48 protein-coding genes and 2 tRNA genes (1 of these 50 running past the window's edge) are annotated in these 57671 nt (G+C 72.1%); 20 read left to right on the forward strand and 30 right to left on the reverse strand.

Annotated elements, in window-relative coordinates:
* Positions 1–401: 401 nt before the first annotated feature.
* Positions 402–626, forward strand: coding sequence for a PLDc N-terminal domain-containing protein (locus DEI84_RS12190; RefSeq protein WP_110826029.1), 225 nt, complete (start codon positions 402–404; stop codon positions 624–626).
* Positions 627–665: 39 nt separating this feature from the next.
* Here the strand turns inward: DEI84_RS12190 and DEI84_RS12195 are convergent, their stop codons facing one another.
* The 5 genes from DEI84_RS12195 to DEI84_RS12215 all read right to left on the reverse strand — a co-directional run bounded on the left by DEI84_RS12195 (position 666) and on the right by DEI84_RS12215 (position 4896).
* Positions 666–1958 (reverse strand): amidohydrolase family protein, encoded by a 1293-nt coding sequence (locus tag DEI84_RS12195; protein WP_110891015.1) that lies wholly within the window; start codon positions 1956–1958, stop codon positions 666–668.
* 190 nt (positions 1959–2148) lie between these two features.
* Positions 2149–2613 carry a hypothetical protein gene (locus tag DEI84_RS12200; RefSeq protein ID WP_110891016.1) on the reverse strand — a complete coding sequence of 155 codons (465 nt, stop codon included), beginning with the start codon at positions 2611–2613 and terminating at the stop codon, positions 2149–2151.
* A complete protein-coding gene (locus tag DEI84_RS12205) occupies positions 2610–3542 on the reverse strand; it encodes an HTTM domain-containing protein (RefSeq protein WP_110891017.1) in 933 nt (310 codons plus the stop codon). Before DEI84_RS12205 ends, DEI84_RS12200 begins: the two co-directional genes overlap by 4 nt.
* A complete protein-coding gene (locus DEI84_RS12210) occupies positions 3536–4033 on the reverse strand; it encodes an SdpA family antimicrobial peptide system protein (RefSeq protein ID WP_181420442.1) in 498 nt (165 codons plus the stop codon). The genes DEI84_RS12205 and DEI84_RS12210 overlap by 7 nt, the downstream gene beginning before the upstream one ends.
* 80 nt (positions 4034–4113) lie before the next feature.
* Positions 4114–4896, reverse strand: a complete 783-nt coding sequence (locus DEI84_RS12215) for a hypothetical protein (protein ID WP_146236361.1) — start codon at positions 4894–4896, stop codon at positions 4114–4116.
* Positions 4897–5096: 200 nt separating this feature from the next.
* Between DEI84_RS12215 and DEI84_RS12220 the strand changes: the two genes are divergently transcribed.
* Positions 5097–6494 carry an amidohydrolase family protein gene (locus DEI84_RS12220; protein ID WP_110891020.1) on the forward strand — a complete coding sequence of 466 codons (1398 nt, stop codon included), beginning with the start codon at positions 5097–5099 and terminating at the stop codon, positions 6492–6494.
* Between the two features lie 79 nt (positions 6495–6573).
* On the opposite strand, the gene DEI84_RS12225 is transcribed toward DEI84_RS12220, so the two are convergent.
* Positions 6574–7566: a PDR/VanB family oxidoreductase gene (locus tag DEI84_RS12225; RefSeq protein WP_258371776.1), complete on the reverse strand. Its 993-nt coding sequence runs from the start codon at positions 7564–7566 to the stop codon at positions 6574–6576.
* Complete coding sequence (locus DEI84_RS12230) at positions 7563–8219, reverse strand: helix-turn-helix domain-containing protein (RefSeq protein ID WP_258371777.1); 657 nt, start codon at positions 8217–8219, stop codon at positions 7563–7565. Before DEI84_RS12230 ends, DEI84_RS12225 begins: the two co-directional genes overlap by 4 nt.
* A gap of 153 nt (positions 8220–8372) precedes the next feature.
* Here DEI84_RS12230 and DEI84_RS12235 point away from each other — a divergent pair, with 153 nt between their 5' ends.
* The 7 genes from DEI84_RS12235 (at position 8373) to DEI84_RS12265 (ending at position 15484) form a co-directional block, all read left to right on the forward strand.
* The gene (locus tag DEI84_RS12235; protein WP_110891022.1) at positions 8373–9665 is read left to right on the forward strand and encodes an amidohydrolase family protein; all 1293 of its coding nucleotides are present in this window, start codon (positions 8373–8375) and stop codon (positions 9663–9665) included.
* A 35-nt stretch (positions 9666–9700) separates the two neighbouring features.
* Positions 9701–10468, forward strand: coding sequence for an ABC transporter ATP-binding protein (locus tag DEI84_RS12240; protein ID WP_220032894.1), 768 nt, complete (start codon positions 9701–9703; stop codon positions 10466–10468).
* Entirely contained in the window at positions 10468–11337 is an 870-nt protein-coding gene (locus DEI84_RS12245) for an ABC transporter permease (RefSeq protein ID WP_110891023.1), read from the forward strand. The genes DEI84_RS12240 and DEI84_RS12245 overlap by 1 nt, the downstream gene beginning before the upstream one ends.
* Positions 11338–11414: 77 nt before the next feature.
* Entirely contained in the window at positions 11415–12605 is a 1191-nt protein-coding gene (locus DEI84_RS12250; protein ID WP_110891024.1) for an ABC transporter substrate-binding protein, read from the forward strand.
* A gap of 100 nt (positions 12606–12705) precedes the next feature.
* Positions 12706–14085 (forward strand): FAD-binding oxidoreductase, encoded by a 1380-nt coding sequence (locus DEI84_RS12255; protein ID WP_110891025.1) that lies wholly within the window; start codon positions 12706–12708, stop codon positions 14083–14085.
* Positions 14082–14870 carry a creatininase family protein gene (locus DEI84_RS12260; RefSeq protein ID WP_110891026.1) on the forward strand — a complete coding sequence of 263 codons (789 nt, stop codon included), beginning with the start codon at positions 14082–14084 and terminating at the stop codon, positions 14868–14870. The genes DEI84_RS12255 and DEI84_RS12260 overlap by 4 nt, the downstream gene beginning before the upstream one ends.
* Positions 14867–15484 carry a pyridoxal 5'-phosphate synthase gene (locus tag DEI84_RS12265; protein ID WP_146236362.1) on the forward strand — a complete coding sequence of 206 codons (618 nt, stop codon included), beginning with the start codon at positions 14867–14869 and terminating at the stop codon, positions 15482–15484. Before DEI84_RS12260 ends, DEI84_RS12265 begins: the two co-directional genes overlap by 4 nt.
* Before the next feature lie 73 nt (positions 15485–15557).
* On the opposite strand, the gene DEI84_RS12270 is transcribed toward DEI84_RS12265, so the two are convergent.
* The 4 genes from DEI84_RS12270 to DEI84_RS12285 all read right to left on the reverse strand — a co-directional run bounded on the left by DEI84_RS12270 (position 15558) and on the right by DEI84_RS12285 (position 19560).
* Positions 15558–17036, reverse strand: a complete 1479-nt coding sequence (locus DEI84_RS12270; RefSeq protein WP_110891027.1) for an aminotransferase class I/II-fold pyridoxal phosphate-dependent enzyme — start codon at positions 17034–17036, stop codon at positions 15558–15560.
* Between the two features lie 110 nt (positions 17037–17146).
* A tRNA-Arg gene (locus tag DEI84_RS12275) sits at positions 17147–17219 on the reverse strand.
* A 94-nt stretch (positions 17220–17313) separates the two neighbouring features.
* The gene (locus DEI84_RS12280; protein WP_110891028.1) at positions 17314–18099 is read right to left on the reverse strand and encodes a dienelactone hydrolase family protein; all 786 of its coding nucleotides are present in this window, start codon (positions 18097–18099) and stop codon (positions 17314–17316) included.
* 39 nt (positions 18100–18138) lie between these two features.
* Positions 18139–19560: a glucose-6-phosphate dehydrogenase gene (locus DEI84_RS12285; protein WP_110891029.1), complete on the reverse strand. Its 1422-nt coding sequence runs from the start codon at positions 19558–19560 to the stop codon at positions 18139–18141.
* Between the two features lie 97 nt (positions 19561–19657).
* On the opposite strand from DEI84_RS12285, the gene DEI84_RS12290 reads away from it, so the two are divergent.
* The 6 genes from DEI84_RS12290 to DEI84_RS15495 all read left to right on the forward strand — a co-directional run bounded on the left by DEI84_RS12290 (position 19658) and on the right by DEI84_RS15495 (position 28278).
* Positions 19658–20875 (forward strand): Gfo/Idh/MocA family protein, encoded by a 1218-nt coding sequence (locus tag DEI84_RS12290; RefSeq protein WP_110891030.1) that lies wholly within the window; start codon positions 19658–19660, stop codon positions 20873–20875.
* The gene (locus DEI84_RS12295) at positions 20872–21795 is read left to right on the forward strand and encodes a sugar phosphate isomerase/epimerase (RefSeq protein WP_110891031.1); all 924 of its coding nucleotides are present in this window, start codon (positions 20872–20874) and stop codon (positions 21793–21795) included. The genes DEI84_RS12290 and DEI84_RS12295 overlap by 4 nt, the downstream gene beginning before the upstream one ends.
* Positions 21796–21916: 121 nt before the next feature.
* Entirely contained in the window at positions 21917–23731 is a 1815-nt protein-coding gene (locus DEI84_RS12300) for a thiamine pyrophosphate-requiring protein (RefSeq protein ID WP_110891032.1), read from the forward strand.
* 156 nt (positions 23732–23887) lie between these two features.
* Positions 23888–26293, forward strand: coding sequence for a 5'-nucleotidase C-terminal domain-containing protein (locus DEI84_RS12305; RefSeq protein WP_110891033.1), 2406 nt, complete (start codon positions 23888–23890; stop codon positions 26291–26293).
* Positions 26294–26596: 303 nt separating this feature from the next.
* Positions 26597–27400, forward strand: coding sequence for a trimeric intracellular cation channel family protein (locus tag DEI84_RS12310; RefSeq protein WP_110891068.1), 804 nt, complete (start codon positions 26597–26599; stop codon positions 27398–27400).
* 245 nt (positions 27401–27645) lie between these two features.
* Positions 27646–28278 (forward strand): TetR/AcrR family transcriptional regulator, encoded by a 633-nt coding sequence (locus DEI84_RS15495; RefSeq protein ID WP_146236363.1) that lies wholly within the window; start codon positions 27646–27648, stop codon positions 28276–28278.
* Here DEI84_RS15495 and DEI84_RS12320 read toward each other — a convergent pair.
* From DEI84_RS12320 to DEI84_RS12390, 15 genes are all read right to left on the reverse strand, one after another.
* Complete coding sequence (locus DEI84_RS12320) at positions 28262–30607, reverse strand: DUF3488 and transglutaminase-like domain-containing protein (RefSeq protein ID WP_181420443.1); 2346 nt, start codon at positions 30605–30607, stop codon at positions 28262–28264. The two genes, DEI84_RS15495 and DEI84_RS12320, sit on opposite strands and share 17 nt — an antisense overlap.
* A gap of 31 nt (positions 30608–30638) precedes the next feature.
* Positions 30639–31973 carry a DUF58 domain-containing protein gene (locus DEI84_RS12325; RefSeq protein ID WP_110891035.1) on the reverse strand — a complete coding sequence of 445 codons (1335 nt, stop codon included), beginning with the start codon at positions 31971–31973 and terminating at the stop codon, positions 30639–30641.
* Entirely contained in the window at positions 31973–32965 is a 993-nt protein-coding gene (locus tag DEI84_RS12330; protein WP_375537654.1) for an AAA family ATPase, read from the reverse strand. The genes DEI84_RS12325 and DEI84_RS12330 overlap by 1 nt, the downstream gene beginning before the upstream one ends.
* A 72-nt stretch (positions 32966–33037) precedes the next feature.
* Complete coding sequence (locus tag DEI84_RS12335) at positions 33038–33262, reverse strand: hypothetical protein (protein ID WP_146236364.1); 225 nt, start codon at positions 33260–33262, stop codon at positions 33038–33040.
* Positions 33263–33406: 144 nt separating this feature from the next.
* A complete protein-coding gene (locus DEI84_RS12340) occupies positions 33407–34048 on the reverse strand; it encodes a glycosyl hydrolase family 18 protein (RefSeq protein ID WP_110891037.1) in 642 nt (213 codons plus the stop codon).
* Between the two features lie 54 nt (positions 34049–34102).
* Positions 34103–34966 (reverse strand): phosphate ABC transporter ATP-binding protein, encoded by an 864-nt coding sequence (locus tag DEI84_RS12345; RefSeq protein WP_110891038.1) that lies wholly within the window; start codon positions 34964–34966, stop codon positions 34103–34105.
* Positions 34967–34983: 17 nt separating this feature from the next.
* Positions 34984–35997, reverse strand: a complete 1014-nt coding sequence (locus DEI84_RS12350; protein WP_181420444.1) for a sortase — start codon at positions 35995–35997, stop codon at positions 34984–34986.
* A gap of 67 nt (positions 35998–36064) precedes the next feature.
* Positions 36065–38122 (reverse strand): Ig-like domain-containing protein, encoded by a 2058-nt coding sequence (locus DEI84_RS12355; protein ID WP_110891040.1) that lies wholly within the window; start codon positions 38120–38122, stop codon positions 36065–36067.
* A 67-nt stretch (positions 38123–38189) separates the two neighbouring features.
* Complete coding sequence (locus tag DEI84_RS12360; RefSeq protein ID WP_110891041.1) at positions 38190–40781, reverse strand: hypothetical protein; 2592 nt, start codon at positions 40779–40781, stop codon at positions 38190–38192.
* Positions 40778–42469, reverse strand: coding sequence for a phosphate ABC transporter substrate-binding protein PstS (pstS, locus tag DEI84_RS12365; RefSeq protein WP_258366011.1), 1692 nt, complete (start codon positions 42467–42469; stop codon positions 40778–40780). Before pstS ends, DEI84_RS12360 begins: the two co-directional genes overlap by 4 nt.
* Positions 42466–43827 carry a phosphate ABC transporter permease PstA gene (pstA, locus tag DEI84_RS12370; protein ID WP_110891042.1) on the reverse strand — a complete coding sequence of 454 codons (1362 nt, stop codon included), beginning with the start codon at positions 43825–43827 and terminating at the stop codon, positions 42466–42468. Before pstA ends, pstS begins: the two co-directional genes overlap by 4 nt.
* Positions 43828–43829: 2 nt before the next feature.
* Entirely contained in the window at positions 43830–44807 is a 978-nt protein-coding gene (pstC, locus tag DEI84_RS12375; protein ID WP_220032714.1) for a phosphate ABC transporter permease subunit PstC, read from the reverse strand.
* Between the two features lie 381 nt (positions 44808–45188).
* Positions 45189–45277: transfer RNA gene (locus DEI84_RS12380), tRNA-Ser, on the reverse strand.
* 318 nt (positions 45278–45595) lie between these two features.
* Positions 45596–46282, reverse strand: a complete 687-nt coding sequence (locus tag DEI84_RS12385) for a GntR family transcriptional regulator (RefSeq protein WP_181420445.1) — start codon at positions 46280–46282, stop codon at positions 45596–45598.
* Positions 46283–46508: 226 nt separating this feature from the next.
* Positions 46509–47990 carry an MFS transporter gene (locus DEI84_RS12390; RefSeq protein WP_110826002.1) on the reverse strand — a complete coding sequence of 494 codons (1482 nt, stop codon included), beginning with the start codon at positions 47988–47990 and terminating at the stop codon, positions 46509–46511.
* Between the two features lie 291 nt (positions 47991–48281).
* Here DEI84_RS12390 and DEI84_RS12395 point away from each other — a divergent pair, with 291 nt between their 5' ends.
* The 3 genes from DEI84_RS12395 to DEI84_RS12405 all read left to right on the forward strand — a co-directional run bounded on the left by DEI84_RS12395 (position 48282) and on the right by DEI84_RS12405 (position 53019).
* Entirely contained in the window at positions 48282–49481 is a 1200-nt protein-coding gene (locus DEI84_RS12395; protein ID WP_258371778.1) for a cobalamin-independent methionine synthase II family protein, read from the forward strand.
* Positions 49482–49552: 71 nt separating this feature from the next.
* Complete coding sequence (locus DEI84_RS12400; RefSeq protein ID WP_110891044.1) at positions 49553–50941, forward strand: magnesium chelatase; 1389 nt, start codon at positions 49553–49555, stop codon at positions 50939–50941.
* A gap of 32 nt (positions 50942–50973) precedes the next feature.
* Entirely contained in the window at positions 50974–53019 is a 2046-nt protein-coding gene (locus DEI84_RS12405) for a VWA domain-containing protein (protein WP_110891045.1), read from the forward strand.
* 70 nt (positions 53020–53089) lie between these two features.
* Here the strand turns inward: DEI84_RS12405 and DEI84_RS12410 are convergent, their stop codons facing one another.
* From DEI84_RS12410 to DEI84_RS12420, 3 genes are read right to left on the reverse strand one after another with little or no spacing between them, the layout of a single operon-like run.
* Complete coding sequence (locus DEI84_RS12410) at positions 53090–53920, reverse strand: SCO1664 family protein (protein WP_110891046.1); 831 nt, start codon at positions 53918–53920, stop codon at positions 53090–53092.
* Positions 53917–54450 carry a DUF3090 domain-containing protein gene (locus DEI84_RS12415; protein WP_110891047.1) on the reverse strand — a complete coding sequence of 178 codons (534 nt, stop codon included), beginning with the start codon at positions 54448–54450 and terminating at the stop codon, positions 53917–53919. The genes DEI84_RS12410 and DEI84_RS12415 overlap by 4 nt, the downstream gene beginning before the upstream one ends.
* A 33-nt stretch (positions 54451–54483) precedes the next feature.
* On the reverse strand, positions 54484–55194 hold the full coding sequence (locus DEI84_RS12420) for an MSMEG_4193 family putative phosphomutase (RefSeq protein WP_110891048.1): 711 nt from the start codon (positions 55192–55194) through the stop codon (positions 54484–54486).
* Positions 55195–55276: 82 nt separating this feature from the next.
* On the opposite strand from DEI84_RS12420, the gene DEI84_RS12425 reads away from it, so the two are divergent.
* Positions 55277–55705 (forward strand): BLUF domain-containing protein, encoded by a 429-nt coding sequence (locus DEI84_RS12425; RefSeq protein ID WP_181420446.1) that lies wholly within the window; start codon positions 55277–55279, stop codon positions 55703–55705.
* A gap of 84 nt (positions 55706–55789) precedes the next feature.
* Positions 55790–57055, forward strand: a complete 1266-nt coding sequence (locus tag DEI84_RS12430) for an AI-2E family transporter (RefSeq protein ID WP_110891050.1) — start codon at positions 55790–55792, stop codon at positions 57053–57055.
* Positions 57056–57206: 151 nt separating this feature from the next.
* Here DEI84_RS12430 and DEI84_RS12435 read toward each other — a convergent pair whose 3' ends face one another.
* Positions 57207–57671, reverse strand: the 3' portion of a protein-coding gene (locus tag DEI84_RS12435; protein ID WP_110825994.1) for a ScbR family autoregulator-binding transcription factor. It continues 183 nt past the right edge of the window; the window shows 465 of its 648 coding nt (coding positions 184–648); its start codon lies off the right edge, out of view — the gene reads right to left on this strand; its stop codon occupies positions 57207–57209.

Below are 57671 nucleotides of genomic sequence, written 5' to 3' on the forward strand. Positions count from 1 at the left end.
GGCACCACCGTCCACATCTCCCAGGACGCCGCGGACCTGCTGAACCAGACCTTCAAGACCGACGCCGTCAAGCGCGGCCTGCTCGTCGGCACCGCCACCATCACCGCCCAGATCAAGTAACACCCCCGCACCACCCAGCACCACCACCAGGACGCCGTCCCGCACACCGCGGGACGGCGTCCTCGCGTCCCCGGAACCAGACGCCCGGGTTCCACGACACCCCGCCACCGTCCCTCCCGGTTCCGGAATCCGCGCACCTCGACCGTCGAGATGCGCGAATCACGGAACCACGGCAGGAGCGACGGGAGGCGACCACTGCCGACGGGAGGCTCGTCCGCCGTTCCCGACGCCGCTACACTCCGGGAGCGGAGTGCGACCGAGCCCTCCAGCGGAGGTGGGACGTGTTCGGGAACCTGGCTGTCGGAACGCACGCCGCGGTGCTGCTCGTGATCATGCTGCTCGAGGTCGGGGCGCTGGTGGTCCTGTGGCGCGACCGGACGCGGAGTCAGCTGGCGAAGGTCGTCTGGACGGTCGTCATCGCGGTGCTCCCGGTCCTCGGCGCGCTCGGGTTCCTGCTCAACTGGGCACTCGGGCGGCTCGCGGACCGGCTGAACCGCGCGCACTGACCGAAGCCACCGACCGGCCCGAGCGCCCCGCGCGGCGGCTCACGCAGGTGTCCGTGCCAACCGCTCGCGCAGGCGAGCCGCCAGCTCGCCCTCGTCGGCCATGACGAGCCTCCCGTCCCGCACGACCACGCGGCCACCGACGACGACGTGGCGGGGCCGCCGCCCCGGGAAGGCCCACAGGAGGCCGGCGACCGGATCGGCGACCCCGGCATCCGCGACGCCGGAGACGTCCCAGACGCAGAGGTCCCCGGCCGACCCGGCGCCGAGGTGTGCGAGTTCCGGCCGCCCGAGACCGACGGCGGACCCCTCGGTCGCCGTGCCGAGCACCTGTCGGGCGGGCAGCTGCGGCCCGACGAGCGCGGAGACCTGCATCGCCAGGCGGGCGTCCGCGAGCAGGTGTCCGGCGTCGTTGCTGCCGCCGCCACTGGTGCCCAGACCGACCGGGACGCCCGCGGCGAGGAGCCGCGCGACCGGCGCGATCCCCCACCCCATCGGCACGTCGCACCCCGGTGCGTGCGTGGCCGTGACCCCGGCAGCCGCGATGCGGGCGACCTCGTCGTCGGTGACGTCGCACAGGTGGGCGATCGTGACGTCGGGCGCGAGCCACCCCCACTGCTCGAGCAGGTCGAGCGGGCGTCGTCCGTACCGCTCGAGGGCGATGGCGGTGTCGACCTGTTCGTTCGCCTGCGTGCGTCGGCGCAGGCCGTGCTGGGCGGCGACCTCGCCGAGGGCACGGAACGTCGCCTCGCCGTCCGAGTGCACGCCCGCAGGACCGACCGCGACCTGCAGTCGTCCGTCCGGGTCGACGCCGCCGACCGCGTCCTCGTGGAGCAGTCCGGTGACGATCGCGTCCGCCGACGCGGCCGCCCGCTCAGGGTCGTCCCGGGCGCTCCCCCGGACGAACACCAGCCGCCCGCCGAGTCCGCGGACTGCGTCCACCGTGGCCGCGGCGAGCGCGACCGTGTCGTCCGCCGTCGCGTCCGCCGGCCAGTTGAGGTGGTGGTCGGCGATGGTGGTGACCCCGGACAGGAGGCCCTCCGCGGCCCCGACGGCAGCGGCCAGTCCGTAGAGCTCCGGGTCGTGGCCCACCCGGCCGTACGCACCGGCCATCGCCGGCAGCCAGTCCGCCATCGGTACACCGCGGGTCCCGGGGAGGGTCCGGAACGCCGTCTGCAGCAGGTGGTGGTGTGCGTTGACGAGGCCGGCGGTGACGACACATCCCGAGGCGTCGAGCGTCGTCGCGACCGCACTGCCGTCGTCGACCACGACGTCGCCGTCACGCTCGGTACGCGGGTCGACGAGGACGCGGTGTGCGCCGGTGACGGAGAGCATGCAGCGTTTGTAGCAGCGCGGTGTTTCGGGACGGTGTCGAACAGGGACCTCTTCGTCATCCCGCGGCTTCGTCTCATCGCTGAGACAGCTTGCCGATCGTTCTCAGCAGTGAGACGAGGGGTCGTCTTCCACAGCGCCGAGCGGCATGACCGAGGTCCTCGTCCGGCTACGGAGCGGGCTCGATCGATCCTCAGCGCGCGACCAGACGGGCTCGGATGTGTTCGGCGACACGCTCCGGATCACTGCACTGCACCACGTATTCATGATTCCTCCGGGTCCGCAGGACGACTGCCGGCCGGTTCCCGAGGATGAGCCCCGTCGCGGCGCCGTTCCACCGCAGGCCGACACCACCGAACCGGAACCAACTCTGTTCTTCGACCCTGACGGATTCCAACTCGGAGTACTCGAGCTGACGACGCCAGAGGGGGAAGAACCGAAGGTCGACGCTGTCAGCGACGTCCACGCGCACGGAGGCGGTGACGAGGACGAAGCCGGCACCGAGTACGAGCACGGCGGGGAGCATCGTCAACGTCGCGGGACCGATTCCGATCTCACGGACGAGGAGGACCATGAGGGCGACCATGCCACCGAAGCTGAGCAGGAGGAAAGCGCCGAGCACCCTCATCCAGGCAGGTCCGTTCGTCGTCTCCGTCATACCGGTGTCTCCTTTTCTCTTCCCGAGCGGATCCGGTACATCCTCGGTCGAACGAGTGACCATCCGACCGGGACGACCAAGATCAACAGCGCGGCACCCATCACGAACGCGAAGCTCGACACGCCGAGCACCAGCCAGATGGCGAGATGGAACAGGAGTGCGATCGGCAGCAGTATCCGCAATCGGAACGGCGTCGGCAGGAGCACGGCGATCGCGAGACTGAACTCCAGCACGAGCGTTCCCCAGGACGAAGCGGCGACCAGCACTGGGCGCATCGTCACCCATTCCGCCACCGGCCGGAGGAGCGGCGGTGCCCCGAACACGTTGTTCCGCACCCAGTAGAAGAGGGCAGTGCCGTTCACCCACTCTGCACTGCTGAGCTTCCCGAGACAGGCGACGAGGTAGACAATCGCGATCTGCAGCTTCGCGAGCGCGAGGGCGGAGTACGCGACGAGGACGCGCGCGCCCAGAGCACGCTCCGGCTGTACGGCCGTCCACGAGGTCCGCCGCCAGTCGGTGAGACTCACCGGCAGCAGTAGTAACCCCAGGATCCCCGCGAGCTGATCTCCGCCGTCAGGTGCCGCACTCGTCAGCGGCAGCGCGATGAGGAGTACGGCCATGGGGACGGCAGTCAGCGCTGGGAACCAACCAGACGCAGCGATGAGACACAGCACGCCGGCAGTCGCCTGCCCACCAGCGACGACCCCTTCCGGGAGCCAACACGGCCAGGCCATCCAATGCACGCTGGCAGCGCAGCGACCGGGCAAGGCCCCGTCGACCGGGGTGAAGAGCACCGTGGTCGGGCTGAGCAAGTACGTCAGTCCCGCACTCAGGAAGAGCAGACTCCGCGCCGCGCCGAGGGTCGCGGTCCACGGCATCGGTAGCCGCAATGTCCGCCTGAGCCAGTAGCGCCCGAGGCGGTTCAGCATGCGACATCCAGGAAGACGGCCTCTTGGGGCAGTGGCCTCGCCCGCAGATTCCTCCACTCCCACGGAACGGGCTTCTCTGCGACGAGGAGGACCTTGCCGCAGAGCGTCGGCTCCTTGTGCGGGTTCTCCACCCGCAGCGGTTTCGCGTCCTCAGCCACCGCATCACAATCTTCCTCGGTCTCACAGTTCGTCCATGTTCGTTGTCCGACGCCGTGGAGGAAGGTTGCGATCTCAGCTCCCTGCGACCGGCCCGTGCGATTGAAGCCGAAGGCCCAGTTCGAGGACGCACCGACGGCGACGGATCGATCGACAAGCCTTCCTCCGGACACCTCGAAGGGGACGATGTAGGCGCTCTGGGCGTCCTTCGTGAAGAACGCCCAGCCTTGCGGCGCCATCTGCCGGGTCACATGGGCGATCTCGTTCCGGGCCGGAGGCACCACAGCCGGCGTGAAGCTCACCGCTCCTTGCATCACGTAGAAGGCAAGCGTCAACCCCACCATGCTCGCCGTGACGACTGCCCCTCGCGACACCAGGACCGATCGTCCCCCCCACCCATGTCAGCTGTGGCAACTCAGTGGCCGAACTGCTCGATGACGGCTGCCACGATCCCGTCCGAGAACCGGGCGCTGGTGCCGGCGTTCGCCGCCGACTTGCTCTTGACCGCGATGTGTTGGTACGCCACGTTCGCACCGGCCGCGACGTTGAATCCGAGCGCGATGTTGGCTGCGAGAGCGTAGTTCACCGCCGCGACCGCAGTCACTGCGATGACGGCTCCTAGTGCCACGACGACGGCGACGCCGCAGTCCGTTCCGACTTCTCCCGGGACATGTGTACTCTCTGCCTCCAGCGACTTGACCGCCTGCGCCATCGTCGGCGTCCGCAACATCTCGTCGTAGGCCCCGGTCAGCTGCCGCTGTACCCGGACAGGATCACCAGAGAGGACCGCCGCTCCGATCTCCGTGAAGTACTCCGGATCGCGCTCGATCAGTTGCTTCTCGATCTGTCGAACCTTCGCCACGGACGTCGGCGTGCTGACCTGGAGCAGAACGGCTTCGATCTCGTTGTCAGTGAGCGTGGAGACGGCGGTGTTCTCGAGCAACATCCGTGTGCGTTCTCCGCCTTGCAGGAAGAACAGGCTCTCGAACACCTGCCGACCGCGCTGCGTAGCGACGGACCCGGGGGCGTCGCCGTCCGTACCGACGTGCTGCTCCTGAACTACTGGAAGTGCCTTCTGTGTCGGCTGCACAGCCATCGCTGGGACCGCTGTCCCGGCGATGAGCGCAGCAGTGACCAGCCCGACTCCTCCGGTCGTCATCAACGTTCGGCATCGGCTGTGTTCCGCGAATCTGGCCATGGCGTCGATACTTGTCGTCTTACATTCAGTATGTCAACCATGACTAGGGCTCAGAACACCTGCGGATCGGGACACGACCTCCTTCCCGCAGGACTGTGACCCCTTCAGCCGTTCTCCGCGTCGTTCCGCCGGCGCCCGCCAGCACCAGTGGGAAACCGGACGGGAACACCCGCGAAACACGGGGTCCCTAGGTTCTCCCCATGACGCAGACCCTGATCCGCGGCGGGTGGGTCCTGACCGCCGCCCCCGACGCCTCCGCCACACCGTCCGCGATCCGGGACGGTGCGGTGCTCCTCGACGGGACCCGGGTCGCCGCGGTCGGCACCTTCGCCGAGCTGTCGGCGGCGCACCCGGAGGTGGCCGTGCGTGGCGGGGCGAACGACGTCGTCACGCCCGGCTTCGTGAACACGCACGGGCACTTCAGCGAGGGGCTCATCACGGGGATCGGCTCGCAGTACACGCTGTGGGAGTGGTTGAACGCGCTCATCGCGCACGTCAACCCGGTGATGACGCGCGACAAGGCGTACGCGGGCACCATGCTGCAGGGGATCCAGATGCTCCGCAGCGGCGTGACGACGGCGAACGACATGTTCTGCTCGGACCCGATCCCCGGCGAGCCGGCGACACCGGGGGTCGTGCAGGCGCTCGAGGAGCTGGGGCTCCGCGGGGTCGTGTCGTTCGGCTCCGGGGACGTCGACCGGGGCTTCGGTGCGACCCCGATCCTGGAGGAGTTCGACGCGCTTCGTGAGGCCGCCGAGGCGAGCCGCTACAGCTCGTTCCGAGTCGGCGTCTCGTCGATCGGCCGGTACACCGACGCGACGTGGCAGGAGCACGTCGACTACGCGGTCGCCGGCGGCCACGGCGTGCACGTGCACTTCCACGAGGTGCGCGAGGAGGTCACCGCCGCCCGCCAGCGCACGGGGAGGACGGCGATCGGGTACGCCGAGGCGACGGGCATGTTCGAGGTGCCGGTCATCGCCGCGCACAGCGTGTGGATGGACCGTCAGGACCGCGAGACCTACGCGGCGAACGGCGTCGGCGTCGCGCACAACCCGGTGGCGAACGGGATCCTGGCGAGCGGCATCGCCCCGGTCGCCGAACTCCGCGCGCTCGGCATCCCGGTGGGCATCGGCGTCGACGGTCCCGCGTCGAACGACTCGCAGGACTTCCTGCAGGCGATGAAGACCGCCGCGCTCCTGGCACGCATCCGCGACCTGCAGGCGACCGCGATGAGTGCGCGCGAGGCGTTCGAGATGGGCACGATCGGCGGCGCGCGGGCCCTGCGCATGGAGGACGAGATCGGGTCGCTCGAACCCGGCAAGCGCGCCGACCTCGTCGTGTTCGACGGCGAGAGCCCGACCCTCGCCAACGTGCACGACCCGTTCCAGGCGGTCGTGTTCGTCGCCGGCAGCCGTGAGGTCAAGGACGTCTGGGTCGACGGCGAACTGAGCCTCGCCGACTTCGACGTCACCCGCGTCGACGTCCGCGAGGCGGTGGCGCGCGCCCGTCCGTTGGCTCGCGAACTCGTCGAGCAGGCCGGCCTGGAGCGCCTGTCGGCGCTGACGGGCGCGCCGCTCGACGACACGGAGCGCCCCTGACCGAGCGCCCCTGACGGAGCGACCACGCGCCGGACGGGAGGCCCGGACCACGTCCGGATCCGGGCCTTGCGTCCGGCGGTCAGAGCTCCAGGACCAGGCGCGGGCACCCGGCCGCCGCGCGGCTGACGCAGACCATCATCGTGCGGTCGTCGGCCTGCTCCGCGGGACTGAGCACGGTGTCCCGGTGGTCGACCGACCCCTCGAGGACGGGCGTCTCGCACGTGCCGCAGGTGCCCTCGCGGCAGGACGACAGCACGAACGCGCCGGCGTCCTCCGCCACCTCGAGCAGGGTCCGGTCGGCGGGGACGGTGACGGTCGTGCCGGTGATGGTGAGCTCGACCTCGAACGCCTCCCCCGGGGCGTCGACGTCCGCGGCGGGCTCGAACCGTTCGACCCGGACGCTGCCGGCCGGCCAGTGCGCGGCGGCGGTCTCGACCGCGTCCATCAGCCCGCGGGGGCCGCAGCAGTAGACGACGGCGTCGCGCGGTTCGGCGAGCAGCCCGACCACGTCCAGCCGGGGTGCCTCGTCGGCGGCGGCGAGCGTGACCCGGTCGGGGTGTGCCGCGAGGAGCTCGTCGGCGAACGCCATCCGGTCGCGGGACCGACCGGCGTAGTGCAGCTCCCACGGCGTCCCGGACCGCTCGGCCGCGGCGATCATCGCGACGATCGGGGTGATCCCGATCCCGCCGGCGACGAACACCGCGGGACGCCCGGGGTCGAAGCCGAAGTGGTTCCGCGGGCCGCCCACGGTCACGTCGTCGCCGACGCGGAGCAGGTCGTGCACGGCCACCGAGCCACCGCGTCCGGTCGCCTCGCGGAGGACCGCCACCCGCCAGTGTCCGTCGTCCGTCGTGGTGACGAGCGAGTACTGTCGCTCGACGCCGGGCGCCACCCCGAGGTCGACGTGGGCACCGGGCTCCCATGCCGGCAGCGGCGCCGTGTCGAGTGGGGCGAGGTCGAGCGTCACGACGTCCGCAGCCACCTGCCGCCGGGCCGCGATCCGCATCCGGTGTCGCGCCTCTGTCTGCGGCACGGCGGTGCCGAACGCGCCGTTGCTGATGCCCGCGCTCATGCGCCGGCTCCGGACCGCGGGGTCTCCTTGACGACGATGAGGTGGAACGCGCTGCCGTCGGCACTGCACCACCGGTGTCCGGTCCCGCCGCGGTAGTACGCCGAGTCGCCGGGGCCGAGCCGCAGCACGTCCTGGCCGCGCAGGTCGAGCACGACGGCACCGGCGAGCACCGTCAGGAACTCGTCCTCGTGGTGCTCGAAGTACTCGCCGAGGTCGGTGTTGTCGCCCTTCCACTCGAGCGGCTCGAAGGCGTGTGGTCCGGCGTGCACGAGCAGCCGCGCCTCGCCGCTCGAGAACGGGCCGCGGGCGCCCTCGCCGGCGCGGAGCACCTCGGGCCGTCGGTCGTCGGGCTCCTGGCGGACCGGTGCCCCGGCGGCGAGGAGGGCGACCTGCGTGGTGTCGAGCGCACCGGCGATCTTCTCGAGCGACACCATGCTCGCGCGGGAGTGACCCCGTTCGACCTGGCTGAGGAACGGGTGCGACAGGCCGGTGCGCTCGGCGAGCTGCACGAGTGTCATCCGTGCCGCGCGGCGGAGCGTCCGGACGTGCGCGCCGATCCTGCGGGCCTGTTCGTCGACGACGCGATCGGTCGTGGGCTCGACCGCGGGGGTCGGAGCGGTGGCCGGTCCGGTGTCGGTCATTTCGGTGGGCATCGCGCTCCGATCGGGGACGGGAGGGGCTGGGCGTTCCGTGCACGTCATCTCGTCACAGGCGGCAACCGGCGCGAAACCGGAGGGAAACACGGCCGCCCTAGCATCGAAGATGTTGATGCGATCAACATTGTCACACACGATCGAGAGGGTCCCATGGAGTCGTCACTGCCCCGTCGGGTCGCCCTCCTCCGCTCCGCGCTGCTGCCGGACGGCAGGCTCGTGGACGTCGCGATCGACGGCGACACGGTCAGCGCGGTGGCTCCGGCCGACACGCTCGCAGCCGGCGACGCGGACACGCTCGACCTGAGCGGACGCCTGCTGCTCCCCGCTCCCGCCGAGCCGCACGCCCACCTCGACAAGGCCCTCAGCGCGGACCGGATCCGGCCGCCGCTCGGCGACCTCGGATCAGCCATCGCGGCCTGGGCGGCGCACGCTTCGACCATGTCGGTCGCGGAGATCGCCGACCGGGCGCGGACGCAGGCGCTCGCCATGCTCGCCGCCGGGACGACCGCGATCCGGACCCACGTCGACGTCCTGAGCGACGGTGGCACCGCGAGCGTCGCCGACAGCGTCCGCGGAGCACGGGCACTCGTGCAGGTCCGCGAGGAACTCGCCGACCTCATGGACATCGAGCTCGTCGCCCTGGCCGGACCGCTCGCGCCGGACGAGCACGTCGAAGCGGTGCTCGACCTCGGCGTCGACCTAGTCGGCGGCGCCCCGCACCTCGCCGAGGACCCGCTCGCCGACGTCGACCGGTTGCTCGCGATCGCCCGGCGCCGCGGCCTCGGGGTCGACCTGCACGCCGACGAGAGCCTCGACGGGCCGGTCACGCTCGACCACTACGCCCGGGCGGTCCACGACTGGCCGCGCGACCGCCAGTACTCCGCCGGCCACTGCGTCCGGCTCGGCACGCTCGGCCCGGAGGGGCTGGCCGAGGTCGTCGCCGACGTGGCCGCCGCGGACATCGGCGTCATCACGCTGCCGATCACGAACCTCTACCTGCAGGGCTGGCAGCACCCGGTGTCGACGCCGCGCGGCCTGACGGCGATCCGCGCACTCCTCGCCGCCGGGGTCCGGGTGGCCGCCGGCGCCGACAACGTCCGCGACCCGTTCAACCCGGTCGGCCGCAGCGACGCGCTCGAGACCGCATCCCTCCTCGTCACCGCCGGACACCTGACGCCGGACGAGGCGTACGCGATGGTGAGCGTCGCCGCCCGGAGCGTGATGGGCCTCCCGGCCGCCGGCCCGGTCGTCGGGGCGCGCGCCGACCTGCTCGCCGTCGCCGCGACCAGCGTCACCGACGCGGTCGCGAACGCGCCGGCCGACCGCATCGTCCTGTCCCGCGGGCGGCTCGTCGCCCGCACCGAGGTGCAGCGCAGCGTCGCCGCCCCCACCCGCGCCCAGGCACCCGCCGTGCCCGAGCCCGCAACCGTCCCCGTTCCCTGACCGCGCACCACCATGCACGAGAACACGAGGTACCCGTGACCACCACCGCACCAGCCCCCGTCACCGCGACGGACACGCTGCTCGACTTCCGGAACGTCGAGATGACCTTCCCCAACGGCACGATCGCGCTGCAGGGCGTCGACCTCACCGTCGACCGCGGGCAGTTCGTCTCCGTCGTCGGCCCCTCCGGCTGCGGCAAGTCGACGCTGCTGCGGATCGCGTCCGGCCTCGAGACCGCGTCCGACGGCGCGGCCGGGGTCGCCGCCGACCGGATCGGGTACGTGTTCCAGGACGCCACCCTCCTGCCGTGGCGCACCGTGCAGGGCAACGTCGAGCTCCTCGCCGAACTCGGGGACGTGCCGAAGGCCGAGCGGGCCGCGAAGGCGGCGCACGCGATCGACCTCGTCGGGCTGAACGGCTTCGAGACGAACCTGCCGAAGCAGCTCTCCGGCGGCATGCGGATGCGCGTCTCACTCGCCCGGTCCCTGACGCTCGACCCGGAGCTGTTCCTGTTCGACGAGCCGTTCGGCGCCCTCGACGAGATCACCCGCGAGCGCCTGAACGACGAGTTGCTCCGCCTGTTCGTCGAGCAGCAGTTCGCCGGGCTCTTCATCACCCACTCGGTGTCCGAGGCGGTCTACCTGTCGACCGAGGTCGTCGTCATGTCCGGCCGTCCGGGCGGCATCGTCGGGCGCTTCGCGGTGCCGTTCCCGATGCCCCGTGACCCCGACATCCGCTTCACGCCGGAGTTCGCCGAACTGGTCGGCGAGGTCTCGCACGCACTCCGGGAAGGACACCGCTGATGGTCACGCTGCAGGAGGTCGCGGACGGCCGCACCGCGCGCACCGCCGCCCGTCGCTCCACCCCGCGCACCCGCCGGTCGGTCACCTGGTGGCAGCCCGTCGTCGTCCTCGCGGTGCTCGTCGGCGTCTGGTACGCCGCGGCCGCCTACTACGACCACGTGCGGGGCCTGGCGTTCCTCGTGCCGTACCCGCACCTCGTGCTCAAGGCGATCGTCGCACCGACCGGGATGAACGGCGCACCCTCGACCTTCGGCAGCGACCTGTGGACGGCACTCGGCCGGACGACGGTCGTCTCGCTCACCGGCCTCCTGTTCGCCATCGTCATCGGTGTCCTCTGGGCGATGGCGATGGCCCAGGCGAGGTGGCTCGAGAACTCGCTCTACCCGTACGCGGTCGTGCTGCAGTGCGTGCCGATCCTGGCGCTCGTGCCGCTCATCGGCGCCCTGTTCGGGTACGAGTTCACGAGCCGCGTCATCGTCACCGTGATGATCGCCCTGTTCCCGATGGTGTCGAACACGCTCTTCGGCCTGCAGTCGGCCGACAAGGGGCAGCGCGAGCTCTTCCGCCTGCAGCGTGCCGGCCGGTTCGCCCAGCTCGTGAAGCTGCAGGTCCCCGCCGCCCTGCCGTCGATCTTCGTCGGCCTGCGCACCTCGGCCGGCCTCAGCGTCATCGGTGCGATCGTCGGCGACCAGTTCTTCCAGCGCGGCAACCCCGGCCTCGGCGTCCTCATCCAGGTGACGGCCTCGCGGCTGATGGGACCCGAGCTCTACGCGACCATCATCATCGCCTCGCTCTACGGCGTCGCGGTGTTCCTCGTCTTCGGCCTGCTCGGTCGTCTGGCCGTCGGCCGCTGGCACGACTTCGGCTGAGCCGATCCCCGTCTCCCCTCCCCTCCCACAGCACCCGCCCCCAGCACCACGAGACCCGCACCACGAACGGAGCCTCCATGCGCACCACCACCCGACTCGGCGCTGTCACCGCCGCCCTCACCGTCTCCGCGATCGCCCTCACCGGCTGCGCGAGCGGTTCGGCGACGAGCGCCACCACCACCGCTGCGACGAGCGCCGCCACCGGCCCGGCCGTCGACCTGTCCGACGTCTGCCCCGCGACCGTGGTCGTCCAGACCGACTGGAACCCGGAGGGCGAGCACGGTCACCTGTACCAGATGCTCGGCGCGAACCCGGCGATCGACGCCTCCGGCAAGACCGTCACGGGCGACCTGGTCGCGAACGGCAAGCCGACCGGCGTCAAGCTCGAGATCCGTGCCGGCGGCCCGGCCATCGGCTACTCCAAGGTCAGCTCGCAGATGTACCAGGACAAGTCGATCACGCTCGGCTACGTCTCCACCGACGAAGCGGTCATGTTCTCCGGCGAGCTGCCCACGACGGCCGTCTTCGCCGAGAACGACCAGTCCCCCATGGCGATCATGTGGGACCCGGCGACCTACCCGGACGTGGACAGCATCGAGAGCCTCGGCAAGGCACTCGAGGAGAACGACGGCGTGGTCCGCTACTTCAACGACGCCGCCTACATGTCGTACCTCGAGCAGTCCGGCATCCTGCCGAAGAGCGTCCTCGACGGCAGCTACGACGGCACCCCGTCCAAGTTCGTCTCAGCCGGCGGCAAGGACGCCCAGCAGGGCTTCGCCACCGCCGAGCCGTACGTGTACAAGAACCAGGTCGCCGCCTGGGGCAAGAAGGTCGAGTCGGCCCTCATCTCGAGCACCGGCTGGAACCCCTACCCCGAGACGATGTCCGTCCGCTCGGACCAGATGTCCGAACTGAAGCCGTGCCTCGAGAAGCTGGTGCCGGTCATGCAGCAGGCCGACGTGGACTACCTGGAGTCGCCCGCCGCGACGAACGACCTCATCACGCAGCTCGTGCAGCAGTACAACAACGGCTGGACGTACGACTCGAAGGTCGGTGCGTTCGCGGCCGAGCAGATGCAGAAGCGCGGCATCGCCACGGACGGTGACAACGGGTACGTGGGCGACATGGACGAGCAGCGCATGGCCGACTTCATCGAGAAGGCCACGCCCGTCTTCTCCGGCTCCGGCGGGAACATGAAGAAGGACCTCGCGCCCTCCGACCTGTACACGAACGAGTTCCTCGACGACTCGATCTCGCTCGGCTTCTAGCCGGTCCGGCCCGGCCGACCATCCACCGACGGGAGGCGCGACACCGCACGCGTGTCGGGCCTCCCGTCGGTCCCCCACCTCCCTCGCAGCAGGAGCAGCCATGACCATCGTCACCCCCGTCTCCGTCTCCCCCACCACCATCGAGGCGCTCCGCGCCGAGCTCGTCGACCTCCTCGGCGAGCGCGGTGTCAGCGCCGACGAACGGACGCGCGCACGCGCCTCCGTCGACGAGGCGACCATGAGCCCGATCCTCAGCGAGCAGCTGCCGCTCGGGCTCGCCGACCTCGTCGCCTCCCCCGCGAGCGCCGACGAGATCGCCGCCACCCTGCAGGCCGCCGTGCGGCACGGCGTCCCCGTGACCACCCGGGGCAAGGGCACCGGCAACTACGGGCAGGGCATCCCCCTGCACGGCGGCCTGGTCCTCGACACCTCCCGTGCCCGTGCCGTCGTCGAGGTCGGGGACGGCTGGATCACGGCCGAGGCCGGCACGTCGATGGTCGCCCTCGAGCAGGCCGCCGCGGCCGCCGGGCAACAGCTGTGGATGTACCCGTCCACCGCGCAGTCGACGATCGGCGGCTTCCTGTCCGGCGGCTCCGGCGGCACCGGGTCGATCGCGCACGGGTCGAACTGGCAGGGCTTCGTCACGGCGCTCGACATCGCGCTGCCGGGTGAGCCGGGTCTGGTGCACGCCGAGGGTGACGAGGCGCAGCCCTTCGTGCACACGTACGGGACCGCCGGCGTCATCGCCCGGGCGACCGTCCGGCTCGAACCGCTGCAGGACTGGCGTGCCGTCTACGCGACCTTCCCGACGTTCGAGCAGGCGCTCGTCGCGGTGCGCACCCTGCGCGGCCTCACCCCGGTGCCGCGGCTCGTCAGCGCCGACCGCGCGGCGATCGCGGCCACCCTGCCGACGGACCCGGCCATCGCCGCCGACCGGGCCAGCCTGCGCGGCATCATCGACGCGGCGGCGCTCGACGAGGCGCAGGACCTCATCACCTTCGCCGGCGGCACCGTCGAGGACGTGCGTGAGGGGCTGCAGCAGATTACGAAGGTGTCGATGCTGTCGTACAACCACCCGATCTGGTGGCTGAAGCGGAACACGCCGGACACCGAGTACTTCCACGTCGAGGTCGGCGGTGAGGCGCTCATCGACCGGATCGCCGAGGTCGAGGCCGTCTACCCGGGCGCGATGCTGCACATCGAGGCGGCGCACCTCGGCCCGATCGGCATGCTCACCGCGCCGTACACCGGGGCGGAGGACGTCTACGCCGGCTACCCGCTGCTCCGTGACCTCGGCGTCCGGGTGCACAGCCCGCACCAGTACTACGTCGACCACGGGGTGGAGGAGCTGCTCGCGCTGAAGCAGCAGACCGACCCCGAGGGGCTCCTCAACCCCGGGCACGTCATCGACCCGGCGCTCGTCGAGTCCGGTGGGTCGACCGCGTCGGCACAGCCGGCCGTCCCGGGCTTCGGCAAGTGAGCGGCACACGGAAGCTCGCCGAGTTGTCCGGACCGGCCGTCGCCGCCGTGTTCACGGCGGACACGATCGTCGTCCAGCCCACCGGCGCCGTCGAACACCACGGCCCGCACCTGCCGCTGCTCACCGACTTCCTGCTCGCCGACCACATCGGCGGCGCGGCGGTCGAGCAGGCCGCGGCCGAGGGGCTCGACGTCTGGCAGCTGCCCACCCTGGCGTTCACGAAGTCCGACGAGCACAGCTGGGCGCCGGGCACCGTGTGGCTCGACGCGTCGACGATGTTCGAGACGGTCGTGCAGATCGGTCGCGCCGTCGCCCGCACCGGGGCCGGCACGCTCGTGTTCGCGAACGGGCACGGCGGCAACGTCGCGCTGCTGCAGGTCGCCCTCCGCGAGATCCGGAAGCGGTACGGCCTGAAGACGTTCCTCATGCCGACGCTCGCCCGCGTGCCGGGTCCGGACGGCGAGGACGCGGACGAACTCGGACTCGGCATCCACGGCGGTGCGGCGGAGACGTCGATGATCCTGCACCTGCGCCCGGACCTCGTCGACATGACGCTCGCGGAACGCTGGGTGCCGGAACACATCGCCGGGTTCTCGAAGATCGCGTTCAACGGCGGCCCGGTGTCCTTCGGGTGGCTCTCGGACGACTTCGGGACACCCGGCGTGGTCGGGGACGCGAGCCGCGCCTCCGCCTCGTACGGCGCGGCCCTGTGGGAGCACTCCCTTGCCGAGGCGGTGGCCTCGCTGCACGAGATCGCCCGCTTCGACCCCGCCGGTCCGCGGTGACCGTGCTGCCGGGCGAGGCCGCGGCGACCGTCGACGGACCGCCGCCCGCGGACCCGCTCGTGCTCGCCGCGGCCTGGCTCCCGGTGGACGGGTCGGCACCGGGCCCGACGATGACCCTGTCCACGATCGGGCTGGACGGCTACCCGTCCGCCCGCACCGTCCTGCTGTCCCGGTTCGACGGACGGCGCCTGCACTTCCACACCGACACCCGGAGCCGGAAGGCGGCCGAACTGGCGGCCGTCCCCCGGGCCTCCGTGACGATCGTCTGGCCGGAGGCCGCCCGCCAGCTCGTCGTGACCGGGGACGTCGCGCCGGTCACCGATCGGGAGGCCCGGCTCGCCTACGACGCGCGGACCCGCTACCTGCAGATGCTCGCCTGGGTGAACGACGCCGACCTGGCGGGTGCGACGGCCGAGGTCCGTCGCGAGCGGTGGACGGCGTTCGGGGAGGAGCGTGGCGACGGCCCGCTCGAGCCGCCGACGACGTGGGGCGGCTACGCGCTGACGCCACTGCGGATGCTGTTCTGGCAGGGTGCGACGGACGGGCCGAGCAACCGGCTGGCGTACGAGCGCGACGCGGACGGCCGGTGGCGGCGCGAGGTCTGGCCGGGGTGAGTCGCTGGGCTGGCCGGGGTGAGTCGCTGGGCTGGCCGGGCTGAGTCGCCGGAGTGGCCGGGCCGCCCGCCCGCTACCGCACGTCGCGCATGACGCGGATGGTGCCGAGGCTGCCGTCGGTCGGGTCCGGCAGGACCATGCCCGCCTCCAGACCACTCCGCAGGTACTCGATGACCTCGGTGGTGATCCGCTCCCCCGGCACGTACGCGGGGATGCCGGGCGGGTAGGGCGTCGCCTGCTCGGCCGCGATCCGTCCGGCCGCCTCCTCCGCCGGCACGGACTCGGCCGGGGCGAAGAACGCCTCGCGCGGTGTCACCACCGACTCGAGCACGATGCCCGCGCGGCCGGGCAGCTGCACCGGCGGGTCCTGGTCGAGTCCGGGCGCCGCGGCAGCGAGGGCCTCGAGGGCCTGCACGAGCCGATCGGTCGTGAACTCGTCGTCGGCGATCGAGATGTCGACGCCCAGGTGCCGGTGGTCGGACAGCCCGAGGTCGATCTGGTGGTGCTCCCGGATCCAGTCGAGCGCGTGGTACCCGTTGATCCCGAGCGCCTGGACGTCGAGCAGCATGCGCATCGGGTCGAGCTCGTGCGAGGCCTCCGCGCGCAGGAGCTCGTCGTGCAGCACGCTGATCCCGTCGATGGCGTCGATGCGCTCCCGGGTGCGGTCGGCGAGTTCGATCGCACGCGCGATCCGCTCGGCACCGTCCTGCACCATGTGTCGCCGCCAGCCGTCCATCGCGGCGTAGACGAGCACGTTCGGGCTGGTGGTCATGAGCATGTCGGCGCAGGCCCAGAGGTGGTCGTGGTCGACGAGGTCGCCCCGGAGGTGCAGGACGGAGCCCTGCTCGAAGCCGAGGCCCATCTTGTGCACGCTCGTGACGCACACGTCGGCGCCCGCACTCATCGCCCAGGAGGGCAGGTGTTCGGAGAACGGCAGGTGCGCACCCCACGCCTCGTCGACGATGAGGGGCTTGCCGCGCTCGTGACAGACCGCGGCGATGCCCTCGATGTCGGCGCAGGTGCCGTACGGGGTGGGACTGACGACCAGCGCAGCGGCCGCGTCCGGGTGGGCATCCCAGACCGCGGCGTAGTCCTCGGGCGACGGCGGGTGCGAGATCCCCTGGTCGGCGTCGATCCGGGGTTCGACCCAGTAGGGCTGCAGCCCGGAGAACACCAGGCCGGCCGTGACCGACTTGTGCGCATCCCGGCCGATGACGATCCCGCCGTCCACCCCGCCGACCGAGAGCATCGCCGCCTTGACCGACAGCGAGCTGCCGCAGGTCGAGAAGAAGACCTTGTCCGCGCCCACGGCGTCTGCCATCAGGGCCTCCGCGGTCGCGAGGTAGCCGTTCGACGACGTCCGGTCGTCGAGGCCACCACTGGCGAGCACGTCGTTGCGGAACGGGTCCGACCCGAGCACCGACAGCGTCTCGGTGTCGACCCCGCGGCCCTGCCGGTGTCCGGGCGGCGAGAAGCTGTACCGGTTCATGGCGTGGTGGTCCCGCAGCGCGTCGAGGAACGGAGCGGCCGTCTGGTCGAGATCGTCAGGCATGGTCCCCGTGTAGTCCGGCGACCGTGGTGGGTGATCCAGCCTCGTGTGCCCCGGAGGACGACGAAGGCCCCGGAGGTGGTCTCCGGGGCCTTCGTGGTGTTGCGGTACTGTGCGCTCGAAGGGACTCGAACCCCCAACCTTCTGATCCGTAGTCAGATGCTCTATCCATTGAGCTACGAGCGCGTGGCCCTTGCGAGCCGTGGAAGACTCTACAATAGCTCCGGTCGCAGCGCCAATCGAGCACCGTCCACCCGCGCGCCCGGCGTGTCGCTGGCGGTCAGGCGAGCGTCGGTTCCTCGTCGAAGACCTCGGCGAGGAACACCTGCAGCGCCTGCCACGAGCGACGGTCGGCGCGCTCCTGGTACTGCGCACCGTGGTCGGGTGCGTTCGTCCCGGGGACGGCGAACGCGTGCATGGCGTCCGCGTAGGTCACGACCTGCCAGTCCACCTCCGGAGCGCCGCGCATCTCGTCCTGCCAGGCGTGCACGGCCTCGTCCGGGACGACCGGGTCGGCGCCGCCGGTGAGCACGAGGAGCTTCGCGCGGATGTCGTGCGCGTCGGAGGGGTCGTGGGTGAGCAGGCCGCCGTGGAACGCCACCGCGCCGACCAGCTCGGCACCGGTGCGGGCGAGTTCGAGTGCGCCGGTCCCGCCGAAGCAGTAGCCCATGACGACGACCTTCGTGGCGTCGACGTCCGGGTCCGCGAGCAGGCGGTCGAGTCCGGCGCGCAGGCGCGTGCGGAACAGGGCGTTGTCGCCGTAGAACCGGCCGGCGACCTCGGCGGCGGTGTCGTCACCGGGGCGGATGCTCGCGCCGTAGACGTCCGCGCCGAAGGCGACGTAGCCGAGGCGGGCGAGCATGGTCACGCGTGCCTCGACGTGTTCGTTGACGCCGTGCCAGTCGTGGACGACGAGCACGGCCGGACGGGGGCCGGCGACGGCGGCGTCCTTCGCGAGCACGCCCTCCAGGTCGGTGCCGTCGGAGTCGTAGTGCACGGTCTCGACACGGATGTCGGCACCGGCGGGTTCGGGAACGGTCTGCAGTATCGCGTCGATCGTGGTCACGCCTGCGGACGTTACGCTCCCGTCCCGGGGACCGTCCCGTCAGCTGTCGACGTTGTCCCAGCTGTCCGGCCCGCCCGACCCGGCGGCGTACTCGTCGAGCGGGGTCGTCCCGGCCCGCCAGGCGGCGAGGAACGGCTCGACGACCTTCCACCCCTGCACGGCGCTGTCCCCGCGTACCGACAGCGTCGCGTCCCCCTCCAGGACGCCGGCGAGCACCTCGCCGTAGGCACTCAGCCGTCCGGGGTTGAACGTCGTCGTCAGCGCGGTGTGGTCGACCGTGTACGGGTCGCCCGGGCCGTTGACGTTGAGCTCGAGCTGCATCTCGTCCGGGGCGATCCAGATGCAGAGCCGGTCCGGCAGCACCGCTCCGGTGAGGCCGTTCGGGACGTGCGGCGAGTCCTTGAACGTGATGAGGATCTCGCGGCGCTGCTTCCCCAGGGCCTTGCCGGACCGCAGGGTGAACGGCACCCCGGCCCAGCGCCAGTTCGCGATCTCGAGCTTGAGCTGCGCCAGGGTCTCGGTGCCGAGGGCGGGGTCCACGCCCTCCTCGTCCACGTAGGACGGCAACGACCGGTCCCCCACCGAACCGGCCGTGTACCGCGCGCGCTTGCCCGCGGCCGCGACGTCCCCATCCCACGGCCGGACGGCGCGGAGCACGAGCTCCTTCTGCGTGCGGAGGTCGTCGGCGTCGATCGAGGCCGGGGCCTCCATCGCGACGACGGCCATCACCTGCAGCAGGTGGCTCTGGATCATGTCGACGAGCGCCCCGGCCTTGTCGTAGTAGCGGGCGCGACCCTCCAGGCCGAGGGTCTCGTCGTAGACGATGTCGACGCGCGCGACGTGCTGCGAGGACAGCAGCGGCTCGATGATGCGGTTGGCGAAGCGCAGCCCGAGCAGGTTGAGGACGGTCGACCGGCCGAGGAAGTGGTCCACCCGGTGGATGCGCTCCTCGGGCAGGAAGGAGTGCAGCAGGTCGTTGAGGTGCCCGGCGCTCTCGGCGTCGGTGCCGAACGGCTTCTCGAGCGCGAGCCGCGTCCGGGCCGGCAGGTCGATGTGGGCGAGCTGCTCGCAGCTCTTCTCGGTGACGGCCGGCGGCAGGGCGAAGTAGATCGCCGGGTCGTGACGGCAGTCGCCGAGCAGGGTCCGCAGGTCGTCGGCGTCCGTGACGTCGGCTTTGCGGTAGGACGATCCGTCGACGACGGCCTGGAGGCGCGGTGACAGCTTCCCCTCCCCGGTCGCGCCCTCGTCCTCCTCGTTCTTCGACGCCTGGGCGTTCTCGAAGGCCTCGTGCACGAGGTGCTTCCAGTCGGCGTCGGACAGGTCCTCGACCCCGGCGCCGACGAGCTGGACGTCCCAGTCGTCCTTGACGTCGAGCAGCGTCGCGAGGCCGGGGAGCAGCAACCGCTTGGACAGGTCGCCGCTCGCTCCGAGGATGAGCAGGGTGGTCTGGAGGCTCGCCATGCCCCAGACCGTACTCACCGGCTCCCGAACACGGCCGGGTCCGCCCGCTACGGTGGTGCCGACGCACAGGAGCGTCGACACGGCGCGAGGGAGCACCATGACGACAGAGGGCACCGTCCACGCACCGGACGTGGACCAGCAGCTGGCCGGGCCGCCGCGGTCCGCGTCCCGGCAGGGCGGGCGTCTCCGGGTCGCCGTGGTCGGCACCGGGATGATCGCGGCCGTGCACGTCCGTGCCGCGCGGGCCGCCGGCGCCGAGGTGCTGGGTGTCCTCGGCCGGAACCGGAAGCGCTCCGCACAGGTCGCCGCGCAGCTCGGGCTCGACCGCGGCTACGACGACCTGGACGCGGTGATCGCCGACCGCCCCGACGTCGTGCACGTCTGCACGCCGAACGACCAGCACCACCCCCAGACGCTCGCGCTCGTCCGCGCGGGCATCAACGTCGTGTGCGAGAAGCCGCTCGCCGTGTCCGCCGCGCAGGCCGCCGAACTCGAGCAGGCCGCCGCCGACGCCGGGGTCGTCGCGACGGTCCCGTTCGTGTACCGCTACCACCCGATGGTGCGGGAGATCCGCTCGCGCATCGGCGCCGGGGAGCTCGGACGCGTCCTCGCCGTGCACGGCCACTACCTGCAGGACTGGATGCTCGACTCGGACGCGTCCTCGTGGCGGGTCGACTCCGGTGCCGGTGGGCAGTCCCGGGCCTTCGCCGACATCGGCTCGCACTGGTGCGACCTCGTCGAGTTCGTCACCGGTGAGCAGTTCGCCTCGGTCAGCGCCGTCACCGACATCGTCCACCCGACCCGTCCGGCTGCCTCAGGCATGTCGTTCTCCGGCACACCCGACCCCGACCCGATCGCCGACGCTGCCGAACGGGCCGAGGTGACGACCGAGGACACCGCGGTCGCGACGTTCCGCACCGGCGCCGGGCGCATCGGCAACGTCGTCATCTCGCAGGTGTCCGCCGGCCGGAAGAACCGCCTGTGGTTCGAGGTCGACGGCACGCTCGGGTCGGCCGCGTTCGACCAGGAGCAGCCTGAGACCGCCTGGTTCGGCAACGAGACCGGGGCGCAGATCGTCGTCCGGGACCCGTCCCAGGGCTCGCCCGACCAGCGGCGTCTGGCTGTCGTGCCGTCCGGACACCCGCAGGGCTACGTCGACGCGTTCGCCGCGTTCGTCGCCGACACCTACACCGCCGTCACGACCGGTGCCGCACCGGAGGGTCTGCCGACCTTCGCGGACGGGGCCCGCTCGGCGCGCATCATCGACACCGTGGTCGCCAGCGCCGGCGACGCCGCCTGGAGGGAGATCCGATGAAGCTGGGGATGCTGACCGCGTGCCTGCCCGGGTGGGACCTGGCACACATCGCGGAGTTCGCGAGTGCCGAGGGCTACGAGCGGCTCGAGGTCGCCGTCTGGCCCGGCACCGGCGGACGCGACTTCGAGGCGGCGCACCTGCCCGTCGCCACCTTCACCGACGAGGACGCACGGGCGACCCGGGAGCTGCTCGACCGCACCGGCCTCGAGATCAGCGCGCTGGCCTACTACGAGAACAACCTGCACCAGGACCCCGCCCGCCGCGAGGAGGTCCGCACCCACCTCAGGCACGCGGTCGACGCCGCGCAGCTGCTCGGCGTGCCGTACGTCGGCACCTTCGTCGGCCGCGACATGACGAAGTCGGTGCGCGAGAACATGGCCGAGGGCGACCGCGTCCTGCCCGAGCTCGTCGACTACGCCGGCGAGCGCGGGGTGCGGCTCGTCATCGAGAACTGCGTCATGGAGGGCTGGCACCCGGACGGCTACCCGGGCAACATCGCGTACTCGCCCGAGCTCTGGGAGTGGGTCACCGGACTCGGCTTCGGGCTGAACTGGGACCCGTCGCACCTCACCTGGATCGGCATCGACCCGGTCGAGACGATCCTGCCGTTCGCCGAGCACATCGTGCACGCGCAGGCGAAGGACGTCGAGCTCTTCCCCGGCAGGCGGAACGAGTACGGCTTCTTCGGCAAGGTCGACAAGGGCGAGGACCCGTGGGAGATGGGCTGGTGGCGGTTCCGGGTCCCCGGCCGCGGGGTCGTCGACTGGCCCCGCGTGGTCGACCGGCTCTACGAGGCCGGGTTCGACGGCACGCTGTCCGTCGAGCACGAGGACCCGCTCTGGGGCGGCGAGGACGTGAAGGTCCTCGAAGGTCTCCGGATCGCCCACCGGACGCTCCGGCCGCTCATCGCCGCCGAGTAGCGGCGTCGCCGCCGGACGGGAGGCCCGGATCGCGGGACCGACGTCGGTCGCGTGACCCGGGCCTCCCGTCCGGTGACCGGGTGCTGGGAACGCACGGACACACCGCGAGCACCCTGGTCCCATGAGCCAGAACGTGAGTGAGTTCGTCCTCGACCGGATCAAGGCCTGGGGCGTGACCCGGGTGTACGGCTACCCGGGCGACGGCATCGGCGAGTTCGACGGCGCGCTCGGCAAGGCCGACGGCAAGGGCGAGGGCGTCGAGTACATCCGCCCCACGCACGAGGAGATCGCCGCGCTCATGGCGACCGCGCACGCGAAGTTCACCGGCGAGGTCGGCGTCTGCATCGCGACCTCGAGCCCCGGTGCGTTCCACATGCTCAACGGCCTGTACGACGCCCAGATGGACAACCAGCCGGTCGTCGCGATCGTCGGGCAGCAGGGTCTCGCCGCGGTCGGCACGTTCACGCAGCAGGAGTCGAACCTCGAGCGCGTGTTCGCCGACGTCGCGTGCTACGTGCAGACGATCGCATCGCCGGACGCCGCCGGGGTCGTCATCGACACCGCGTTCCGCACCGCGATGCTCCGCAAGCAACCCGCCGTGGTCGTGCTCCCCCACGACGTGCAGGCGATGACGTGGTCGGAGCCCGGCGCGGAGCACTGGGTGTCCCGGTCGAGCGACGTCCCCGCGTCGACGCGCATCACACCGCCCGCCGAGGACATCCGGAAGATGGCGGACATCATCAACGCCGGGGAGAAGGTGACCTTCCTGGTCGGCGCCGGTGCCCGCGGTGCGACGGACCAGGTCCTCGCGGCCGCCGAGAAGGCCGGCGCCGGCGTCATCACGGCGCTCCGCGGCAAGGACGTCGTGCCGTCCGACGTGCCGTACCACACGCAGCAGGTCGGGCTCCTCGGCTCCCGCCCCAGCCTGACGCAGATCAAGGAGTGCGACACGATCGTGCTCCTCGGCACGAACTACCCGTACGGCGAGTACCTGCCCGCGGTGGGGCAGGCGCGCGGGATCCAGGTCGACATCAAGCCGGAGCAGCTCGGCCTGCGCTACCCGAACGAACTCAACATGTGGGGCGACGTCGGGGCCACGCTCGACGCCGTGCTCCCGCTCCTCGAGCAGAAGACCGACCTGGGATGGCAGGAGCAGCTCGCCGACGAAATGCGCGAGTGGGAGGCCGAGATGGCCCGCCAGGCCGAGGTCGCCTACAGCGACGGGGTCAACCCGCGCCGGGTCGTCCGCGCCGTGAACGAGCGGCTGCCGGAGGGCGTCACCGTGACCTGCGACGCCGGCACCACCGCCGACTGGTACGGCCACCACATCCGGCTCCGCCGGGGCATGCACGGGGACATGTCCGGTCGGCTCGCGACGATGCTCGCCGCGATGCCGTACGCCGTCACCGCGAAGTTCGCCTTCCCGGACCGCCCGGCCGTGTGCACGATCGGCGACGGCGCGTTCCAGATGCTCGGCATGAACGAGCTCATCACCGTGAAGAAGTACATGGACCGGTGGGAGGACAAGCAGCTCGTCATCGTGGTGATGCACAACGACGACCTCGGCCAGGTCTCGTGGGAGATGCGCACCGAGGACGGCAACCCGATGTGGCGCGGCTCGCAGGACGTCGAGACGATGGACTACGCCGGGTACGCCCGACTGCTGGGCTTCCAGGGCATCGCCGTGCACAGCGACGACGAGGTCGACGCGGCCGTGGAGCGGGCGTTCGCGTTCCCGGGCGTGACCCTCATCGACGCGTACGTGAGCCGGAGTGTGCCCCCGCTGCCGCCGCACATCACCGCGGAGTACGCCGTCAACACCGCGAAGAGCCTGCTCAAGGGCGACCCGGTCGAGTTCGACGTGGTGAAGGACTCCGCGAAGGCGATGGCGGCGGAGGTCGTCGAGCGTGCGAAGGGCGCCCTCCGCCGCGACTGACGACCGCGGTCGCACGGGGCGGGTCGTGCCCCACAGTTGAACACCGTGTTACGGAGGCGACGCCGTCCTGGCGTGTCGGCTGTGGGTCCTCGTAGGTTCGTGAGGTCGTGTCCCCCACCCGGGGGCAGAACCACCACACCAGGAGTCCTCACACCGATGAGCCCGTCCCACTTCCCCGAACCCACTCCCAGGCGGAGGCGCGGCATCGTCGCCGGTACCGCCCTCGCCACCGCGGGCGTCCTCGTCGCCCTGGGCGCTCCGGCCACCGCGGCCGAGGCCCCCGCCGGCGCGACCGCACCCGTCACCGTGGCCGCCGCCGGTGACACCACGATCGACCTGTACAACGTCAACGACTTCCACGGCCGCATCGTGCGGTCGATCTCGCAGACGGCGGGCAAGCCGACCCCGCGCGACGGGGACGCCGCCGGCGCTGCGACCCTGGCCGGCGCCCTCGACCAGCTCCGCGGCCCCGACCGGTCGACGTCCGCCTTCGTCAGCTCGGGCGACAACATCGGCGGTTCGACGTTCGAGTCCTTCATCCAGCAGGACCAGCCCACGATCGACGTCCTCAACCAGATGGACCTGTCGGTCAGCGCCATCGGGAACCACGAACTCGACAAGGGCCAGGCCGACCTCCGCGACCGCGTGATCGGTGCCGACGGTGCGCGCAACGCGCAGTGGGACTACGTCTCCGCGAACATCCTCGACAGCGCGACCGGCGAGCCCGCGTTCGACCCGTACTCGATCCAGGAGATCAGCGGCAAGCGGGTCGGCTTCATCGGTGCCACCGTCGACCTGGTCGGCCAGGGCCTCGTCAGCCCCGACGGCATCGAGGGCCTCGAGATGGGTGACATCACGACCGAGGTGAACAAGGTCGCGACGCAGCTCACGGACGGGGACCCGTCCAACGACGAAGCCGACGTCCTCGTGCTCCTCGTGCACGACGGCGCGGAGTCCAGCGCGGCAACCGACCTCGACGGCGCCTCCGACTTCGCCCGCGCGGTGCGCGGCGTGAGCCCGGAGGTCTCCGTGATCCTGTCCGCGCACACGCACCAGACCTACGTGCACCAGGTGCCGGTCGGGGACGGCACCGCCACCCGCCCGGTCATCCAGACCGGGTCGTACGGCTTCAACCTCGGTCACGTGCAGCTCACGGTCGCCGCGGACGGCACCGTGACGGCGACGAAGGCGGAGAACCTGAAGCTCGTCGACGAGGGCGCGTACCCGAAGAGCGCCGCGGTGCAGGCCACGGTGGACGCCGCCGTGGCGGAGGCCGACGAGCTCGGTGCCGTGGAGCTCGGCACCGTCGACCGTGACCTCGAACGCGCCGTGCAGACGAACGGCTCCGAGAACCGCGGTGGCGAGTCGCTGCTCGGGAACTTCGTCGCCGAGGTCCAGCGTGCCCAGACCCAGCGTCAGGGCTCGCAGATCGCGTTCATGAACCCCGGCGGACTCCGCGACGACATCGCCGCGGGCGCCGTGACGTACAAGGAGGCGGCGGCCGTCCAGTCGTTCGCCAACACCCTCGTCGTCCTCGACCTGACGGGCGAGCAGATCCGGCAGGCACTCGAACAGCAGTGGCAGCCGACGACCGCGAGCCGTCCGTTCCTCAAGCTGGGCGCGTCCGAGGGGTTCTCGTACACCTACGACGCGCAGGCTGCGGCAGGGTCGCGGATCACCTCGATGACCCTCGACGGGGACCCGATCGGCGCCGACACCACCTACAAGGTGACGGTCAACTCGTTCCTCGCCGGTGGCGGCGACAACTTCGGCGCCTTCAAGCAGGCCGCCGTCAAGCAGGACAGCGGCAAGGTCGACCTGGAGGCCCAGGTCGAGTACTTCCAGGCCCACCCGGCCGTCGAGGTCGCGGTCGACCAGCGCGCCGTCGGCGTCACCACGACGCCCGAACCCGAGGGCGGCTTCCAGCCCGGCGACGAGGTGACCGTCGACCTCTCGTCGCTCGTCTTCAGCAACGCCGGTGACCAGAGCGGCACGGTCTCGGTGTCGGCCGGCGGCACGGAACTCGCGTCCGCCCCGATCGACACCACGGTGGTCGACACGACCGACGAGCAGGGCCGCGCCTCGCTGACCTTCACCGTCCCGGAGCCCGGCGCCGCGACGCCGGGCGAGCCCACCACCCCGACCGAGCGCGCACGCCCCGCGGCCGCCGCGGTCGAGACCTCGGACGAGCCCCTCGTCGTCGAGCTGCCGAGCGGACAGCGGATCACGCTGGCCGTGACCGTGCCGGTGCTCGTCGCCCCGGCACCCGGTGAGGAGCCGGTGCCGGTCCCCGGCACCGACCCGACGGTCCCCGCGGACCCGACCGACCCGACCACGCCGGCCGTACCCGTCCCGACCGACCCGGACGGCGGCCTCGTCGCGGTGCCGATCGCCGGTGGCGGCTCCGACGACGCCGACGGTGGACCGCTGGCCTACACGGGCGCCGAGGTCGCAGGTCCCGCACTCGCCGCGGTGCTCCTGCTCCTCGCGGGCGTGACCGCCCTGGTGCTCGCCCGCCGCAAGCGAGCCGCGCACGACGCGACGGTGCACGCCGACCGCTGACGGCCCTCCCGGCCACGTCCGACGGGCCCTCCCACCGACCGGTGGGAGGGCCCGTCCCGTCTGCTCGGCCAGGAGGCGCGGTCCCGGGTCCGCCGGTCGCCGTCCCGGGGTCCCCGGGTCGGTTTCCGCACCGCGCCGCGGTACGCTGCTCCCGTCGCATCGCGATGCATCGCGCCGGGTCGCCGGACGGTGGTTCCGTCCGTCGAGACCCCGCGGTGCGGGTGTCCTCCGCCTCCAGGGAAACGGCGGAGGGCACCCCCCTCTCCGTCCGGTGGGCGGCGCACGTGCGGTTGGATGGTCTCCATGAACGTGCTGACCGTGGACGGCCTCGCCGCCGTGACGAACGTGCTCGACCTCACCGGGGTCTTCGCGTCCGCACTGCTCGGCGGGTCGATCGCGCGGACGATGGACTTCGACCTGTTCGGGTTCCTCGTGGTCGGCTTCGTGTCCGGCCTCGGCGGTGGGCTGCTGCGGGACGTCCTGCTGCAGAACGGGCCGCCCGTTGCCCTGACCGACCCGCTCTACCTGCCGGTCGCGGTCGCCGGCGCCCTCGCGGCGTTCTTCGTCTCCTTCTCCGAACGCACCTGGGACCGGCTCTTCACCGTGCTCGACGCCGCCGTCATCGGGTTCTGGGCGGTGGTCGGCGTGCAGCGGACCTTCGACGCCGGACTGGAGTGGCCCGCCGCGATCATCATGGGCACCGTCACCGCGGTGGGGGGCGGGGCCATGCGCGACATGCTCCTGCGCCGTGTGCCGGCCGTCTTCGGCGGGAACGCCCTGTACGCGACGGTTGCGGTCGCCGCGTCCGCCGTGATGGTGGTCGCCTCGTACCTCGGCTCGCCGTCGATCGGCATCCTGGTCGCGATCCTGCTCTCGCTCGTCCTCCGGTGGGGCGCGGTCCGGCGCGGGTGGGGCCTGCCGAACGGTCGCGACTGGCAGCCGCAGTCCCGGCTGGCCTCCCTGCTGCGCCGCGGGCGCGGGCGTGGTCGTCGGTTCGTCCGCCCCGAGGCCGTCCGGCTGCTCCGCCGTCCCGGTCGACGAGCCGGCGCGGGCAGCGTGCACACCGACGGCGAAGCGCCGCATCCCGCGGACCCCGCCGGGGACTGAGATCGGCACTGGGATCCGCGGCGGCGCCGTCGTACACTCGAGACCGCCGGGTATCGACCCGGCCGCACACCCGGTCGTCGCACCGACGTGACCCGAAGACGGCGGTCCCGTCCGGGACGTGCGGGCACGAGGGGCTGCCGCCCGCGCGGCGACCGACGCACGGCGCGGCTCCCCGGCCCGCACGCACCGCCGTCACCACCGGCGATGCCCCGGCACCGACCCGCAGAGTCCCGGAACAGGATCCGATGACCGACGCACCCGAACCGCACACCACCGGCCCCGACCGCACGAGGTCGGTCCCGCGCACGCCACGCGCCGAGGTCCGGGAGCGCCTGCTCACCGCCGGCGCCCGGGCCTTCGCCGAGCAGGGCGTGCACGAGGCCCGGCTCGACGACATCGCCGCCGCCGCCGGGTTCAGCAAGGGCGCCGTCTACTCGAACTTCTCGTCGAAGGAGGACCTCGTCGGGCAGGTCATGCAACGGGCCACGAACCTCGTGCTCCGCTCGCTGCAGGAGCTCGTCCGCGTCGACATCGAGGCCGCGGACGTCGGGGACGTCGTCCGCGCCGCGTTCGGCCGGCATGACCAGAGCGCCCAGTTCGCACTGCTCTCCGAACTGCGGGGCTACGCGATCCGCCACCCCGAGTTCATGCCCGAGTTCGTCCGACAGCGTCGACACCTGCACGACGGCGTCCGCGAACTCGTCCACCGGTGGTTCGCCGCGCACCCGGAGCTCGACCCCGGCATGCCGCTCGACACCTTCGCCACGCTGCTCGTCGCGGCCAACTCCGGGACCGTGTTCGACGCCCCCGCGCTCGACGACGCCAACCCGGGCGACGTGGTCGCCGCCCTCGTCGAGGCGGTCATCCGGCCGCGTTGACCGGTCTTCCGTGTGTCCACGCCGACGAGGGAAGCAGGCTCGGCGGGAGCAGCCGCGACCGCAGCACCTGCCGGCGGGCCACGGCCGCGTCCAGCACGGTCCGGGCCTCCCGGAGTGCCGTCACGAGCACCTGCGGGTCGGCCGCACCACCCGCCGCGTACCGTTCCCGGTCGACCGCGTCGACGACCGTCTCCAGGTGCGGGACCACCGCGGACGGGACGGTCGCACGGAGCCGTCCGAGCACCGCCCGTGCCGTCCGCGCGGCGGCGGCGGCGTCGCCCGGCGGCGCGGACACCGGGGCGAACCCGTGGTCGTCGAGGTCGTCGAGGAGTTCCCGCCACGCGGTCACGGCCGGGTCGCGGCCGGCGGACACCGCGGCCGTCCGACGGCGACGACGGACCGCCCGCAGCAGGCCCGGCGCGACGAGGAGCACGAGTGCGACGAGCAGTCCGACGAGCACGCCCCAGGCCCGGGAGGCTCCCCCACCGCCCGTCCCGCCGGTTGCGTCCGCCCCGGCCCCCGCACTCGGCTCGGCGCTCGGTGAGGCCGAGGGCGCGGTGGTCTCGCCCGGAGCGGGCAGCGGCGTCTCGGAGGGGGCGGCCGACGGCGTCGACGTCGGGGTGGACTCGGCCTGCGCGGCGGCGTCCGACGCCGGTGTTGGCTCGAACGCGACCCAGCCGGCCCCGCGGATGTACAGCTCCGGCCACGAGTGCAGCTGCCGGTTCGACACCGTGAACTCGCCGTCCTCCTTCGCGCCTCCGGCCCGGTACCCCACCGCGATGCGGGACGGGATGCCGAGCGTGCGGGCCATGACCGCCATCGCGGAGGCGAAGTGCACGCAGTAGCCCGATCGCTCCCGCAGGAAGGTCGCGACGACGTCCATGCTGTCGCCGTCGTACCCGCGCTCGACGGGGGCCGTCTCCGAGTACTCGAACAGCCCGCTGCGGAACCACTGCTCGAGCGCACGTGCCCGCTCGTAGTCGCCCGTCGTCGACCCCTCGACCCGGGCGGCGGTGTCGGCGATCACCGCCGGCAGGTCGTCGGGGAGCGCGGTGTCGGTCCGGAGCTGCGCCGCGGACGGGGTGCGGAAGCCGCGGCCGTCCGCCTGGCCGAGCCGCCCCGACGCGGCCACGGCGTCGAGGTAGGCGTTCGCCGACACCGATGCGCCGTACGCCTCGTACGTGGCGCCGCGCGCGGTCGCCGGCCCGGCGGACCGGACCGTGTTCGTGTCGCCCGACCAGCGCCACTGGGTGAGGTCCAGGTTGGTCGACTGCGACTCGACCGACATCGCCCCCGCCGGCAGCGGCAGGTAGTTGCTCGACAGCCCGGTGATGCGGACCGTCACGTCGGTACGGCCGGCGAGCCGCGGGTTCACGCCGATCGCCCACCGGGACTGGTCGGCGGTGTCGGCGGTGCTGGCGTCCGTCACGGTCGGGACCCAGTCCCCGGTCCCGAACTCGTCGAGGTCGGCGAGCTTCAGGTACTGCGGCTGCCCGTCGGCCGACCGGTACCGGAACACCTCGAGCTCGCTCGGGCGACGGAGGTCCTGCCCGAGCTCGAGCAGCGTCCCCGGACGGCCCGGCTGTATCGGCGACCGGACCGAGCCGGTGACGCCGGAGAGCCACCCCGAGTCGAGCGGCACGAGGGTCGGCAGCCCGACCGCGACGACGAGCCCCATCGCACCGACCACGGCGGCCGGGAGCGCCCGCTGCACCGGACGGACGGACGTCCAGAGGAGCGCGAGGAAGGCGAGCGCGGTGAGGACCACGAGCCACACGGACGGGGCCTCCCCTGTGATGATCCCCGGCACGAGCAGGATCACGAGCGCGGGCACGGCAGCGAGCGCCGCCGTCGGGGCGATCGCGGCCAGGAACAGCGACGCGCCGGCGACCCACGCGATCGCGACGGTGACGACGATGCGGATCGCGTCGGTCTGCGGCAGCGGCGCGGGGTTGAGCCGGATGGCCGCGAGCGTCTGTCCGAGCGCACCGCTCTGGTCGAGCCAGCTGAGCGGTGCCGAGCCGTTGAGGAGCGCGACCCCGCACGAGGTGACGATGAGCGTGGCGACGAGCGCGACGAAGCGGACGCCGCGCGGGCGGGACCGGAACGCGAGCACGACGGCGACGAGCACGGCGGTGACGAGCACGCCGGACACCCACCACGCGGTCCCCTGCACGAGCGGACGGATCGCGAGGGCGGCGACGAGCACCGGCACCGGGGCCAGTGCGACGACGCGGGCGTCGGGACGGTCCGGCAGGCGGTCGTCGCGGGCGAGGACCTCGCGGACGTCGACGTGGGGCCGCGGTCGGCTCGGGGTGGTGGCGGTCATGCGTGCTGTCCGTCCGCGGTCGGGTCGGCGGTCACCGGCCATGCCCCGCCGTCGTGCTGCCCGGCACCGGGACGACGAGCACGCGCCATCCGGCCCGGTCGAGGACGCCCCGCACGGCCGGGTCCGGCGGCACCACGGTGACGAGCAGGCCGCGGCTCGACCCGTTCGTGGCGGACACGAGTTCCGCGGCCTGGTCGAGGGTGCAGTGTCCGGTCACCACGGCCGTCATCCCGTGCACGTCCCGGCCCCGGACGCCGTGCAGCACCTCGGGCACGTCGCGGGCACCGCTCCGCACGGAGACGTCCGCGAGCCCGACGAGGACCTCGGACAGCCCGCCGGCGTCGCCGCTGTGCCGGACGTCCCCGCCAGGTCCGTCGGTCACGAGGGCCACGCGCGAGGTCCGCGCCGACAGCGCCCGGGCGACGCTGGCGGCCACCACGACGGCGTGCTCGAAGGCCTGGTCGCCACCGAGGTCGGCGAGTTCGGCCAGGTCGTCCCGGCCGAGCTGCTGGTACGACTCGCGTCGCACGTCCAGCGCGACGACCGCCTCCGGCGGCTGGGCCTGGGTGGTCTGGCGCACGTGCAGGTCGCCCCGCTTGGCGCTCTGTCCCCAGTGCACCCGGCGGATCGGGTCGCCGGGCCGGTAGGGGCGCAGTTCACTGTCGTCGGCGGACCCACCCTGCCCGACCCGCCCCTCGTCGGCGGACACGGCCCCGGCGAGCGCAGCGGAGTCGAGCGCCGCGAGCGGGACGGACCCGGGCACGACGACGACCTCCTCCGCGGACACGACGGGCCGGTCGATCCGCAGCAGGCCGAAGGGGTCCTCGACACGGACCGTCACCGGCCCGACCAGGCCGCGCCCCCGGGAGATCGCGAGGGCCTCGACGTCGAGCACGGCCGGCGGCGTCGCCGGCCCGACGGCCAGGAGCGACGTCGGCTCCGCCGTGCTGACGAACAGGTCGTCGAGCTGCTCGGTGACGAGCAGCGTCGACCGTGGTGCGAACCGCATGCCGGAGCCGCGGAGCGTCACCCGCTCCCGGTAGACCTCGCCGACCTGCACGACCGCGCGCGGTGCCGACCGGGAGGCCCGGAGCGGCGCCGCCACGGCGAGTGCGGTCACGACGCCGAGCACGACGAGGACGACGAGGAGCAGCCCGGCGGTCACGGCGACGCTCATCGACGTCGCCAGTCCGGCGAGGACGAGGCCGACGCCGGCCACCGTCACGGTCCAGCCGCGGAGCGTCGGGCGGGGGAACGGCGTGCGCCGCAGCATCCCGAGCCCCCGCCGTCCGTACCGGGACAGCACCGAGCGCGTCGCGCCGGTGCGACGCGCGAGCCGCCCGGCGAGGGGACGCAGGTCCGCCATCAGGACCGGACGGGCGTGGCGGTGAAGGGCACCGCGGTGTCGGCGACGATGCGGACGACGATCTCGCGAGCGGTGTCCTCTGCCGCGCCCCCGAGTCCGCGGGCGACCGGGACGAGTCGGTGGGCGAGGACCACCGGCGCGAGCGCCGCGACGTCGTCCGGGGTGACGAACGGGCGTCCAGCGAGGGCCGCGGCGGCGCGGGCGGCCTGCGCCAGGTGCAGGGTCGCACGGGGGCTCGCGCCGAGCAGCAGGTCGGGGTGCGTGCGGGTGACGCGGACGATCTCGACGATGTACGCCGCGACGTCCGCGGCGACGTGCACGGTGCGGACGGCGGCGATCATCGACCGCAGGGTGTCGACGTCGACGACCGGGCGCAGGTCGCCGAGCGGGTCGTGCGCGCCCCGGGCCGACAGCATCCGCCGTTCCGCGCCGGCGCTCGGGTACCCCATCGCGATGCGGGCCATGAAGCGGTCGCGCTGGGCCTCCGGCAGTGGGTAGGTGCCCTCCATGTCGACCGGGTTCTGCGTGGCGACGATCATGAACGGGGACTCGAGCGGCCGGGTGACGCCGTCGACGGTCACCTGCGACTCCGCCATGGCCTCGAGCAGGGCCGACTGGGTCTTGGGACTGGTGCGGTTGATCTCGTCGCCGATGACGACGTTCGCGAAGACCGGCCCGGGTGAGAACCGGAAGGTGCCGGACGACTGATCGTAGATGTTCACGCCGGTGACGTCGGACGGGAGCATGTCGGACGTGAACTGGATGCGGTTGACCGACCCCCCGACGGACGCCCCGAGCGCCTTCGCGAGCACGGTCTTGCCGACGCCGGGGACGTCCTCGACGAGCAGGTGGCCCTCGGCGAGCATGACGGTGAGCGCCGTGCGGATCGCGTCGGGCTTGCCGTCCACCACGGTCGCGACCGACGAGGCGATGGCCGCCCCGGCTTCCTGGATCACGCCGATCGGGACGGTTCGGTGGGTCAGGTCCGGCACGCAGGTCTCCTCGCCACGGGGTCGATGTGCGGCGATGCTACCCCGGCGCGATGACAGCCAGCGGAGGATGTGTCACCGGTTGCGCGGACGGTCCTCCGGCAGCGGCATGGAGTCCAGGGACCACATCGCGACGCCGTGCAGCGAGAGCTCGCGGGCCAGGTCCTGGCGCACCCGGTAGGAGCGGGCGTCGGACCAGTGCAGCTCCCGACCGTCCGCCAGCGTCGCCGACCACTCGCCGTTGCGCGCCGACCACCGTGCCCGGTCCCCCGCCAGCCGGGCCGCGTGTGCCACGGTCAACGAGCGGTCCACGGCTCCGGGTCCCCACACGTACCCGTACCCGGCGACGCCCAGGTCGATGTGACCGCGCGGGACGCCGGCGGACTGCGCCGCCCGGACGACCTGCCGCGTCCACGGGAGGGCACCGATCGTCCCCGGACCGCTCTACGGCCCGTGCTGGTCGTAGGTCATGAGCACGACCCGGTCGACACGGCGGGCGATCTCCCGCAGGTCGTAGCCGGTGTCGCGGTAGCCCGCCCGGTCCGTCGAGGCCATCACGGCGATGGACGTCCTCGCGCTCGGGCCCAGTCGCTCGCGGACCGCCGCCCGTACCGCGTCGATGAACGCGACGAGGCCCGGTCGGTCCTGCTCCCGCAGGGACTCGAGGTCGATCTGCACGCCGTCGAAGCCGTCGCGCTGCGCCGTCCGGGCGAGCGCGCGGGCCACGCGGTCGCGGTTCGTCGCGTCGGCGAGCAGGGCCGTGCCCGTCTCGGGCGAGAAGTCGCCCAGGGTCTCCGAGAAGTTGCTCACGAGCAGCTCCGACCGGGCACCGGCCGCGTGTGCCGTGCGGGCGAGACGCGCCAGGCCGTCGGGTGCCGCGGCGAGGGCCTTCCCGTCGTCCCGGAGGGTGACGCCGTCCACGCCGATCGTGGTCGCCCGCTGTCCGGCGTCCGCGACACGGGACACCGCGTGCGGACCGGGGCCGATGTACGCCTCGGTCGTCACCGCACCCGCTGTGGCACCTCCGCCGAGCACGAGGCCCGCCGCGAGCACGCCGGCCGTCACCACCACTGATCGTCGCTGCACGCGCCGACTGTACCGTGCGGTCGGGACGTGCCGCCCGGCGGTGGCGCGCTCCGCCTACCCGAACCGGCCGTTGACGTAGTCGGCGGTGCGCGGGTCCTGCGGCGCACCGAACATCGCGTCGGTCGGACCGTGCTCGACGATCGCGCCCGGGGTGCCGGCCTCGGCCAGGAAGAAGGCGCACCGGTCGGAGACACGCTGGGCCTGCTGCATGTTGTGCGTGACGATGACGACGGTGACGTCCCGCGCCAGTTCGGTGATGGTCTGCTCGATGCGGCGCGTCGACGTCGGGTCGAGGGCGGAGCACGGTTCGTCCATCAGGAGGACCCGCGGCCGGACCGCCAGCGACCGGGCGATGCAGAGGCGCTGCTGCTGGCCGCCGGAGAGCCCGCCGCCCGCCTGCCGGAGGCGGTCCTTGACCTCGTTCCAGAGCCCGGCCTTCGTCAGGGTCTCCTCGACCAGGTCGGTCTTCGCGTTCTTGTCGAGTTTGACCCCGGTGAGGGCGAGGCCGGCGAGGACGTTGTCGGCGATGCTCATCGCGGGGAACGGGTTCGGCTTCTGGAACACCATGCCGATCTGGCGTCGTGCCTCGGTGATGCGGCGGGAGGCGTCGTAGATGTCGACGTCGTCGAGCAGCACCTCGCCCGCGAGCGACGCCGTGGGGACGAGTTCGTGCATGCGGTTGAGCGTCCGGAGGAACGTGCTCTTGCCGCACCCGGACGGCCCGATGAGCGCGGTGACCTGACCGGCCGGCATGGTCAGCGAGACCCGGTCGAGGACCTTGTGGTCACCGAACCAGGCGGACACGTCACGGGCGTCGAGGGTGGCCGGGGTGAGCGTCGGGATGAGCTCGGTCGGGGTGTCGGTGCCGGCGGCGAACCAGCTGTCGAACTCGTCGACCGTGGTGGCGGTGTCGGTCATGGTGGTGGCCTTTCCGGTCACATCAGGTTGGGGAGCAGGAGGGTGAGCTGCGAGGCCGCGAAGAGTCCGACGGCGAGCACGACGGGGACGGCCACCACGACGGTCTGCCGGTGGCCCCACAGGCGCATCCCGACCGTGAAGAGCGCGACCATCGCGGCGAGCACGATGAGCCCGAGCACCACGAACGGCCAGACCGTCCCGTCGCCGGCCATCGTGAGCTCGCGGGGTTCGAGGCTGGAGTAGCCGAAGGCCGGGGTGGGGGTCGGCGCCGGGTCGGACACCAGCTCGGCGTCGACGCGGACGACGGAGTGCGGAAGGAACGGCAGCCCGGCACCGGAGACGAGTGTCAGCCGACCGTCACCGACCGCCATCGGGGCCGGGACGGGGTCGCCGGTCCGGCGCACGTCGGTCACGCGGTACCGGGCGGTGCCCTGGCCGGTGGTGGCGGTGAGGGTGTCGCCGCGGTGCAGCTCGGCGATGCGGCCGAACGGGCCGCCGTAGGCCGTCTGGCGTCCGTACACGACACTCGCCCCCGCCTGTCCGGGGAGCGGGGTGTCCCGCCGGTGACCCGGGCCGGACCGCGTGACGTCCGACGTGGTGCCCTGGAGGACGACCGAGCGCAGGCCGATCGCGGGGACCCGGAGGAGGGCGACCGGGGTGCCGTCCGCGACGAGACGGCCGTCGGGCCCGGTCTGCCCCACGGGGGCGGTCGCGTTCGCGAGGTCGAACCGGTAGGCGTCGAGGGCGAGCTGCTGGTCGCGGACGTACGAGACCTGCGAGACGGCGATGAACTGCAACGCGAACCCGACCAGCAGCAACCCGACCACGACGAGCGCGGACCCGCCGAACCGCCACCGCTCGGGCCGGCCGAGTACCGGGAGTGCCCGGGCGGCGGGACCGACGGGCTCCGTCGACCACCCGCTGGTCGGGCGGCGGACGGCAGGTCGACGGACCGTGCGTCGGGAGGTCGGCCGGCGCAGGACGGGCAGCCGTCGGGCCGGCCGGTCCCGTCGGGAGGGGGTGCTGGTCATGGTCTCGTCCATCGCAGTGGTGGGAGGGGCCCGGTCGGCCGCGGTGCGGCCGACCGGGCAGGGGGTGTTACTTGGTGACCTTGAGGGTCGCGGCCTTGCTGGCGCTGTTCCAGGTCGTGCTGCCGCCGTAGGACACGGTCAGCTTGTGGGTGCCGGCCTTCAGCTTCGGCAGGGTGACGGTCACGCGGCCGTCCTTGCTCGACACGGTGCCGGAGGCGAGCTTCTTGCTGCCCTCCTTGACGGTGACGGTCCCGGTCGGCACCGAGCCGGCGCCGGAGACCCGGACGGCGACCTTCGCCTTGGCCGAGGCCTTGACCGACTTGATCGCGCTGACCGTGACGGTCGCGGTGCCCTTGGCCGCCGCGGCGGACGCGGTCGGGCTCGTCACGGTCGTGCCCGACGCCTTCCCGACGTAGACCGCGCTGAGCTTGTACGAGGCCGCCTTCGGGACGAACGAGACGGTCGCGGTGCCGGCAGCGGCCACCTGGGCGGTGCCGAGGGTCTCTTTGCCGTTCTTCAGCGTGACCGTGCCGCCGGCTGCGTCCGCGCCGGTGACCGTCACGGCCACCTTCGCGGTCTTGCCGACCGTGAGCTTCGGGGCGGTCAGTGCCACGGCGGTCGCAGGGGCCACGTCGACGGTGGACGGCGCGGAGCTGCTGGACGCGACACCGGCGAGCGCCGGGACGAACAGCGCCGTGACCGAGGCCGATCCGGCGGGCAGGGTGACCGAGGCGGTGCCGGTCGTGGCGCCGCGCGCGATCGTGCCGATGCCCACGACCGTGGTGCCCTTGAACACCTTGACCGTGCCACCGCCCGCGCCGAACGAGTCGACGGAGACCGATGCGGTGACGGCCTTGCCCGCCGTGGCCGTCGCCGGGACGGTGAGCTTCGTGGTGCTCGGGGACGCGGTGACCGAGCGCAGCTGGTCGTAGCCGCAGGTGGTCGCCGGCGTGGTGGCGGGCTCCGGGAGGAAGCCGTAGGCCGCGATCGTGGCGGTCTGCTTGCAGACGAGCGAGTCCTTGCCCACGAAGGTCTTCGCGATCGCGCTCGACGGGTCGTCGGCCAGGCGGGACGGCACGATGTTGTAGACGTCGCGGACGAAGCCGGCGTACGCGGGGTTGGTCGCGTACGACGAGCCGCTGCCGGTGGTGGCCGGGGCCTGCTTGCCGTCGACGACGCTCAGCGGCGCGAGCACCACGCCGTGGCGACGGTCCTTGACCGAGCCGACGCCGTTCGCCTGCGCGACCCACTGGCTGACCGAGAACGGGGCGAGGGCGAGCGTTCCCCCGGTGGTGCTGTCGACGATCGCCTGGCCGTTGTGCTCCTCGATCGGCTCACCGGCCACCGTGTCGGACACGAACGGGCTGGTCGAGGTGAAGCCGGAGGCGTCGGTGAGGCCGAGCTTGCCGAGGAAGTAGCTGCGGGTGCCCGAGCCGAACTTCGGCAGGAGCGGCTTGATCTTCACGGCCGTGGTGCCGTCGGGGCCGGTGGCGGACGAGCCGACCGAGTCGTACGAGCCGTCGGCCCTGAAGTAGGCGTGGGTGACGTCGCCGCGGTACACGTTCCACAGGGTCGGGGCGGTCTTCGCCTGGGTGCCGTCGCCGACGAAGAAGGGGACCTTCGCGAGCTTGCTGCCGGGGGCGTACGCCACGTCGACGGCGTCGCGGGCGAACGGGACGTACGCGACGACGCCGTCGGACGCGGTGCTCGACGGGCCGCTCGAGGACCGGGCGAAGTCGAGCTGACCGACCACCGAGGAGTCGACCGTCGTGCTCGTGCCGTCGGCCAGCGCGACGCCGGACTTGCTGGCGATCGCACCGATGGCGACGAGGAGCGCGTCACGACCGGCACCGGATCCGGACACGCGCGGGATCGCCTTGCCGCCGGCACGGGTGACCACCGAGGGACCGGCGTTCGCCGCGTCGTAGGAGGCGATCTGTCCACCGCCGACGGCCGTCGCCACGCCGTTCATGACGTCCTGCGTGGTGTCCGAGCCGAGTCCGACGAGGGTGCCGAACGCGTTGCCGGCCGGGTCCGCCTGGGCGGCTGGCACGGCGAGGGCACCGACGATCAGGGCGGTCGCCCCGAACGTGACGCCGATCTTGCAGAAGGTGTTCGCCTTCATGGCTGGTGGTTCCTTTCGTGGGTTCCGACGCGGCCCAGGTGGCAGCAGTCGATGGGGTGGAACGGGGTCACACGTGGGCGGCGGCCAGCATCGCCAGCCTCCGTCCGCGGCGGATCAGGAACGGACCGATGCCGAGGGCCGGCACGCCGGCCCCGAGTGCGGCGGCGAGTCCCATGCGGGTCGCGGCCAGGGGCTGGTCCGTGGTGCGGTGGTCGGGTCCGTCCGCGGCGGCGGCCTGGTCGACGTCGTTCGACGACGGCTCCTGGACGGCCGGGACCTCGGGAGCGGACACCGGACCGGTGGACGTCGAGCCGGTGTCGGTCGTCCCGACGGGCAGCGACTGGTCCTCCGGTGCGGAGGCCGGTGGGGCCTCCGCCTCCGGCGTCTCGCCGGTCCCCGGAGCGGCCGGGGCGGCCTCGGGGCAGGCGGCGGCGACGGCACGGGTGTCGACGAGGTCCGCTGCGACGGTCTCCGCCTGGGTCGTCATGGCGGCGGGCAGCGGCACGTACCCGGCGGGCAGTTCGCCCTGCCGTTCGCCCTGGACCTGCCCCTTGCCCGCCGCGTAGCCGATGAACCCCGCGTAGGCGCGGCGTTCCTCGGGCGTCGCGGCGCAGACGTTGACGGCGGCGTAGCTGAGCATCGACAGCGGGTAGGCGCCGGGGGTGCGGTCGGCCGGGTCCGCGACGACGACCCCGGGGACGGTCGACGCGCGCATCGTGGCGACGCCTGCGGCGACCGACTCGGGTGTCGGTGCGACCGCCTCGCCGGCGCCGTTCACGAGCTTCGCGGTCGGCAGGCCGTAGCGCGCGGCCGACGCGGCGTCCGTGATCGTCAGGACGAACCGGCTGCCGGGTACCTGGGCACCGAGCGAGGTGTAGCCCTTCGGCTGCCCGAACGGGTTCCAGGAGCTCTTCTCGTTCGGGTCGGCCTTGAGGGTGCGGTACGCCCCCTCGTGCATGTCGTTCATGTAGGGACGCATGTCGAGCGTGCCGTAGCCGGTCTCGTCGGGGTCACCGCCCTTCGCGATGGTCAGGTCGGCCTTCGGGAAGCTGTCCACGCTCGTGTCGGTGGCGAGCGCCAGCGACCGGTACGCCGGGTTGATCCGCATCCCCCACTCGTCGGGACGGCCGTCGAGGAACGCGGCCGCCACCGGGTCGGAGCGCAGCCACGACCACACCCGGCCGTTCGCGTCGGCGTTGCCGAGCGCGACCATGAGCCCGGCCGGGGCGGTGTCGCTCTTCGACCCGACGAACGTCGGGTTGAGCGCGAGGAACTCCGGGTCGGTGACGAGGCTGGCCGCGTTCCCCTGCAGGGTCGTGTTCCCGCTGCCACGACCGGGGACGTCGGCCTGGTACGACTGCGTCAGCAGCTTCGCGACGAGGCGGGCGTCGAGCGTCAGGTCGAGGGCCTGGAGGCCGTCACGCACCTTCGCGGGTGCGTCCGGGTACAGGCGGTAGTCGATGGTGAACGCGACCACGACGGCGGACTGCGCGACGGGCGCGTACCGGATGGTGTTCTCCGCCGCGACGGCCTTCGCGAGCGGACTGGTCACGAGGGCGAGACGGGAGGAGCCGTCCACCTCCGAGACGATCTGGTTGGCGGCCTCGCCGTCGCCGATCTGGGAGAACCCGTAGGTGGTCCCGAGGCCGCAGAGTGCCGGTTGCCAGGCGGTGACGGCCTCGGTGGCGGTCTCCGACCCGACCAGTCGCTCCTCGGCGTTGCCGATCGGGCAGGACTGCGCGACGGACTGGAACCCGAGCGGGAACACCACGCGGTTGCGCCACGCGGAGGCCGACAACGGGGACCCGGTCACGCGACCGGCGGCCGTCGAGTCGGCGGTGCTGCCGTCGAGGTTGTGCGAGCCGCGCGGGACGACCACGAGCCAGCAGGACCGGGGCGTGCTCGTGCCGGCGACCTCCTGGCCGCACCCGAGCTGCGGCGCCTCGAGCCCGGACTGCGTCTCGAAGACGACCTGCCCTGTGCCGTCACCCGCCGTGCGACCGGCCGTGACCTCGTTCGAGGTGTTCGCGTCGAACTGCTTGGACAGCTCCGTGGAGGTCTTCGCCAGGGTGCCGTCGACCGCGCGGAACGGCATCCGGTACGCCTTGAGGAACGGGTTCTCGGCGGGCGGTTCGAGCATGAGGTCCGGGTCGGCCTGCTCGCCGACGAGGGTGGTGTCCTGCACGGGGTCGTCGCCGCGGACGAGGTCCCGCTTGGCGGCGCCGACGCCGGTCCGGCTGCTGACAGCGGCCGACGGCGCACCCCACACGCACTGCTGCGGGGAGGGACCGGCCGGGTCGTCGCCCCAGCACTGCATGATCTGCACGTAGTCGGTCGCGTACTCGCTCGGCGAGGTCGTCTTCGCTCCGCTCCAGCTGACCGTGATGCCCTGGTCGGTGAGCTCCTCCGTCTGGCTCACCCGGAAGGTCATCCCCGAGAAGGTCTCGGCGTCCGGGTCGGGCGTGCCGGTGCCCGGGGCCTGACCGCCGCCGAGCGACGCCTGGGCCTCCTCCCACGTCAGGGTCATCGCGGAGCTGTCCGTCGGGGCGGTGGCCGAGGCGGGCGCGGTCACGACGAGCAGGGACCCGGCGACCGTCGTCGTCACGATGCCGAAGGCGAGCGCGGCGGAGCCGAGCCGGACGAGGTGCTGGTTCTTCACTTGCGGACCCTCCGTCGGGAGACGAGCACGCCGATGAACGGCGGCAGCAGCACGAGGGCGAGCAGGGCCGCGACGGCGACGAGCATGAGCGTCTGGCGCGAGCTCCACCCGTGCAGCGCGTCGACGGACACCGGGAGCGCCGCGACGTTCTGGCAGACACCGCTGTCGGCGTCGCACTGCACCGGGGAGCCGTTGCCGACCGCGTTCGCTGCGACACCGGTGCCGCCGGGACCGCCGCTGCCACCGCCGGACAGGGCCTCACCGCCGGAGCCGGAGGCTCCGGAGGACGAGCCTCCGGACGTCGCCGTGGCGCCCTCGCCGGAGCCGCCGGAACCGGACGCGCCCGTCGCTCCCCCGCCCTTCGAGCCGGCCTGGGTCTGCCTCGGCGTCTCGGTGGCCTTCGCGCCGCCGGTGCCCACGGTGCACTGCTCCGCACCGAGCTTGTCGCAGGCCGGAGGCTGCGGGGCCTTGGCCGCCAGCGTGTTCGTGCCGTCCGCCGAGAACGTCGGGTTGTTGCACTTCCGGATGTCGACGTCCTTCGCGACCGCCCCCGGGATCCGGCGCACCTGCTCGAGACCGGCCTGCACCAGGTTGATCGGCAGCGGCGAGTAGCCGAGTACCTCGGCCTGCTGCTGCCCCTCGCACAGGAAGTAGTAGTCGAACGCGGCGAGGGTCTTGCCCTTCGCCGGGGTCAGGCTGGCGTCGGTGGTCGTCGGGATGACCATGTAGGAGTACGACGACAGCGGGTACGTGCGCGCGTCCGCGTTGTCGTAGACGCCGTCGAGCACCTGCGTGAGGTACGCCGAGGAGTTCTTGTCCTCGTTGATCTTCGCCCCGAGGAGCCCGACGGCGACGTTCGAGGCGGTGGGCTCGACGTAGTAGCCCGCCTTGTTGAGCACCTTCGCGACCGGGTATCCGGTCTTCAGTGCGTAGGAGTACTCGACGTACGTGATCGTCCCGACGTTCGCCTTCTGCGCCACGTAGCCGGAGACACCCTGCGAGTTCGGCTGGGCGATGAAGCCCTTGCCCGGGACCGTCGGGTAGTTCGACGTCACGCCGCACGGCAGCGGACGTCCGGCCTGCTTGCAGTACGCGTTCCACTCGGACGGGTACTTCTTGCTCAGCCAGGTGGTGAACTGCGCGGTCGAGCCGGAGCCGTCGGAACGGACGACGGGCACGACCGGACGCTTCGGGAGCTCGAGGCCGGGGTTGTCCGCCTTGATCGCCGGGTCGTCCCAGCTCGTGATCTTCCCCGTGAACACCCCGGCGAGCACCGGACCGGACAGCCGCAGGTTCGTGATCTGCTTGCCACCCGAGCTGAGGTTGTACATGAACGACGTCCCGCCCGCGACGACCGGCATGTAGCCGTACCCCACGGTCGGCGGGTCGTCCGTGACCCCACCGTCCTTGATGCCGTACGGGATCTCGGACACCGCGAAGTCCACCGTGCCGGCCTTGAACTGGTTGCGGCCGTCGGACGACCCCGTGCTCGCGTACCGGACCTTCATGCCGTACTGCTGGACGTTCACCGCCCACTGCTGGATGGCGACGGAGCTCCACGAGGAACCGGCGCCCGAGATGGGCACGTAGTTCTCCGCCGCGCTCGCGGCGGTGGTGGGCAGGGTCGTGAGGGCCAGCACGGCGGCGGCCAGGAGCGCACCGATCGTGCGTCTTCTGCGGGTGGTCACGAGAGGTCCTTCGGGGAGGAGTCGGTCAGGCGGGAGTTGAGGCTGTCCACGTGGCGGTCGACGAACCGGCGGGCGGAACGGACGGCGGGTGCGACGGCGGCCAGACCGCGGCGGACCAGTCGACCGGCGGCACGGATGCGGTCGTTGCGGCGTTCCCGGGTCGCGACGGTCTGCGCACCGATCACGCGGGCGATGACGAACAGCACGAGCACGAGGGACATGAGCACCGCGGCGGCGCCGAAGCCGCGGGCGATCATGTTCGGCTCCGGCGACTTGACGAACTCGAAGATCGCCAGGGGCAGCGAGATCATCGGGCCGTTCGTCGGGTCGATGTTGAGGTCCGGCGCGTACCCGGCGGTGAGCAGCACCGGGCTCGTCTCGCCGATCCCGCGCGCCGTCGCCAGGATGATCGCGGTGACGAGACCGGACCGCGACGTCGGGAGCACGACGCGCCAGACGGTCTGCCACTGCCCCGCGCCCAGCCCGATCGACGCCTCCTTGAGGGTCGACGGGACCAGACGGAGCACGACGTCGGCGGACCGGATCATGATCGGCAGCATCATCACGCTGATCGCGAGGGACGCCGCGAAGCCGGACTTGTCGACGCCGAGCCCGACGATGACGCTCGCGTAGATGAACAGCCCGGCGACGATCGACGGGAGGGCCGTCATCGCCTCGACGATGGTCCGGACGAACCGGGCGAACGGCCCCGGCACCTCGGTGAGGAACAGCGCGGTCGTGATCCCGAGCGGGACGGTGATGAGGAGCGCGATCGAGATCTGGATGAGCGACCCGGCGATGGCGTGCAGCACCCCGCCGGAGGTCATCGGGTCGAGCGGCCCGGTGAGTGCCATGTCCTGCGTGTAGAAGTTCGCGTGCGGCAGGGCCCTGGTGGCCCGGACGACGCTGAACCCGACGACGAAGACGAGTGTGGCGACGACGACGAACGCCAGGGTGTGGACGGCCGCCGACACCACGCGGTCCCGCACCACGGCGGCGTTCTCGGTCGTCGCGACCAGCAGCGCGTAGAACACGAGGAACATCACGTACGCGACGGCGGCGAACGCGATCGGACCGGACACCGGTGCCAGGTCGGTGAAGACCACGACCGTGACGGCGAGGGAGGCCAGGCCCGCGCCGACGTGGCAGAGCAGGTCGCTGATCCGCACCCCGCCGACGCGGCGGTCCTCGGGACCGCGGTCCGGCTCGGAGGCCCGTTCGGCCAGCGGCAGGACGGTGCCGGCTCCGGCACCGGACGGGCCCGCAGCGGTCGGCGGGCTGGTCGGGACCGCTGTGCGGCGGGTCGTGGCGGGCAGGGGCGTCGTGGCGCCCGACGGCGCCTGGGTGATCTCGGTCATGGCTAGCTGCTCGCTCCGGACCGTGAACGGGCGACGACCGCGGACGCGGCGAAGTTGATGCAGAGGGTCATCAGGAAGAGGGTCAGGCCGGCCGCCATCAGGGCGGACATCCCGAACGGGGTCGCGTCGCCGTAGCGGAGGGCGATGAGCGACGACACCGAGCTCGCGCCGGCCTGCAGGACGTGCGGCTGGATGACGAACACCGGCGAGATGATCATGTAGACCGCGATGGTCTCCCCCAGCGCACGGCCCAGTCCGAGCATCGTGCCGCCGATGATCCCGCCGCGGCCGAAGGGCAGCACGACCGAGCGGATCATGCCCCACTTCGTCGACCCGAGGGCGAGCGCCCCCTCCCGCTCGCCGAGCGGTGCCTGCGAGAAGACCTCGCGCATGATCGAGGTGACGATCGGGGTGATCATCAGCCCGACGACGATGCCGGCGATGAAGGTCGACGCCGTGTAGACGGTCGAGGACGCGAGCGGGTCGTCCAGGTCGATCCCCTCGACGCGGAACAGCGGGATCCACCCGAACCACTGCGAGATCCACCGCGACACCGGGGTGATCTGCCCCTGCAGGAAGAAGAACCCCCACAGGCCGTAGACGACGCTCGGGATCGCGGCCATCAGGTCGACCAGCCCGATGAAGAACTTCCGCACACGGGTCGGTGCGTACTCGGTGATGTAGAGCGCGGTGCCGAGGGACAGCGGGACGGCGAGGGCGATCGCGACACAGGCGATGAGGATCGTGCCGACCAGGACGGCCGCGATGCCGAAGCGGTGGGCATCCGGGTCCCAGGCCTGCGTGGTGAGGAAGCTGAAACCGGCGACGCGGAGGGCCTCGGAGGCGCGGAACGCCAGGAACAGGCCGACCAGCGACATGATCGTGAGGACCGCGACCCCGCCAGCACGGGCGATGAACCGGAACCTGACGTCCGACGGGTCCCGCACGACCGTGAGGAGGCGGGGCGAATCTGTGGACAACGTGATCCTTCGGGAATCCGGGGCAGCTGCTCGGGCGACCGACGGAGTGCTGCTCTCCGGTTCGGCGGCATCACAGTGGCAGTCGGATGGCGAACCGCAGCCCTCCCGAGATCAACTGATCCGTGACCCGGAAATGAACAACAGGGGACTCCTAGCGGATTCTGGGGAATCTCCGATGCACCAGTCCCCGGATCGGGGGTCAGGATCTGTCCCCCGGGGTACGCGGACCGCGGGCATCCTGCAGGTCCGCGGCAAAGCCCTGGTCAGGAGGCAGTTTCGTTCCGGGTGCTAACTTGTTCCGCGTCGTAGCCCGCGCACCGAGGAGCTCGGCCGACGACGAAGCCCCGGTCCGCTGCTGCGGAACCGGGGCTTCGAGGAGTGCGGAGACGGAGGGATTTGAACCCTCGGTCCCCTAGAGGGGACTCCACCTTAGCAGGGTGGTGCACTCGGCCTGACTATGCGACGTCTCCAGGTGCCTGACGGCACTCCCACCACCATACAGGAGGACGAGGGCCGGGACGAAACGGCCCGTCAGCGCTCCACCTGACCCTGGGCGCGGTCGGTCCCCCGAAGTGGGGACGGCGGGGGCTTGCCAGCGTGTACCCCGCTGCATAGTCTCGTCGGGACGTGGCGATCACATTCCGGGGCATCCGTGCCCTGTCGCTACGACACAGCACCCAGACGTCGCTCCCCGTGGCCTGGGCCCGGCGTCCCCGATCGCCCGGTGCCCGCCCGGGGAGCGACGTCGTCTCTGCCAGCACGCAGCAGCGACCGCGTGCCCGGCGGCACTAGGCGGACTCCGCGCTCCGAAACCGTTCGGGCAGGGCGATGAGGAGTTCGGCGAGCTCGATCAAGCGGGCCGCACACCGGAGGACGTCGTCGGCCAGGGCAGCGGCACGGGCCGCCTTGACCAGGTGCATGCGACTGGTCCAGTCCGCGGCGACGTCGATGCCGTTCGCGCGGGCGATGTCGTCCGTGTGGAAGACGTCGAGCACCGGCTGCTGCGACCGGAGCCAGTCCGCGCTCACCGGTGCTCCCGAGCGGCGGAGCACCCACACGGCGAGTTCGACGAACGCCCCCGCCTCGGACTGGCAGTCGCGCAGGACCACGGCGTCGAACGGCTCGTCGGTGGGCGCACAGCTGGTCGGCGGGTCGACGAGCATCGACCGGGCGATGCGCGTGCGCTCCACCATCTGCCCGACGGTCCACGGCGCGATGACGACGCCGACGTACCGCTGGACGACCACGAGCCGCATGGCCTCCAGCGGGACGAGGGCTTCACGGACGGGCGTCCGCGAGACCTGCATGTCGTCCGCCAGCGCATCGAGCCGGAGGCGCTGGCCGCGCCGGTAGTCACCGCGCAGGATGCTCCGGAGCATCCGCGCGAAGACGGCGTCGCGCAGCAGGTTGCGCGGGACGGCGATGGGGTCGCCGGCATGGGCGACATCACGATCGGGGCGCAGGAGGCCGGTCATCACGTCACCGTCACGCATGGCGGCCCTGACGGGACACCACCCCGACGGCACGGTGGACAACGGCCCTGTTCAGTTGCATGTGGAGGGCGACGGCCCGTTCGGCCGTCGCCCGTCGTCCATTCGTCGTTCTCGCGTTCCGCATGGTGCCTCCGTGACCACGGCCCTCCAGGACGGGCCGTGGCCACGAGGATCACAGGACGTGACGCTCACCGCTAAACATGTTGCATCAGGAGTTTCGCGAGGACGACGCCCCCGCCCCGTCCTTCGCGGTCAGGACGGACAGCGGCTGCGTGATGTCCTCGAGTCCCTTCCGCGCGGCGTCGACCCCGAACACGAGTGCCACGACGCCGCCGAGGACCATCACCCCGGACCCGAGCAGGTAGCCCCAGAAGAGCGGCTCGCGCGACGACCCGTCCCCGATGAAGGCGCCGTAGACCAGCGGAGCGATCGCGCCGAAGACCTGCGCGAGGGCGAAGAAGTACGAGATCGCCTGCGACCGGAGTTCGAGCGGGAAGATCTCGCTCACCGTCAGGTAGGCGCTCGACGCTCCGGCCGACGCGAAGAAGAACGACACGCACCAGAACGCGACCTGGACGGTGGCGCTGATGGCGTCGGCGCGGAACAGGAACGCAGAGGTCGCGAGCACGAGCCCGGACACCAGGTACGTCAGGAAGATCATCTGCCGCCGACCCCAGGTGTCGAAGAACCGGCCGAGGATGAGCGGACCGAGCAGGTTGCCGATCGCGAACGGGAAGAAGTACAGGCTCGTCTGCGCGGTCTCCATGTCGAAGAAGTTCGTCAACACCAACGCGTACGTGAAGAAGATCGCGTTGTACAGGAACGCCTGCGTGATCATCATGGTCGCGCCGACCAGCGTGCGGGTCGGGTACTGCTTGAGCAGCACGCGGGCGATGGTGAGGAACCCGACGCGGTCCATCGGCGTCACGGTCATCGCCTTCGACTGCGGCACCACTTCGAGCTTCCGCCCCGACTCCCGCTCGACCTCGGCCTCGATGCGCGAGACGGTCTCCTCCGCCTCCTGCTCCTTGCCGTGGGTCATCAGCCACCGGGGACTCTCGGGGATGTGCCGACGCAGGAAGATGATCGCGATGCCGAGCACCGGGCCGAGGAAGAACCCGATCCGCCATCCGACGTCCTCGGCGAAGTGCGCGGTGTCGAGCAGGTAGATGTTCGCGGCCGCGCCGAGTGCCGCGCCGCCCCAGTAGGTGCCGTTGATGGCGATGTCGACGTGCCCGCGGTACTTCGACGGGATCAGCTCGTCGATCGCCGAGTTGATCGCCGCGTACTCACCACCGATCCCGAGCCCGGCGACGAAGCGGAACACCGCGAGGAACCAGAAGTCCTGCGCCAGGCCCGCGACGCCCGACCCGATGAGGTAGATCGCGAGCGTCAGGATGAAGAGCTTGCGTCGACCGAGCCGGTCGGACATGCGTCCGAAGACCAGGGCACCGACGACCTGGCCGACCAGGTAGACACTGCCGAGCGACGTCACGTCCTGGTTCGACAATCCCAGGTCCGCCTTGAAGCCGGCGTTGGAGACGATCTGGATCTCGAGTCCGTCCAGGATCCACGACACCCCGAGGCCGACCACGACGCTCCAGTGGAACTTGGTCCACGGGAGCCGGTCCATCCTCGCCGGGACCAGGCTCGTGACCGTGCCGTCCCTCGTTCCGCTGGCGCTCGTCATGCGCATGCTCCTCCCGCGGCGGACGCCCTCGGCCTGCCGCAAGGCAGGACCGTACGCCTGCGCCACCGCCCGGGTTCTCGGCCAGGACGTGCGTATCGACCGCGCCCGTCGACCGGCAGGAGGGGGTCGAGCGGGGCGGAGCCGGATCCCCCTATGTCGATCAGGCTCCGCCGCTCTGGCCTCATCCTCCAGGATGCTAGGGATCCTCACAACTCCCGGATCGCTCGGACCGCCGGCCGGGAGGCCCGTGGCGGACCCCGCCACGAGCCTCCCGGCCAGTAGCGTGGTCGCGTGCCGCTGCAGAACTCGACCGACCGCATCCTCACGACCCACACCGGTTCGCTCCCCCGGACGCCGGAGCTGACCGCCCTCTTGGTGGCCCGTGACCAGGGGAAACCCTTCGACGAGCGGGCACTCGGCGAGGAGACGGCCGCCGTGCTCGCCGCGACCGTGGACGCGCAGCTCGATGCCGGGCTCGACGTCGTGAACGACGGCGAGGTCCCCCGCGTCGGGTTCTCGACCTACATCCGCGAACGACTGACCGGCTTCGGCGGGACCGGCCACCGCAAGCCGACGCTCGACTCGGTGAAGTTCCCCGGGTACGCCGCGTTCCAGGCGCGACAGATCGACGAGGGTGCCGAGTTCGCCCGTGTGTGGGACACCCCGGTGGCGCAGGGCCTGCTGCAGTACGACGCGGAACGGACCGGGATCCGCGAGGACCTGGACGGGTTCGAGCGCGAACTGGCGCGGAACGCCGCGGCCGGACGTGTTCCTGAGGGGACCTTCATCTCCGCCGCGACGCCCGGCATCGTCGCCACGACCCTGCTGCTCGACGACGCCAACCCGCACTACGCCGACCACCGCGAGTACGTGTTCGCCCTCGCCGAGCAGCTCCGGGTCGAGTACGAGGAGATCGTCGCCCGCGGCCACGTGCTCCAGCTCGACGCCCCCGACCTGGCGATGGAGCGCGTGATCCACTTCGGCGACGCGACCCTCGACGAGTTCCTCGCGGCGGTGGACCTGCACGTCGACGCCCTCAACCACGCCCTGCGGAACATCCCGAAGGAGCGGACCCGACTGCACGTCTGCTACGGCAACTGGCAGGGTCCGCACCAGGACGACGTGCCGGTCGACGTGCTGCTCCCGCACCTGTACCGGGCAGGAGTCGGGTCCTTCAGCATCCCGTTCGGCAACCCGCGGCACGCGCACGAGTTCCCGGCGTTCCGCGACCTGCCGCTGCCCGAGGACGCCGTGCTCGTGCCGGGCGTCATCGACGTGACGACGAACTACCTCGAACACCCGCAACTCGTCGCGAACCGCATCGTCGAGGCCGCCGAGGCGGTGGGCGACCCCACCCGTGTCATCGCCGGCACGGACTGCGGACTGGCGACCTTCGCGAGCTACGAGTTCGTCGCGTCGGACGTCGCGTGGGCGAAGCTGCGCGCGCTCACCGAGGGCGCCGAGATCGCGTCGCGCCGCCTGTTCGGCTGACCCCGCTCCGGCGGACGCGGCCCGCGGCCGGAGGGTCGCCAGCGTCGGCGGGCAGGCGTACCGTGGCGCCCGTGAACCGACCTGACATCTCCACGGTCGGCGAGCTCCGCGCTGCTGGGCACGTCCAGAAGTCGGTCCGCGCCGAGATCCGCGACAACCTGCTGACCGCCCTCCGCGAGGGCCGCGACCCCTGGCCCGGCCTGCACGGCTTCCGGACCACCGTCATCCCGCAGCTCGAGCGCGCTCTCATCGCGGGGCACGACGTCGTCCTGCTCGGCGAGCGCGGCCAGGGCAAGACCCGACTGCTCCGCACGATGAACGGCCTGATGGACGAGTGGACGCCGGTCATCGCCGGGTCCGAGCTCGGCGAGCACCCGTACGAACCGATCACCACGGCGAGCATCCGTCGCGCGGAGGACCTCGGCGACGCGCTGCCGGTCTCGTGGGTGCACCGCGACGAGCGCTACGTCGAGAAGCTGGCGACGCCGGACACCTCCGTCGCGGACCTCATCGGCGACGTCGACCCGATGAAGGTCGCGGAGGGCCGCAGCCTCGGCGACCCCGAGACGATCCACTTCGGTCTCATTCCCCGCGGACACCGGGGCATCGTCGCGATCAACGAGCTGCCCGACCTCGCCGAGCGCATCCAGGTCGCGATGCTCAACGTGATGGAGGAGCGGGACGTCCAGATCCGCGGGTACGTCCTCCGGCTGCCCCTCGACGTGCTCATCGTCGCGAGCGCGAACCCCGAGGACTACACGAACCGCGGGCGGATCATCACGCCGCTCAAGGACCGCTTCGGTGCGGAGATCCGCACGCACTACCCGATCGAACTCGAGGACGAGATCGCGGTGATCCGGCAGGAGGCCCAACTCACCGCCGACGTCCCGGACCCGCTCATCGAGATCCTCGCTCGCTTCACCCGGGCGCTCCGGGAGTCGAGCGCCGTCGACCAGCGCAGCGGCGTCAGCGCCCGCTTCTCGATCGCCGGGGCGGAGACCGTGTCGGCGGCGGCCGTGCACCGCGCCGCCCGACAGGGTGAGCCCGAGGCGGTCGCCCGTCCGATCGACCTCGAGACCGCGGTCGACGTGCTCGGCGGCAAGATCGAGTTCGAGTCCGGGGAAGAGGACCGCGCCGACGAGGTGCTCGAACACCTGCTCCGCACGGCGACCGCGGAGACCGTCCGCTCACGCTTCCGCGGGCTCGACTTCGGTGTCCTCGTGGACGCGCTCGAGGCCGGCACGATGGTCACCACGGGCGAGCAGGTCAGTGCACGGGACTTCCTCGCCGGTCTGCCGTCGCTCGGCGAGTCAGACCTGTACGACCAGATCGGTGAACGCGTCGGTGCCACGAACGACGGCGAGCGGGCGGGCGCCGTGGAGTTGGCGCTCGAGGGGCTGTTCCTCGCCCGCCGCATCAGCAAGGAGTCCGGCGGGGGCGAAGCAGCGTATGGGATCTGACGTCGTGGGCCCGAACAGCGGCGGGGTGTCCCGTGGCTAGTCGACCGAACCGTCGTCTCAGCCGGGACAGCCGCTACGGCAAGTACGAGGGCGGGCCGGACCCGCTGGCACCGCCCGTCGACCTCGCCGAGGCGCTCGACGCCATCGGCGAGGACGTCATGGCCGGCACCTCCCCCGAGCGCGCGATGCGGGAGTTCCTCCGCCGCGGGGGCCGCACGCAGCGCGGGCTCGACGACCTGGCTCGGCTCGTCGCCGAGAAGCGCCGGGAGCTCACCAGCCGGAACAACCTCGACGGCACGCTGCAGGAGGTCAGACGGCTCCTCGACGAGGCCGTCCTCGCCGAGCGCGGACAACTCGCGCGCGACACCGCGATGGACGACGGCGACCGGGCACTCGCCGAGATGCAGCTCGAGAGCCTGCCGGCGTCACCCGCGGCCGCGGTGCGCGAGCTCAGCAGCTACGACTGGAAGAGCCCCGCGGCCCGGCAGCAGTACGAGCAGATCAAGGACCTGCTCGGCCGCGAGATGCTCGACCAGCGCTTCGCGGGCATGAAGCAGGCGCTCGAGAACGCCACCGACGACGACCGGACCGCGGTCGCGCAGATGATGCAGGACCTCGACGACCTGCTCGACGCGCATCGCCGCGGCGAGGACACGCAGGAGCAGTTCGACGCGTTCATGCGGCAGCACGGTGACCAGTTCCCGAGCAACCCGCAGGACGTCGACGAGCTCCTCGACGACCTCGCCGCCCGCGCCGCCGCCGCCCAGCGGATGCGGAACTCGATGACACAGGAGCAGCGCGACGAACTCGACGCCCTCGCCGAACAGGCGTTCGGCTCGCCGGCGCTGATGGGCGCGCTCTCCCGACTGGACGAGAACCTCCGCGCGCTGCGCCCCGGCGAGGACTGGGGCGGGTCCGAGGGCATGGACGGCGAGCAGGGCCTCGGGCTCGGCGACGGCACCGGGATCTTCCAGGACATCGCGGACCTCGACGCCCTCGCCGACCAGCTCGCGCAGGTCGGTCCGGGCTCCGAACTCGACGACCTGGACCTCGACGCCCTCGCGAAGCAGCTCGGCGACCAGGCCGCCGTGGACGCCCGCACCCTGCAGCAGCTCGAGAAGGCGCTGCGGAACTCCGGGTCGATGCGCCCCGGCACGGACGGGCAGCTCCGGCTCACCCCCAGGGCCATGCGGCAGCTCGGGAAGAGCCTGCTCAAGGACGTCGCCGAGCGGATGTCCGGTCGGCAGGGCGCGCGTGACCTCCGCCGGGCCGGAGCCGCCGGTGACCGTTCGGGCTCGACGCGTCCGTGGGAGTTCGGCGACACCGAGCCGTGGGACGTCACGCGCTCGATCACGAACGCCCTGACCAGGACCGCGGGCGACGGAGCGCGGACCGGTGCCGGTGTGCGCCTGCAGATCGAGGACGTCGAGGTGCAGGAGACGGAGGCCCGCACGCAGGCCGCCGTCGCGCTGCTCGTCGACACCTCGTTCTCGATGGCGATGGAGGACCGGTGGGTCCCGATGAAGCGGACCGCACTGGCCCTGCACACGCTCATCTCCACCAGGTTCCGCGGGGACGACCTGCAGCTCATCGCCTTCGGCCGCGAAGCCGAGGTGATGGACGTCGAACAGCTCGTCGGCCTCGACGCGATGTGGGACAAGGGGACGAACCTGCACCACGCCCTGCTGCTCGCGAACCGGCACTTCCGGAAGCACCCGAACGCGCAGCCGGTCCTGCTCATCGTCACCGACGGCGAGCCGACGTCGCACCTCGAGCCGAACGGGCAGGTGTACTTCAGCTACCCGCCGGACCCGGTGACCATCGCCCTGAGCGTCCGCGAGTTGGAGAACGCCCACCGTCTCGGCGCGAAGACGACGTTCTTCCGCCTCGGCGACGACCCCGGTCTGGCACGCTTCGTCGACGGCATGGCCCGCCGCGTCGACGGCACGGTGACCGCGCCGGAGAACGAGGACCTCGGCGTCGCGGTGGTCGGCTCCTACCTGGGGGCCAGGCGCGGGTCCGGCTCGGCCTCCGGCGACGACGGGCTGTGGGGCAGCGCCTTCGGGCGCTTCGCCTGAGCGGCGACGGGACCGACAGGTGCCGGCTGCCGGACGGGAGGCGCGCCTCCCGGCCGGCGACCGGCCAGCGTCAGAAGACGGGCCAGGGCACGGCCGGCCCGGACCCGGCCGGCGGCGGGAACGCCCGCACCGCGGCGAGTGCGGCGCACCGACCGCGGAGGGCGGACAGCTCGTCGTCCGTCAGGTGCTCCCGGAGGGTCTCGCCGAGCTCGCCGCGCAGCGCCTCGGACAGCCGCTGGAGCCCGGCGACCTCGTCGTCGGTGAGCGGCTCGCCGATCCATCCCCAGAGCACGGTCCGGAGCTTGTGGTCGGCGTGGAAGGTCAGACCGTGGTCGACGCCGAAGCGGTGACCGTCCGGCATCGCGAGGACGTGACCGCCCTTGCGGTCCGCGTTGTTCGTGACGACGTCGAAGACCGCCATCCGCCGGAGCACGGCCGTGTCCTCGTGCACCAGGGTGACCGCCTGCTCGTTCTCGTCGACGGCGTCGAGCACCTCGCGCACGGTCCCCTCGGCGACCGCGGCCGCGGCCTCCTCGCTCGGGAGCAGGTCGACGGCGTCCTGCGCCGGGTCGATGTCCTGCCACCGCTGGACCATGCCGGGACCGAAGGGGCCGTCACCGAGCCAGGTCGGCGGGACGACGTTCCACCCGAGGGCCTCGGAGACCAGGTAGGCGGACACCTCGCGGCCGGCGAGCGTGCCGTCCGGGAAGTCCCACAGCGGCTTCTCGCCCTCGATCGGCTTGTACACGACGTTCTCGCCGTCGAGCCGGGCGATGAAGGTGGCGTTCGACGCTTCGCGGATGCGTCCGGTGATCCGGAGCTCTCCCGGTGCGCTCGGCACCGCGGCGCTGGCGGCGTCGAGGCCGGTGGAGCCGTCACCGCTGCCGCGCTGGTCCGTCATCCGAGTTCGGGCGGGTTCGGCCGACCGGCTGCGACGACCTCCCGGGTCCGCTCGACGAACGCACGGGCGGTGCCGACCGGGATCTTGACCTGCAGGAGTTCGGTCGGCTCGGGGAGTTCGACGACCGCTTCGACCTCGTCGCCGTCGCCGGTGGTCTCGGTGAAGACCTCGAGGTCCTCCTCGATCGGGTAGGCCTCGATGACCACCTGCGCGGTCGCGGGGTCGAACCCGAGGCTCAGGGCACCGGCGCGGAACTCGGGCTCGACCGGTTGGTCGAGGGGGTCGCCGTCACGGAGTTCGGCGGGTGCGGCGTCGGGGACGCTGAAGCGGTTGTCCTCCACCGTCGCGACCTCGTCGAGGAGTTCGTCGATCTTGTCGGCGAGGACGGCCGACTGTTCCTTCTCGATGGCGACGCTCACGACGCGGCGGCCGTCGCGGGCCTGGATGTAGAACGACCGCTCGCCCGGGAGCCCGATCGTTCCGACGACGAGTCTGTCCGGCCAGTCGAAGCCGTGGACGATGGGGGGCATACCCGCATTGTAGGAGCGACCGCCTCCGTCCGTTCAGGGAGTCGGTCGCTCGGTGTCCTCGTGCCCCGCGCCGCCACCGACCGGTGCATCCCCCGTCGGCGCCGCTGCCCGTGCCAACCACGAGAGGTCACCCGACTCGGTGTTCGTCGCGACGACCTCGGGCCGCTGCTCGCCGTACCGGACGATCGACACCGAGGCCGGCCCGACGGCGATGCGCTGGAAGAGGTCGAGGTGCATGCCGAGCGCGTCGGCGAGGACGGACTTGATGATGTCGCCGTGGCTCACCGCGACCCAGACCGCATGCGCGCCGTGCTCGGCCTCGATCTGCGCGTCGAGGCGCCGGACCGCCGCGACCGCCCGGGACTGCATGGTCTGCATCGACTCCCCGCCCGGGAAGACCACGGCGCTCGGGTTCGCCTGCACCACCCGCCAGAGCGGCTCCTTCGCGAGGTCGCTGATCGTCCGGTTCTGCCAGTCGCCGTAGTCCGCCTCGATGATGCCCCGCTCGACGAGCTGCTGCGGCTCGCCCGACTGGAAGGCCGTGATCGCGCGGGCCGTCTGTCGGCAGCGCTCCAGCGGACTGGACACGACCGCGGCGAGCGGCACCGCGGCGATCCGCTCGGCGGTCGCAGCCGCCTGGCGCTTGCCGACGGAGTCGAGGGCGACGCCGGCGGTCCGGCCCGCGAGGAGTCCGGTCGCGTTCGCGGTGGTGCGCCCGTGCCGGACGAGGAGGACGGTCGCCATGGGGACGATCCTAGGCGCGCCCGACGGTGCGACCAGCGGACAGGCACGTGCGCGCGATCCGCGGACCCGCGAGAATCGAGGTGTGTTGGTCTCCATCGTCTACATGAGCGTCGCGACGCACGAGTTCCGGGAGGACGAGCTCGCCGAGATGCTCGCCGGTGCACGCCTGCGCAACGATGCGCTCGGCGTCTCCGGGCTGCTCGTCGTCAAGGGCGGCCGGTTCATGCAGCTCCTGGAGGGCCCGGCGTGGAGCGTGGACGACCGGTTCGCCGCGATCGAGCGGGACCCGCGCCACCACACGATCCGGTCGTTGATCCGTGAGGACATCGAGCACCGCCGGTTCGACGGCTGGTCGATGGCGTACCGCGGCCTCGACGACGCCGACATCGCGGCCGAGGAGGGCTTCAGCCCCTTCCTGTCCGGCACGCTCGAGTTCGCGCCGTCCTTCGACCGCACGAGCGCCGCCTGGCTCCTGAAGTGGTTCCGCGACCGGGACCTGGTCGAGGACTGACACCTCCCGTCCACAGGTACGCACTGTCCACCGCGACGCGCTCCACCGCGGCGCGCTCACCGTTCTGTCTGTACGGTCGGCGACATGCCGTTCTTCCGTTCCACCCCAGCCCCGCCCGCGACTCCCCCGACGGAGCCGTTGACCGGCGCACGGGCCGCGTGGTCCGACTCGTTCGGCAAGCTCGCGACCCGGTGCCTCCAGGTCATCATCATCCTGGTCATCGTCGCGGGCATCGTGTACGCGAGCCAGGTGCTCAGCGTCGTCACGATCCCGGTGCTCCTGGCGCTCATCATCGCCTCGGCCATGCACCCGGTCGTCTCCTGGCTCCGTCGGCACGGCTTCCCGTCCGTCTTCGCGACGCTGACGGTGCTCCTCGGTGTCCTCGTCGTGCTCGGACTGCTCGGCTACCTGATCGTCGTCGCCGTCGAGAACCAGTGGTCGAGCCTGCAGAAGTCCGCCGTGCAGGGGTTCCAGCAGCTGCAGGACTTCAGCACGACCCTGCCGTTCGCGGTCTCCGACTCGCAGGTGGACGACGCGGTGAAGACCGCGACGGACTTCGTCACGAGCGCGCAGTTCGGCTCGGGCGCACTCGCCGGTGCCTCCGCCACCGCGAACTTCCTCACCGGCCTCGTGCTGATGATCGTCGTGCTGTTCTTCTTCCTCAAGGACGGGCCCCGCATCTGGGAGTTCCTGCTCCGTCCCTTCACCGGCGCCTCGTACACCCGCGCCCGCCGCGTCGGTGACCGCGTCGTCTCCACCCTGGGCGGCTACGTCCGTGGCACCGCCACCGTCGCGGCCGTCGACGCGATCGGCATCGGGGTGGGCATCGCCATCGTCGGTGTCCCCCTCGCCCTGCCCCTGGCCGTCATCGTGTTCATCACGGCGTTCATCCCGATCGTCGGCGCCACCGCGGCGGGCATCCTGGCCGCGCTGGTCGCCCTCGTCGCGCTCGGTCCGGTCCAGGCGCTGTTCGTGGTCGGCATCGTCGTGGTCGTCAACCAGCTCGAGGGCAACTTCCTCCAGCCGGTGCTCATGGGCAAGACGCTCCGCCTACACGGTCTGGTCATCCTGATCGGCCTGACCGCCGGCACCGTGCTGGCCGGCATCACCGGCGCGATCATCTCGGTGCCGCTCCTCGCCGCCGCGTGGGGTGCGGTGAAGGTCTGGGACGGCCCGGACCTGGCCGCCGAGCCGTGGCGTCAGAAGCGTTCCGAGGACGTCGAGGACCACGAGCGCGCGAACAAGCGCGCGAAGCGTCGCGAGAAGGCACAGAAGGCCCGCACGGAACGCCGCGAGAAGGCGGAGAAGGCCCGCGCGAAGCAGGCCGCGAAGGCCGCCAAGGCGGACTGACGCCGCCACCGGCTCCGGACAGGAGGCCCGGACCAGCCCGCCGGGGCCGGTCCGGGCCTCCTGTGCTTCCGCGCTCTCGCCCGTGGTGCTCACTCTCGCGGCTGCACGATGCGTGCCGTCGGTCGCGGTGGTCGCGCCCGAGGCGTCGGTGTCAGACCGGCGGGCAGGCGAACGAGCGGTCGACGACCGCCAGCAGGCGGGCGCGGTGGGCCGGGGCCACGCAGGCGTGGGCGAGCACGCGCCACATCGTCCCGACCGCCGGGAGCAGGTCCGTCCGGGCAGCACGGACGTCCGAGACGAGCTGCACGCCGGTGAACCACGGCACGACGGTGGCGCCGAGCGCATCGGCGCTGACGGTCGAGTCGACCTCGCCCGCGGCGACGGCGAGCCGGAAGACGTCGACGACGCTCGCGATCCACTGGTCGTAGAAGGCGGAGGTGGCGCCGGAGAAGACGCGGTTCTCGAGCGAGAGCCGGATGCCGGCACGCACCACGGGGTCCTCGAGCAGGAGCCCGGCGATCGTCCGCGACGCCACGACGAGCCCGCCGAGCGGTGAGGGGTCGGCGAACGTGACGGCGGCGAAGGTCCGGGCGTTCTGCTCGTCGATCACGCCGAG

The sequence above is a fragment of the Curtobacterium sp. MCBD17_023 genome (assembly GCF_003224415.1).
GTDB lineage: Bacteria > Actinomycetota > Actinomycetes > Actinomycetales > Microbacteriaceae > Curtobacterium.

Coding starts and splice junctions, on each gene's coding strand:
- DEI84_RS12305 (WP_110891033.1), top strand. CDS start 23,888: ATGAGCCCGTCCCACTTCCCCGAACCCACTCCCAGGCGGAGGCGCGGC.
- DEI84_RS12310 (WP_110891068.1), top strand. CDS start 26,597: ATGAACGTGCTGACCGTGGACGGCCTCGCCGCCGTGACGAACGTGCTC.
- DEI84_RS12235 (WP_110891022.1), top strand. CDS start 8,373: ATGGAGTCGTCACTGCCCCGTCGGGTCGCCCTCCTCCGCTCCGCGCTG.
- DEI84_RS12225 (WP_258371776.1), bottom strand. CDS start 7,566: ATGAGCGCGGGCATCAGCAACGGCGCGTTCGGCACCGCCGTGCCGCAG.
- DEI84_RS12410 (WP_110891046.1), bottom strand. CDS start 53,920: ATGACGGACCAGCGCGGCAGCGGTGACGGCTCCACCGGCCTCGACGCC.
- DEI84_RS12345 (WP_110891038.1), bottom strand. CDS start 34,966: ATGACCGACACCGCCACCACGGTCGACGAGTTCGACAGCTGGTTCGCC.
- DEI84_RS12230 (WP_258371777.1), bottom strand. CDS start 8,219: ATGCCCACCGAAATGACCGACACCGGACCGGCCACCGCTCCGACCCCC.
- DEI84_RS12195 (WP_110891015.1), bottom strand. CDS start 1,958: ATGCTCTCCGTCACCGGCGCACACCGCGTCCTCGTCGACCCGCGTACC.
- DEI84_RS12415 (WP_110891047.1), bottom strand. CDS start 54,450: ATGCCCCCCATCGTCCACGGCTTCGACTGGCCGGACAGACTCGTCGTC.
- DEI84_RS12385 (WP_181420445.1), bottom strand. CDS start 46,282: ATGACCGGCCTCCTGCGCCCCGATCGTGATGTCGCCCATGCCGGCGAC.
- pstA (WP_110891042.1), bottom strand. CDS start 43,827: ATGACCGAGATCACCCAGGCGCCGTCGGGCGCCACGACGCCCCTGCCC.
- DEI84_RS12325 (WP_110891035.1), bottom strand. CDS start 31,973: ATGGCGGACCTGCGTCCCCTCGCCGGGCGGCTCGCGCGTCGCACCGGC.
- DEI84_RS12270 (WP_110891027.1), bottom strand. CDS start 17,036: ATGCCTGACGATCTCGACCAGACGGCCGCTCCGTTCCTCGACGCGCTG.
- DEI84_RS12250 (WP_110891024.1), top strand. CDS start 11,415: ATGCGCACCACCACCCGACTCGGCGCTGTCACCGCCGCCCTCACCGTC.
- DEI84_RS12220 (WP_110891020.1), top strand. CDS start 5,097: ATGACGCAGACCCTGATCCGCGGCGGGTGGGTCCTGACCGCCGCCCCC.
- DEI84_RS12205 (WP_110891017.1), bottom strand. CDS start 3,542: ATGCTGAACCGCCTCGGGCGCTACTGGCTCAGGCGGACATTGCGGCTA.
- DEI84_RS12295 (WP_110891031.1), top strand. CDS start 20,872: ATGAAGCTGGGGATGCTGACCGCGTGCCTGCCCGGGTGGGACCTGGCA.
- DEI84_RS12300 (WP_110891032.1), top strand. CDS start 21,917: ATGAGCCAGAACGTGAGTGAGTTCGTCCTCGACCGGATCAAGGCCTGG.
- DEI84_RS12430 (WP_110891050.1), top strand. CDS start 55,790: ATGCCGTTCTTCCGTTCCACCCCAGCCCCGCCCGCGACTCCCCCGACG.
- DEI84_RS12255 (WP_110891025.1), top strand. CDS start 12,706: ATGACCATCGTCACCCCCGTCTCCGTCTCCCCCACCACCATCGAGGCG.
- DEI84_RS12200 (WP_110891016.1), bottom strand. CDS start 2,613: ATGACGGAGACGACGAACGGACCTGCCTGGATGAGGGTGCTCGGCGCT.
- DEI84_RS12285 (WP_110891029.1), bottom strand. CDS start 19,560: ATGGCGAGCCTCCAGACCACCCTGCTCATCCTCGGAGCGAGCGGCGAC.
- DEI84_RS12390 (WP_110826002.1), bottom strand. CDS start 47,990: ATGACGAGCGCCAGCGGAACGAGGGACGGCACGGTCACGAGCCTGGTC.
- DEI84_RS15495 (WP_146236363.1), top strand. CDS start 27,646: ATGACCGACGCACCCGAACCGCACACCACCGGCCCCGACCGCACGAGG.
- DEI84_RS12245 (WP_110891023.1), top strand. CDS start 10,468: ATGGTCACGCTGCAGGAGGTCGCGGACGGCCGCACCGCGCGCACCGCC.
- DEI84_RS12355 (WP_110891040.1), bottom strand. CDS start 38,122: ATGAAGGCGAACACCTTCTGCAAGATCGGCGTCACGTTCGGGGCGACC.
- DEI84_RS12350 (WP_181420444.1), bottom strand. CDS start 35,997: ATGACCAGCACCCCCTCCCGACGGGACCGGCCGGCCCGACGGCTGCCC.
- DEI84_RS12320 (WP_181420443.1), bottom strand. CDS start 30,607: ATGACCGCCACCACCCCGAGCCGACCGCGGCCCCACGTCGACGTCCGC.
- DEI84_RS12290 (WP_110891030.1), top strand. CDS start 19,658: ATGACGACAGAGGGCACCGTCCACGCACCGGACGTGGACCAGCAGCTG.
- DEI84_RS12420 (WP_110891048.1), bottom strand. CDS start 55,194: ATGGCGACCGTCCTCCTCGTCCGGCACGGGCGCACCACCGCGAACGCG.
- DEI84_RS12215 (WP_146236361.1), bottom strand. CDS start 4,896: ATGGCCAGATTCGCGGAACACAGCCGATGCCGAACGTTGATGACGACC.